Below are 57,671 nucleotides of genomic sequence, written 5' to 3' on the forward strand. Positions count from 1 at the left end.
TAAAACTTTGTATCCTTTGCGGTAAAATAAACGACCATTTAGCTTGAAATTTTACGGTTAAATTTTATACTAAGTTATTTTTTACTATAAAGTCTGTAAAGCTTTATTGCAATGAGAAACTGTGATTGAATACTGCAACTGAATACTAAAAATTGTACACTGCAACTTTTTAGTTACTTTTGCAAAATGAATAAGAAACACCATTCGAATAATATACTTTTGAATTTAGGTATCGAAAGCCTAAACGAAATGCAAGAAGTTGCTCAGGATGCTATCCTGAACGACAATAATGTTTTACTACTTTCTCCAACTGGATCAGGAAAAACATTAGCTTTTTTACTGCCAGTTTTAGAATTATTACAACCCGAAATCCTTTCTGTACAATGTTTAATCCTTGTTCCTTCAAGAGAATTAGGATTGCAAATTGAACAGGTTTGGAAGAAAATGGGAACGGATTACAAAGTTAATATCTGTTATGGAGGTCACTCTATAGATACAGAGATTAAGAATTTAAGCAATCCACCAGCAGTTTTAATAGGAACTCCGGGAAGAATTGCGGATCATATCGAGAGAGGTACTTTCCGATTGGATAAAATTCAGACTTTAATTTTAGATGAATTTGATAAATCATTGCAATTGGGTTTCCATGAGCAAATGTCTTTTATCATTGGTAAACTTCCTAAATTAAACAAACGTGTGTTGGTTTCGGCTACATCGGATATTGAAATTCCAAAATATACAAGAGTAATTAATCCAACGATTTTAGATTTTATTCCTGAAGAGGAGGATAAATCCAATCTTTCGATGAAAATGGTTGTTTCTCCATTCAAAGACAAAATAGGAAGTTTGTTTAACCTGATTTGCTCTTTAAAATCGCAATCGGCTATTATTTTCTGTAACCACCGTGATGCTGCCGAGCGTATTAGTGATACGCTTAATGAAAAAGGTATTTACGCAACTTATTATCATGGCGGAATGGATCAGGATGAGCGTGAGCGTGCTTTGATTCAGTTTAGAAACGGTAGTGTGAGTTATTTAATTACAACGGATCTTGCAGCGCGTGGTCTTGATATTCCTGAGATGAACCATGTTATCCATTATCATTTACCGTCTAAAGAAGATGAGTTTACGCACCGTAATGGGCGTACTGCTCGTATGCTTGCATCGGGAACGGCTTATATTCTTGTTCATGAAAGCGAAAAGAAATTGGATTATATTAACTACGATATGGATGTTTTAAAGGTCGACAATGCTACGACTTTGCCTAAACCACCAGAATTCCAAACAATATATATTAGCGGCGGTAAGAAGAACAAGCTTAATAAAATAGATATTGTTGGGTTCTTTTCTCAAAAAGGAAAACTGGAAAAAGGGGACTTAGGATTAATAGAAGTGAAAGATTTTATTTCGTTTGCTGCTGTAAAATTTAATAAAGTAAAAGATTTGCTTCAAAATATCAAGGAGGAGAAGATGAAAGGCAAGAAATTTAAAATTGAAGTAGCTAGAAAAGTAATTAAGAAAGAAGAGGAGTAATTGATTTAAAAACAAATGGTTACTGTTTTGTTGTTTCTGAAAACGAATAATTATAAACATTAATTTATATTTAATGTCAATAAATTAACGATACAAGAAAGGAGTTAAATTTTTTTATTATTATGTTTGCTCCATAAAATAAATAAACCCCAAATAATATTATGAAAAGAATTATTACTATTGCTGTTTTGTTTTTAAGTTTTGCATCCTTTGCTCAAATTAAAGTTATTGCAACTGTACCAGTTGAAAAATTAGGTAAAGTAAACAATAATTATATCCAAAAAATTGGAGATGAATACACTGTGTTTTACAACTGTATCCAAAGTGATGATGAAAATAATACTTTAAGAAAATTCACTTTTAAAAATATTGATAATGATTACCTTAGTCTTTACAATATTATCGCAAACGGTTTTACAGCAACTCCTTTGTATGATATCAAATTAGAATTACCTAACAATTATGTTTGGTTACATTACACGGCAAGTGTTGATAAACCTACAGTTCAATTTATGGTTTCGAATAAAGAGGGTAACTCAAACAATGTTTCTGAGGCTTTAACAAAAGATCAGGTAAATAAATTATTTCAAAAATAATTTAGACTTATCGGTATAAAAAAAAGGATAGTTTCCTGATTTGAATAGCCTCTTTTTTTTAGTTTATAGTGCTCAGTTTCAGTATTCAGTTTTGAGTGCTGTGACTGTAAACTGAATACTGTAACTATATTTTCTTCACGTATTGTGTGATAATTACAATTTGCTGACCATCTACTTTTCCTTCAATGTATTCGGCATTTTCATGATCTAAACGGATGTTACGTACAGCAGTTCCTTGTTTGGCAACCATACTAGATCCTTTTACTTTTAAGTCTTTAATTAAAACTACAGAATCTCCGTGTTCTAGAATTACTCCATTACTATCACGGTGAATAATTTTGTTTTCATCATCTTCTCCTTCTCCAGTTGCTTGTGCCCATGCCAGGGTATCTTCGTCTAGATACATCATGTCAAGCAATTCTTGTGGCCATCCTGCAGCGCGTAAACGGCTTAACATTCTCCAAGCTACAACTTGTACGGCAACATTCTCGTTCCACATACTGTCGTTTAAACATCTCCAATGATTTAAATCTACGTTATCTGGATTCTCTATTTGATCTACACAGGTGCTACAAGCCATTACGCTTTCATCAATTCCGCCTTTTTGGGTAGGTAAAACTTGATATACTTTTAGGTTTTCGGTTGCGCCACAAAGTTCACATTTAGATCCACTACGTTTGTTTAATTCTCTTTCTATGCTCATTTTTTAATAGTTTATTTGAAAATGCGAATTTACTTATAATTTAGGAGGGTGGCAAATTTATATTTTTTGTTGGTTTTTTGCCACAGATTTACTTTGTCTGTTCGGCTTACAGTTTCGGGTAAAGAAAGCCTGTTTGGGGCTTTGGTGAATAGTTACTAACCTAAATTGTCTATAGAGGAACGCGGATAATACGGATTTACAAAAGTAAAAACGCGGATGAAAAACGGATTTAAAAAAATAATAGATGAAAAATCCGTTTAATCCGTGTTTTCGCGATAGCGAATCTGTTTAATCCGCGTTCCTTTGACAAAGAATTAGATAGGATTAAAAGGATTTTTTCGTTTTGTCTTTGCGAGGAACGAAGCAATCTCATTTAGTATGTTGGTTCCTCGCAATGACTTACGCAAAATATTTACTTCTTCACTCTAACAGCATCTGGAACCAACATTTCGTATTCTCCGCCATTTCGTAATACATCACGAACGATGCTTGAGCTTATGTATGATGTTCTTGCAGCTGTTAATAAAAATACGGTTTCAATTTTGGATAAGCGTCTGTTGGTATGTGCGATTGCTTTTTCGAATTCGAAATCGGCTGGATTACGCAATCCTCTTAATATAAAATGTGCTTTTAGTTTATGACACAAATCTATCGTAAGACCTTCGTAGGTTATTACGGTTACTTTGGGCTCGTCTTTGAAGGTTTCTTCGATAAATCGCTTTCTTTCTTCGAGTGAAAACATGTATTTTTTTTCGGCATTTACACCAATTGCAATTACGATTTCATCAAATAGAGAAATTCCTCGTTTTATGATGTCTTCGTGTCCAAGTGTAATTGGATCAAATGATCCCGGGAATATGGCTTTTCTCATTTTTTTTAAGGTTCAGAGGTTTAGAGTAGCAAAGGTTCTAAGGTTTTTTTTAGAGTTTCTAAATTTTAGTGGTACTTAAGGTTCTAAGATTTCTCTATCAATTTGGTATATTATATTTTGGTCATACATTTTTAATAGTTCGGGTTTGGAAAATGAACGTAATTCATTATAATTTTCATTAATATTGATTTTATCAATACCACTATAACCTGTAGTTTCCATGTTATTGATAAAAACATATACGCTGTCTTTTAGTACTTTGTTTACTTTAAAAGTTGTATATCCAGTTGGGGTTTTAATACGATATAAATCTCCAATTTCTGGATTACGTATATGTATCTTTTCTTCTTTGGTTGCTTCAACTCCAGTATAAATTGCAAAACTTAGTACGGATAATAATATCAAAAAGCCTGTAAAATGAAGAAAAGGAATTTTATACTCAGTACTTTTAAAAGCATTAATTACTTTTTCTTTTTCTATGTGGTTTAGACTGTTTTTTTGAATGCTTTTTTGACAGTTATCGCAATTAAGGGTGTAATCTTTTTTAATTGGTAATATTGGTATAAAAAAAACACTAATAAAACCACCTTTTACTAAAAGATTAAGTTTAGTTTTTGTATTGCACAAAGGGCAATAATAATTATCTAATTTGAGATTCTTTAAAACTTTAAAATTTCTTTGCAAAATAGTATCTGTACTTTGATTTTATTAATAAAAGGAAATTATTTCGGCTACGCCAAAGCTAACTCAATTGAGTTTGTGAACAAATCTTCTAGTGAAATTCCGGCTGCTTTGGCTTGTTGCGGAATCAAACTTTCGGTTGTTAAACCCGGTATTGTGTTCATCTCGAGCATATATGGTTCGTTGTCGACGATGATGAATTCGCTTCTTGAGAATCCTTTCATTTTTAAGACTTCGTAAGCACGTTTTGCAACTTCGCTTACTTTTTGCGTCATTTCGTCTGAGATTCTCGCTGGTGTGATTTCTTGTGATTTCCCTTCGTATTTGGCTTCGTAATCGAAGAAATCATTGTCGGAAACAATTTCTGTGATTGGTAATACGATAACTTTTCCTTGGTAGTTAATTACTCCAACTGAAACTTCGGTTCCGTCCAGGAAGCTTTCGATGATGATTTCATTATCTTCTTTATACGCAACTTCTATTGCGATTGGTAGTTCGGCTGCAGTTTTTACTTTCGAAATTCCAAAGCTTGAACCTGCTTTGTTTGGTTTTACGAAACATGGCAAACCTACTTTTTTTACAATTTCGTCGGTATTGATAATGTCTCCTTTGTTTAGGTAATATGAAATGGCAGTTTTTATTCCGTATGGTTTTAAAACTGAAAGTAAATCACGTTTGTTAAACGTTAGGGCTGCTTGGTAATAATCGCATGAGGTTTGCGGTATGTGCAATAACTCAAAATAGGCTTGCATTAATCCGTCTTCGCCTGGAGTTCCGTGTATGGCATTGAACACACAATCGAAAGTGGTTTTTGTTCCATTTACAGTTACTGAAAAGTCATTTTTATCGATTAGGAATTCGGCATCTTTTTCATCTACATAAACCCATTTTTCTTTAAAAATATGGATTCGGAAACCATTGTATTTGGTTTTATCAAGGTATTGGTATACTACATTTCCGCTGATTAGTGATATTTGATATTCGCTAGAATATCCTCCCATGATGATGGCAATGTTTTTCATTTTAAATTTTAGTTTAAAGTTTGATTTGTTAATGTTTTAGCTACAGATTAAATGGATTTACACAGATTTTTAATTTGTTTAATCTAAGCTGTGGAGCTTTATATTTTGGATAAATTATGTTATTATGAAAACGTTTTGTGTTTTTAGCCCCGATAGCAGCGGTATCCTTTTTTCATGCTTTTTTGCATGGAAAAAGATATAGCGTATAGCGGGAAATAGCTCCTAACTCTTCGAATCGGCTCAGAATGACAAAATATATGATTTACTCATCTAAATAATAGTCTTTGACTCCGCTTAGGAGGTCACAGGGACAGGTTAAGGATGACAATCAAGTTGCTTTCTTGTATTAAACAAAATTATCATTTTTTTTGAAACGAAATCTTTATCTTTGCCACAAATAAAAATAAATTTATGAGTTTACGTAAGTATCTAACTAGCCGAGTATTTTTTACGCAAATACTAATTGCTGTTGCAATTATTGCAGTTTTGGGTTATTTGTTTATGCATTGGTTGACATTTACCACCGACCACGGACATGAGATTGAAGTACCCGATTTGAGAAAATTGACTGAGGAGCAAGTTGAGGCAAAATTGGACGGACTGGATCTGGATTACGTACTTTTGGATAGTGTAGATTATAGAAGTGGTTTCCCAAAATATAGTGTTGTTGAGCAAGATCCTTTGCCAGGAACGAAAGTAAAAGTGGGTAGAAAGATTTATATTAAAATAAATGCTTCAGGATTTTCATCGGTTCGTATTCCGGATTTGATTGAGAAAACTTATCGTGAAGCTGTACCAACCCTAAAAGCATTAGGTCTTCAGGAAGGTACAATTACGTATATTCCGAATCTTGGAAAAGACATGGTTTTGGAGATGCGTTACAAAGGAAGAAACTTAAAAGTGGGAGATCGCGTACTGAAATCATCAAAAATTGATTTGGTTTTGGGCGATGGAAAAGCAAGTTATTTAGATGAAAGTCAACCGGCAGATTCTCTAGCAACGCCAGGAGACGAAAAAACAGCAAATGAACAATAATAATACAGATAGTTTAGATTTAGAAGAAGAGTTATATGAGCATTTTAGATTTGAAGTTCCTAAGGGTCAAGCGCCTTTAAGAATAGACAAATACTTGATGGGCTTAATACAAAATGCAACCCGAAATAAGATTCAGAATGCTGCAACAGAAGGTAATATCTTTGTAAATGACGTTATTGTAAAGTCGAATTACAAAGTAAAAGCGTTTGATGTTGTTACGGTGATGTTATCACATCCTCCTTATGAAAATCATATTATTCCAGAGGATATTCCGTTGAACATTGTTTACGAAGATGACGCTTTATTGTTAATCAATAAGGAGCCAGGAATGGTTGTGCATCCGGGACACGGTAATTATACCGGAACGCTTGTTCATGCTTTGGCACATCATTTTGATAATTTGCCAATGAATAGTAGCGAACGTCCGGGATTGGTTCATAGAATTGATAAGGATACTTCGGGACTTTTGGTTATTGCCAAAACGGAAGCTGCAATGACACATCTTGCCAAACAATTTGAAGCTAAAACCTCGGAAAGAGAATATGTTGCTTTGGTTTGGGGAAATGTTGTCGAGGAGCAAGGAACTATCGAAGGTAATCTGGCAAGACACTTGAAAGACAGAATGCAAATGGCTGTTTTTGCTGATCCGGAAATAGGGAAACCTGCCGTGACGCATTATAAAGTTCTGGAGCGTTTTGGTTATGTGACTTTAATTTCTTGTCAGCTCGAAACGGGTAGAACACACCAGATTCGTGCTCACATGAAGCATATTGGTCATCCGCTTTTTAATGATGAGCGTTATGGTGGTCATTTGATTTTAAAAGGAACTACGTTTACAAAATACAAACAGTTTATAGATAATTGTTTTAAAGCTTTACCAAGACAAGCTTTACATGCCAAAACACTTGGTTTCGTTCATCCTACAACGGGAGAAATGATGCGTTTTGATACTGAACTTCCGCAGGATTTTCAGGATTGTATTGAAAAATGGCGCAATTATTCGAAATCGCATAATACTGACGACGAAGAGAGTTAAATAAAATTAGAAAGCCCCGATTAGGGGCTTTTTTTTGATTAAAATTTAGATTTTTTTGAACCATTAAGAGATTAAGATTGATTAAGGTTTTGCTTTTTTTGCCGTCGGATTGTCTAAATGGAACGCCGATGATGCGGATTCGCTATCGCGAAAACACGGATTGAACGGATTTTCTCCCGAGGTTTGTTCTTAATTTGCCTTAATATCTTAATGGTAAAAAAACTTTAATCTAGCTTTTCTTCTTTGTAGCCCTCAATTAGGAGCTTTTTTATGCTGGAAATTAAAATTAGGTTTTTGCCACAGATTACACGAATTAAAGGGATTTAAAAAAATCTGTGAGAATCTGTGTAATCTGTGGCTGATTTTTTTTAAATTACTCTTAGCTATTGTTATTATGGGGAATGCGAGGGAATATGATGTAATTTACCAAATCGTAGATTTTGTTAAAGAAATAGTTGTTTTTATCTCTTTTGCAAAGTTTGATTAGTGATGATATACGCTGTAAAATAGTTACTTTTGTTGCGCTTATATAAAAAAATCTTCTTATTATCGAAATATTAATAGTGAGAAAAAACTTATTCATAAGCATCTTTTCAGATTTATATTTAAATAATGAAGCAATATTTTAACTTATTTGATTTTACACAAAAAGTAGATTATAAAACCGAAATCCTGGCAGGCTTTACGGTGGCTATGACTATGATTCCCGAATCGCTTTCGTTTGCCATTCTTGCTGGTTTTCCTCCTTTGGTAGGTTTGTATGCTGCATTTATTATGGGATTAATTACGGCTGTTTTTGGGGGTCGTCCAGGGATGGTTTCGGGTGGAGCAGGGGCAACTGTTATTGTATTGATTGCTTTAATGAAATCGCATGGTTTAGAATATGTTTTTGCTGCTGTGGCTCTGGCTGGTGTTTTGCAAATTCTGGTTGGTGTGTTTAAGTGGGGTAAATTTATCCGATTGGTACCTCAACCTGTAATGTTTGGTTTTGTAAATGGATTGGCAGTTGTGATTTTTATGTCGCAGCTAAAACAATTTAAAACTGTCGTTAATGGCGAAACGGTTTGGTTATCGGGAAATCCTATGTTTATTATGCTAGGATTGGTTACTTTAACCATAGCAATCGTAATCTTGTTTCCTAAGATCACCAAAGCTATTCCTGCTTCGTTAGTAGCAATTATTGTAGTTTTTGGTTTGGTTCTCGGTTTAGGGATTCAGACAAAAACTGTTGCCGATATTGCCTCGATAAGCGGTGGTTTTCCAACTTTTCATTTGCCTAATATTAATTTTAATCTGGAAACGTTACAATTAATTTTTCCGTATTCTTTAATTATGGCCTCTGTAGGTTTAACTGAAGGATTGCTAACACTAAACTTGGTTGACGAGCTTACAGGAACTAAAGGAAACGGAAATCGTGAATGTATTGCTCAGGGAAGTGCTAATATTGTAAATGGTTTTTTCTTCGGGATGGGCGGTTGCCCTATGATTGCGCAAACGCTGGTAAATATCTCAGCGGGTTCTAGAGCTCGTTTATCGGGTATTATGGCATCATTAACTATTCTTGTTATTATCTTGTTTGGAGCTCCAGTAATCGAAAAATTACCAATGGCAGCTTTGGTTGGCGTTATGTTTATGGTTGCAATAGGAACATTTGAATGGGCTAGTTTTAGGATTATTAATAAAATGCCTAAACATGATATTTTTGTTGGAATTACCGTTGCTGTGATTACTATTTTTATGCATAATCTGGCTTTGGCAGTTTTAATAGGTGTTATTATTTCGGCTTTAGTTTTTGCTTGGGAAAGTGCTAAACGCATTCGTGCCCGGAAATACATTGATGATAATGGGGTAAAACATTACGAGATATTTGGCCCTCTATTTTTTGGTTCTACAATGGGATTCATGGAGAAGTTTGATGTTCAGGATGATCCGAAAGAAATAATAATCGATTTTAAAGAAAGTAAAATTGTAGATATGAGTGCTATCGATGCGGTAAATAAAATTACGGAACGGTATGCCAAAATCAATAAAACAGTTCGGTTATATCATTTAAGTGAGGATTGCCGATTGTTGCTTAAAAATGCTAATATTATTGTAGATATTCTCGAAGATCCAACTTATAAAGTTACTGTTGATTAATCTGTTGGGTTTAATTAATTTGAACACATAGAAACATAGAATTTATGTGTAAAAAGATTATATAAAGAAACACATTTCTTTCGCATAGCTAGTCCCGATCCCAAAGCTTCGGGCAATGTCATTAAGTTAAGCTTTTTGGGCTATAATTTTTCTAACAAAGTCGCCAAGTTTAGACATGATTTTTTTGCATCTTTGATTAATCAGGTATAACATTGTATATATTTCCTTAGCTTAATGACATTAAGCTTCGGGATGGGACGGGATGTTTTTTAAATAAGTGAAACGTCTTTTTTTAGAATAGAAAATCTATGTTTCTATGTGTTAATTATATACAATGGGTTAGATTAAGATTTTATATTTCCTATTGATCCAGTTTCTGATGGGATTAATTCTAATATTGAAGTAGGAGTTAGGTCTGGTTCAATACGATGTGAAACGTATAAAATTGTCATACTTGTTTCTTTGACCAAAAGATTAACGAGTTCGATAACCAAAGCCACATTTTCGTCATCAAGACCTTCTACAGGTTCGTCTAAAATAACCAAAGGTGGATGTTTTAAAACCGCTCTTACTATTAATGCAACTCGTTGTTGTCCAATAGAAAGTTGTGTGAATGTTTTGTTCTTTAAATGGCTCATTTTAAGAATGTCAAGCCATTGCGATACAATTTGTTTTTGTAATGAAGTTGGTTCGGTATACAAGCCAATAGAATCAAAAAATCCAGAAAGAATCATATGTTCTAAACTGTGTTTTTTCTGAAATAAATCGGTCATGGAAGTCGAGAAATAGCCTATTCTCTTTTTTATATCCCAAACGCTTTCTCCGCTACCTTTTTTCTTTCCAAAAAGAAATAAGTCTTGTCCGTAGCCTTTTGGGTTGTCTCCAGATATTAATGATAAGATGGTACTTTTTCCAGAACCATTAGGACCAATAAGTTGCCAGAATTCATTCTTTTTAATTGTCCACGTAATTGCATCAACGATTTTTCTTTCGTCATAGCTTACAGAAACAGCATTCATTTGTATTAATATATCTTCATTGTAATCTGTAGGTTCGGCAGGCCTTGGAATGGAAACCTTTACTGAATTTGAATTGGTTTCGGTATTTTTTATTTCGTTTAAAACAAAAGAATTATCCGTAATCTGAGCTTTGTTCTGAATAAAAGGAAATAAATCGGCAGCACGATTTACCAATTGAATAATTCGAACCGATTTTGCCAATTGTTCCAGAGATTTTGCCAATGTAATACGGGATGCGTGATCCAAATGATCTAGAGGATTATCAAAAATTATGTAATCCGGATTCTGTTTTACGCAATAGTTTAAGAACTCTTTCTTTCGTTCGCCAGAGGAGAAAGTTCGTAGTTTTCGATTAGATTCTGCGGCAGCTTCTATCAAATCATATTGGTATTCTTTCTCGATAAATTTATCAATGGCAATATCCGAAAACAGGATTCCGTTTAAGGAATTAAAAGCTGCTAATTCTCCTTCGGCATTTCCATCAAGTACCGTGTCAATAAAAGCTTTTTTATTAACGGTATTGGATAAAAGTATGTCCCAATGTTCTATTGTATTCATTTGCGCAATTTAAGAATTCTATTTTGTTTCGGCAGTAATCATCGGTCGATTATTTCTGGACCATTCGCTCCAAGAGCCTACATAAAGTTTAGGGATTGGTAATCCCGCATAATCCATTGCAAGTAGCGTATGACAAGCTGTTACGCCCGAACCACAATGTACAATTACATTTTCGGTTTTTGTATTGCCAATTATATCTTGATATTTAGCCTTTAAAACGCTTGGAGATAAATAAGTACCATCTTCGTTTAAATTGCTTGTAAAAGGAATATTTGTAGCTCCTGGAATATGTCCGGCAATTAAATCGATAGGTTCTGTTAAGCCATCAAAACGGTCTTTGTCTCTCACATCGATGATAATAGTATCAGAATCATTGCTTGCTTTGTCAATTTCGGTAATATCTGCTTGAGATAATCTCCATATTGCGATAGGATATGATTCCGCTTCCGCAAAAGTTTCAATTCCAGAACTTACAGGAAAACCTGCTTTTACGGCAGCTTGTAAACCGCCGTTTATTACTTGTACTTTTTCATGTCCGATTGCTCTTAACATCCACCAGAAGCGTGCTGCAGCATTCGAACCATTTTTGTCATCGTATATAATTACGTGACTCGATGGTGTGATGCCGAGTTTTGATAATATTCTGGAAAACTTTTCGGGTGATGGTAAAGGGTGTCTTCCTCCATTTGCAGCATCAGTGGGAACAGTTGCCAAATCGAAATTTAAATCAACATAGCGTGCGTCTTGCAAATGGGTTGTTGTATAATTTTCTTTGGCATTAATTCCTGCTCGGGCATCGATAATTATAATTTCAGATTTTTGTAATGCTATTAAATCTTCAGCATTTATAACAGGTGATATTTGTTTTGACATTTTTTTTATTTAAAAATTGACATTTGAAAAATTTAAAGACTTACTGCAATTTGATCATCATCATAATGTGTTTGAAATCTTTTAACGATGAAGTTTCTTCGATTAATAAACACATTGAGAGGGGAATTCCTAAATTTTCTCTATTACTATTTCATTTCCTGATTTATCATAGTATGTACATGTCATTTCGATAATATCTACTCTCCATTTTGCAATGCCACATTCTCCAGCTTGGTTACAAAACGTTATATAATCAGTTTGTCCATCTTGGTGTAATAATAAAAATTCTAAAAAGCGTTCTTTATTCACATTTGATGTTACCTTAATTTCAGCATATTTATCATTAGTAGCAACTCTATAATTGTTTGCACCATAATATTCTACAGTGCCATCATTTACATTGGTATCATATCCTTTTACGCCCAAGGTTATTAAATCTTGTATATAATTTGGAAAATCGGCTCCGGTTTTCACTTTTGAATGTGCTTCTTTAATTTGATCTATTGTAAACATATTAATTTGTGCTTGGGTTGAAATTATTTATTGTCTCAAAAATACGATTAATGACAATATATTTTCCTTTTTATGAAAACAAAAAATGAGGTAATATAAAATAGTAATAGCATTTTTTAAGGTGAATGTAATTGTGAAATGTTGCATTTTAACGAATAATGAAGCATTTTGAAGGATTTATTGTATTAATGGTTAAAATATATGTATCTTAGGGATAGATTGTTACAAGCTAAAACTGGTTTTATGAAAAAAACGATACTTTTACTTCTGCTCTCTATCCCCACATTTGCCCAAGAAGTCAACACATTTGATTTCGCTGTTATAAATTCTACTCTAATTTCTCCAAATATCGACCTTGATAAAGGACGGAGCGTTGTTGCGGGGAATAACGACGAATATTCAACCTATTTTCAATATGCTTTTGGAATGCGTTCGGATGATATTATTCTTGGTGCTGGTATTAACAAATCAGAAATTGATCGAACTTATATTGGTTATATTGGCAAAATATGTGAAAATTTCAGAGCGACAATTGCTGTTGGTTACGTAGAATCGCGCAGTGGTTATGATGGAACATTTACTGGATTAAGTATTTCCTGGCATCCAAAAAACAATACTTTTATTGGTGGAAGTTTAGAAAATTTGCATTCTACGAGTATGGATTATGAAACAGATGAAAGTTTTGATTACTATCAAAAAATGGCTCCTAAAGTATTTGCTAGTTACGAGATTGTTCCTAGAATAATAGTTTTCGGGCAATTGAGTAGTAGGGTAAATGATATTGCATTAAAATATCAGATTGATCGTTTTTCTATAGGAGGTTTTTATTCGGGACATGGAGTCGAAGGTATCTTTGGAACTTTTAATACTGGAAGATTTGCTATTTCTTGTAGTACCACTTTTGAAAAAGTAAATTTTGGATTGAAGTTTCAGTAATATTTAGAGTTCTTTTTTTACCGTAATTACTTGTTGTGGAAATGGAATTTCTATTTTCTCGGCATCAAAGCGTTTTTTTATACTGTATAATAAATCACAATACAAGACAAAGCCATCTGAAGCGTCTTTGGCCCAAGCCCAAACTTTTAAGTTTACACTTGAATCTTTAAGTGCCACAACTCTGGCTACAACTAGCGGGACATTGTTCTTCTTGTTTGCAGCAGTTCGGGTATCTATAAAAAGAGGATGTTTGGCAACTTCATCTTTCATTATTTCTAATGCTTTATCAATATCTGAGTCATAGCCAATACCAATTTCGATTATTTTACAGCATTTAGAATCATTCATATTTGTGTTTAGAATAATCTGATTGCTTATAACCGAATTTGGAATTATGATTCGGTTATTCTCCATGTCTTTTAAAACGACCTGCCTTAAATTGATGTCTTCGACTACACCACTAAAATTATTGATTGTAATTTTGTCGTTTATTCTAAAAGGTTTAAAAATCACTAAAAATATCCCGCTCATAATGTTACTCAATGCTTGCTGAGAGGCAAGACCAGCAATTATCGATATTACTCCGGCTCCAGCTAATAAGGAATGCCCAATAATTTTAAGTTCTGGAATCTGGATTAGAGCAAAAGCAATTCCTATAATGTAAATTATTGTGATGATTAGGTGTTTGAGAAACTTATATCCTGTACTGTCAAAGTCATTAACACCTATTCTACGGCGAATAAAGCGCATAAAAAGCTTGTCGACAATAGTGGCTAACACGATTGTTATAATCAGTATTATTACAATAGCAATAATTAATCTAAAGTCTTTCAAGATGTTAATCATTGTTTGAATTTTATTTTTTGTTTCTAATGAAGATACATTATTTTAATTAAATTCTGAGAAATTTGAACATTTTAATTCCTTCCAATCTTTGCTAATAATACTATAATATACATCGTCTTTACTTTTTCCGTCGGCATCGATATAATTATTTCTAAAAATGCCTTCTTTTTTAGCTCCTAGTTTTTCTATTGCTCTTTGTGATTTTAAATTCTCCAAATCGGCACTAAATTGGATTCGTCTGAAACCAATGTGTTCAAAACCAAAATTTAAAAGTTCGTGTTTGCATGCTTTATTTAAGCCAGTTCCTTGAAATGCTGTTCCGTACCATGTCCATCCAATTTCGCATTTTTGGCTAGCTATATTAAGGTATCCATAACGCGTACTTCCTGCAATTTTATTAGTTTGTTTATCAATAATAAGAAAAGGATAACAAATTCCTGCTTCTTTTTGCTTGATGGTATTCTCAATATAATTCTCGAAATCCGTTTCATCTTTTACATACATTCCCATGTATTTCCAAATTTCATTGTTATAAATAATTTCTTTGAGTTCTATGTTTCTTATATTTTCAAAAGGAATTAAAAGGACTCTTTCATTTTCTAGTGTAATATTGGTTTTTAAAATTGAGGTATTCATTTTAGGTTTAATGGTTTGCTTGGTTTTAGTATGAGGTGTATTTGGACCCAGATTAAACAGATTTGCTAAGGTAAAGTTGCGGATAAAAACTGAATTTTTTTAGTTCGGTAGCGAGTTTTGGACGCGGATTATACGGATTTGCTAGGGCAAAGACGCGGATAAAAACTGATTTTTTTAGTTTGATAGTGTGTTTGAAGATGGATAAAAACAGATTTTATTTTCTTGTTTTTCGGATATTTTCGAAAATTTTTCTTTTAAATTCAGTTTTTTTCCAAAATTTAAAAGTAATCCAATTTCGCAATCTGTGCCTCTTAAATAGTTTAGAACTTGATTTTCAAAGTCTTTTACGATGCAATCAGCAGCTTTCAATTCTAATATAATAAAATCTTCTACTATTAAGTTGGCATAATATTCTCCAACTTCGATTCCTTTATAATAAACACTAATTTTCTTTTGAGCTTCAACTTTAAAACCTTTGTTTTTTAGTTCAATATACAAAGAGTTTTGATAAACCTTCTCTAAAAAGCCATATCCCAATTCGTTATATACTTCATAAAAAGTTTTAATAATACTATCTGTTAACTGTTGATGCAGTAATTTCATATTTTAAATAATCAATTTTATATGTTTAATAAATCCATCATAATTTATTATAATTTGAATGAAATATAGTACATATTTATTGGTTATAAGATTTAAAAATGAAATTTTTTAAAAGAAATTATGCTAGTTTTTATATAATAATCCATAACAGTTAAAAAATCTGTTTTTATCCGTGTCTTTGCTTCAGCAAATCCGCGTCATCCGCGTTACTTTTTATGTAATCTTTATTCTTGTTCTTCGAAATTGTCGTAGTACGTAAAATCCTTTGTTATTAATCCGTTTTCGATTGTAAAGATGGTACAAATTGGTAATTCGAAAGTAGAGTCGTCTGCTGCAGTACCACTAGAAACAAATTCTACAATTACGTGGTTTTCTCCCGATGGATATACTTGTATAACTTTATCGCTCAAATCAGGGAAAATTTGGTTTAACTCACTGTATTTTTTGACTATTTCGGCACGAGTTTGTTTTACGATTCCGTTTCCTAGAGATGGGTCTTTAAATTCGGCTGTTGGAATATACATTTCGGACATTTTTTTCCAATCGTGATTGTTAAAATGATCAAAGTACTGTTTAACTAATTCGGTATTTTTAGAATCCATATTTTGTGTGTTTTTATTATTACATGATATTAATGATATAATTGTTATTAGAACTACGATTATTTTTTTCATAATTATTTTTTTTTTAATTATTACTGTTTTTTAGAATCTTATAATAATTCCACACAAAATATGGAGTTATCTATATGTATTACTACACATTATAGGAAAAATTTAAAGGACTACAAAATCTTCACTTTTAGGGAAAATACTCAAAGCTTCGATTGCAATTGATGGAGTAGGAGAAGCGAGTTTTCTTAGTTTTGTATCCATCCAGGCTCCATCAACAGTAATGGTTGCGCAAAGTTTTCCCTCTTCATTTATGAACTCATGCACAATGGACCAACGCGATGCATCAGGTTTCATTTTTGAAGTTTTTGTATGGATGAATATTTTGTCCGAAAGTTTTATTTCTTTTCTAAAAACACATTCTTCTCTAAAAAGTATTGGTCCAAAGTTTTGTTCCTGCATCACTTTTAAGGTTAAACCTAGTTTTTCTAATATCTCAATACGATGTTGCGCACCAAAATCATAATATGCACTATGACGTAAGTGAAAATTAGGGTCAAGATCTGACCAACGAAAAGACAATTCTTTGCTAAATGAAACCATTTTAATTCTATTTTATAGTTATTTTTGATCTATTCTTCAAAATCAATTGATTATTTGAAGAAATACTATTTTTGAATATCGAAAATACGAATAAAAAACGGAAAGCAATAGTTGTGTTAGTTAAAGTATAACTAACGAAAATAGATTTTGTGATATTATTCTTTAGTAGTATTCGGTTGTAAATGGCGCGAAATCCTGTAATTTAGGTAAAGGCCTAATTAGTATTTTCTTTTCTGCTTTTGTAGGTTTTTCATTGCTATCATCATAACGTTCGGATGTAGTTAAACGTATTCCGGTAGATAAATTAAAATTGACTGTTCTCATAGTTCCTTGACCATCTGAGTATGTTTCTGAAAAACCTATTAATTCGAAATCATTATTCTGATAGCGAAATTTATGTTCGAAATTACCTCTTGTTAGTTCGTTTTTAATAGTTAAAACTCCTTTTTCGATAGTGATATCATAAAAGGAATTTCCGTTGTAATATCCATTTTTTCCTTCGGGATATTGTGGATCAATAGCTTTTGTTGTTGAAATGATTAACTTAAAAGTACCGTTGGGTTGGGCAATGAATACGTTTAGTTTATAAGGAGCTTTTGGTTTTATAGTATCTTGGGTTACTACAATCAAATCGGCTAAATTATCTTTGTTTAAATCTCCTTTTATTTTTTTAATTTGAACAACAAATTTGTCTTTTGTGCTACTTTTTTGAGCCATTAACGATGATGAAATGAAAATAAAAAGGAATAATATTATTTTGTTCATTGAGTTTTTGTAATGTAAAAGTTATCTACTATGGTTCGTCACACTCAGATGTTATCTTGGTAAAAAGTTTATTAAATTCTTTTTCCATTGAACCATCATCGTATATTTGGTAAGTTTCGGCATTGGCACAATTCCACCAACCATAGGTCATTAATTCTTGTTTAGCATATAGTAATCTATCTCTAGAGTTATATTTAGCCAAATGTCTTTCCATTAATTTTTCGGGACTAGCATTATTCTTTTTTTGCTTTTCTGCCAAATTATTCCAGGTTTTTAGTAGTAAGAGGGAATCATTTGAAATTAAAGCTTTTGTATATTCTGTACAATTTTTAGAGAATCGGTTGTTTAGTAAAACAGAAGGATTGGTATAAGCTTCGATAGCTATTTTTTTCAGTTCGTATGAATCTTCTAACTCATGTAATCTCTCTGCTTTTCTTTTTTCCCAATAAGGTGATGGAATTATTTTTCGATTATAGAACGCTTTTCTCTCATTATATTCTGCAGTTAAATCAGTTAGGCGTAGTTTTTCATCCTCGGCAGTAGAACTTGGTGTTGTAGGGGTGCTTAAATAAGCGCCTGAGAAAGAGCCCCATAAATCACGTGTGTTTTTTAATTCTTCTTCGCTATATTTTTCGGGATCATATGTTCCTGTATTTGCACATAATTCGGTTTCCCATTTAAAAATGGCTGTTTTATTACTGGTATTATTAGAATTATTCTCGTTGCTACTTTCTGTACTGGTTGTTGTAAGAGGTTCTTCTTCTGTTTGTTTTTTAGGTTTATCTGAACAAGAAAGTATTAATAATGAACTTAGGAATAGGAATATGATTTGTTTCATTGGGTAATAATAATAAAGTGTGAAACTGGGGGTTGAATTAATCGAATTCAAGAATATTTAATATCCTTTTTCGTTATATATATTAAATTTTTGAAATGGAATTTCTCCAAAATCTTTTACTGTTTGTAGCTTGTCATAATCAGCAACTAGTGCATCGGCATTTTCATCATTGCCGTCATTAAGTTTATAATTTACATAATGAGTCTTGTAGAGAAACCAGTTGTCTTTGGCTTTATTGTATTTAAAAGTAATAATGTCTTCCCAATGATGTCCTCCCGAAACTCCATGTTCTACAGAAAAGTAGCCGTTTTTAATTGCTATTCCAGTGAAAGGATCTCCAAAAAGACCTCCGCAATCAATGCAATACACAGCATTATCATTTTTATAGGCTAGTTTATAAGTGCCATCTTTTTGACCTAATAAAATAAGTAAGGGTCTTTTATCTGGTTTTCCTCCATCCATGTTGGAGGTTGTTTCTTCGCTATTCTTACGTATAACCAAAATAGCATCTGTGAATTCATCAAGATTAAGATTTCCGGATTCTATACTGATTACGCTATAATCTTTGGGAACAAATAATTTTAAGTTTTCGTTTAAGTCGTCTATTGTATCATTAAAAGTCTGATGTTTTTGTATTGTATCGTTCGTTTTTTTTGTCTTGTTGATTGTAAGCGTGTCAGTATTAGTTTTGGATTTATCGATTACTTTTTCTTTTGTAGTTTTATTACAAGAAATGAGTATTAATGATACTAATAGTAGGAATGCAGTATTTTTCATCGGTTTTGTAAATTTATTTGATTCTTTGGGAGGTTAATTGAAGTTTTCTAAGTTATGCCAATCATGATTACAGTCATTTTTGCAAAATGTATTTCTTCTTTCTGTATCTGAGGCTTTAAATATTGAAATTAATGTGATAAAAGTTTTTTTTATTTCATCATCAGGAAGTAATTCGATCTTATCTAAAGCAATTTTTAGGTTCTTATGACTTTTTAAAGGAATTAATTCAATTGCTTTATGGGATGTTTCTTCATTTGGATGAGATTGTACTAAACAATGACTTGTCCATCTAATAATTTTTCTTTGAATTTGAGTTTCAAAATTATCAAACCAACCTAAAATTTGCTCAAGATTAATTTTTTCCTGTGCAAATTTATTAATCATTATGTCCTCTTCTGTTAGCAATTTTATATTTTTATCTTCTTTTTGGAGAACTTCTTGTATGTGATCTAACATAAGTTCCATCTTTTCTTGTGTAGCTTTTCACGTGGACTTTTTTTCCAGGTGTACTTTTATTGGTTGGACTACTATAGCTAGCGGAGGTATTGTTACTATTAGGCGATGAATTGTTTCTAGTGTAATTTTTTGAATTTTCATCATAACTGTATACAGGATTTATAACCCACCCTTTATAGTTTTTCCATTTTACTTTTTTATATTTTTTTGTACCAGATGAAATGTATGCGCCATAACCTTTAGGAATTATAATAATTGATTCTGTTCCATTTGTGTTCTCATAGATAGGTGTATCCTCGTCTATATTTACATAGTAGTAGTTGGTAACACATGAACTGAATATGAATGGTATTAAAAAAAGTAATAGTTTTCTCAATATAAAAATATTTAGGTTATGATTTAAAATCGGAATCTTTTTCGAATTTAATTAAATTAATGCTATTTGGAATAATAAATTTTCAAGATTATGAGGTGTTTTCGAACTAAATAGTAATTTTTATATTGTTTTGATTTATTTTTTCTTGATTTCCTGGGCTATTTTAAGGATATCCCACCATTTTTTCTCGGAACTTGGTTTTGGATTGTCTAGGATTGTTTCTCCATTAAAATCTAAAATGTATTCATTAGATTCAAAGTCGAATAAATGAATTTGATTATTTTCTATATTAAATTCTGTTTTTCCTTCTGGGTTTACCCAAATATTTCTTCCTCCAAAACTCCATATTGTTTCTCCACTTTTGGTTATTCTTTTAATATCAAGTTCGCCGTGAATAATAAAATCATCTTCAATTTTATGTATTGAAAAATTGGTTATGAAATCTATTTCTTTGCGCCATATTAAATCTAGGTTTGGAATTTTTAGGCAATACACTTTATTAGTAACGCAAATCCAGATTTTGTCATCTTCGATTATAAATGATTTTTCAGTTATTGCTGTTGCGCCACCACTTTCGCAAATTATAGCACTTGCAATTTCATTACCTGATTCTTTAATGATAATTCCGTGTTTACTGGTTGGGTGAAATGTATTGTTATCATTTTTTCCTGGAAAGAAAACTGTATCGTAAACTCTTAAATTATCAGTCGAATTTATCACGTAATCACTATCATTGATTACTTCGATTTGATAATTTTTATAGTTAAGTTTTACCATTTATTATTTTATTGCTAAGGTAGTTGATTACAAATTTAAATGCTTTGTCTAAATTAATTAAAATATAAAATTGTCTGACGCTGAAATAATTATTCTCCTTTTATGTTTAGCTTTTTAACTATCCAAGGTAATGTAAGTCCTTGCCCGATAAGCGTTAAAAGTACTACAGCGACCGATATGAAGATTATGGCGCTACGATGAGGAAACGGAGTTCCGTCTTCGAGGTTTTTGGGTAATCCCATCGCAATAGCCAGAGAAACGATTCCGCGCATTCCTGACCAACTTATAATGAAGCTGTTTTTGGAATCGAGTAGGGCGTGTTCGCTAACTTTTCTTTTTTTCTTATCATTATTCTGAAATGCTTTTTGAAGATTTAATTTCTGAAGAAATACCCTCGTCATTCGGATCAATAATGCTACAATTGTTATTATTGCAGCATAGCCGATATAGGGTAATATAAGATTGTTATCGATGTTTTTAAGGATATAAGGAAAATTAAGACCTATTAGGATAAAAATTAATCCGTTTAGCAAGAAGATAATAATGTCCCAAAGACCTTTGGATTGGTTTTTTAAACTCTCGGGAAAAATTTTATTACTAAAACGTGCAATCCCAAGACCAGATATTACAACGGCTATAACTCCTGATACATGTAGGTGCTCGGCAATAAGGTAGGTTACAAAAGGCATTAGTAGCATGAAGCTAATCGTGACAATTGGATTTTTATGTACTCTCTTGAGGATAAATGCTAAGATCTTAGACATTGTAAAACCTACCAGAAATCCACCTCCCAGTAATAATATAAATTGTAATGTTGCTTCCCATATTACAAATGAATATCCTAATGCAGCTGCAACAGCAAAGCGATAGGCTACTAATGCCGAAGCATCGTTGATAAGGCTTTCGCCTTCTAGTATTGTAATGGTTTTATGTGATAATCCTAATCCTTTGGTAATGCTCATAGCGGCAACAGCATCGGTTGCAGAGAGTATGGAGCCTAATACAAATGCTAGTGGCCATGTCATTCCCGGGATCATGTAGCGTGCTACTACAGCAATCCATAGTGTAGTAAGGAATACTAATGGTATTGCCAGTGTACCGATAGTACTAAGGTTGATTTTAAAATCTTTAGGAGAGATATTAAATGAAGCATCATAAAGTAATGGAGGCAGGAAGAGTAGAAAGATAATCTCGGGATTAATTTCTATTTCGGGAATTCCGGGAATAAAACCAATAACGATCCCTACAATAACTAGTAAAATAGGGTAGGGTAATTTTATTTGATCTGCAAGTACCGAAAGACCTATTACTATGGCTAGAATAAATATAATGATGCTGTAGTTTTCCATTGTTATGGTTTTACTGTTTTTTTGTGAAGTTGCTAATTTAGCTATTTCATTAAAATGATTTGAGATTTATAAGTCATTATAGTAATAGATTATGCTAAAGTTTTTAAAATAGCACAAAATCACTAGCCCTGATAGTAGTGGTATCCTTTTTCTGGCTTTTTTGCCAGTAAAAGATATAACGGATAGCAGGAATAGCTCTTAATAATGACACTTAAAGTACTGGTGTGCCACGAATGTCAGGTTTTGAAAATGTCATGTTGTCAGATTATTTTTGATGGGTGGACAGGAAAACTGACAATTTACTTTGGTTTTTTATATTGGCACAAAGATTGACTTATGCCACTTTGAGTTGTTAAAATAAGTATACATCAAAATTAAATATATAAAAAAATGGGTAAAATAATCGGAATTGATTTAGGGACTACGAACTCTTGTGTTTCTGTAATGGAAGGTAACGAAGCAGTTGTTATTCCTAATGCAGAAGGAAAAAGAACAACGCCATCTATCATCGCTTTTGTTGAAGGTGGAGAAATTAAAGTGGGTGATCCTGCAAAAAGACAAGCGGTAACGAATCCTACAAAAACGATTGCTTCTATTAAACGTTTTATGGGACACACTTTTGCAGAGACTACAAACGAAGCAAAAAGAGTATCTTACAAAGTAGTAAAAGGTGACAACAATACTCCACGTGTGGATATTGATGGTCGTTTATATACTGCTCAAGAATTGTCTGCAATGACACTTCAAAAAATGAAAAAAACTGCTGAAGACTATTTAGGTCAAACTGTAACTGAAGCAGTTATTACTGTTCCTGCTTACTTTAATGATGCACAACGTCAAGCTACGAAAGAAGCTGGAGAAATTGCTGGTCTTAAAGTTATGCGTATCATCAATGAGCCTACAGCAGCAGCTTTGGCTTACGGATTGGATAAAAAAGGAACTGATCAAAAAATTGCTGTTTACGATTTAGGTGGAGGTACATTTGATATCTCTGTTCTTGAATTAGGAGACGGAGTTTTCGAAGTATTGTCTACAAACGGTGATACTCACTTAGGTGGAGATGATTTTGACCACGAAATTATTGACTGGTTAGCTGACGAATTCAAAGCTGAAGAAGGTATCGATTTACGTCTTGACCCAATGTCATTACAACGTTTGAAAGAGGCTGCAGAGAAAGCAAAAATTGAATTGTCTTCTGCTTCAGAAACTGAAATCAACTTGCCATACGTTACAGCTACGGCTTCTGGACCAAAACACTTAGTGAAAAAATTGTCTAGAGCTCAATTCGAAAAATTAACTGATTCTTTAGTAAAACGTTCTATGGAGCCTGTTGCTAAAGCATTAAAAGATGCAGGTTTAACTACATCTGATATTGACGAAGTTATTCTTGTTGGAGGTTCTACTCGTATGCCAAGAATTGCTGAAGAGGTTGAAAAATTCTTCGGTAAAAAAGCGTCTAAAGGAGTTAACCCTGATGAGGTTGTTGCAATTGGAGCAGCTATTCAAGGTGGAGTTTTATCTGGAGATGTAAAAGATGTATTGTTACTTGACGTTACACCTTTATCTTTAGGTATCGAAACTATGGGTGGTGTATTGACTAAATTAATTGAGTCTAATACTACTATTCCAACTAAAAAATCTCAAGTTTTCTCTACTGCTGCTGATTCTCAACCATCTGTTGAAATTCACGTATTGCAAGGTGAAAGAGCGATGGCTGCTGATAACAAAACTATCGGTCGTTTTCACTTAGATGGTATTCCACCAGCACCAAGAGGAGTTCCTCAAATCGAGGTTACTTTTGATATCGATGCAAATGGTATCATCAAAGTTTCTGCAACTGATAAAGGAACTGGAAAATCTCACGATATCCGTATCGAAGCTTCTTCTGGATTAACAGCTGAAGAAATCGAAAAAATGAAAAAAGATGCTGAAGCTAACGCTGATGCTGACAAAATAGCTAAAGAAAGAGCTGAGAAATTAAACGAAGCTGACAGTATGATTTTCCAAACAGAAAGTCAATTGAAAGAGCTAGGAAGCAAATTAGCAGACGACCATAAAGTTGCTGTTGAGTACGCTTTAACTGAATTGAGAATGGCTCACCAATCTCAAGACATTCCAGCTATTCAAACTGCTCTTGACAACATTAATGCAGCTTGGAAAACAGCTACAGAAGCAATGTACGCTCAAGGAGAACAAGGTCAACAAGCTGCTCAACCACAAGGTGGAGAGCCTCAAGGTGACAATGTTGAAGACGTTGAATTCGAAGAAGTCAAATAAGTACTGATTAACATCAGTTAATAATAAGTGCTAAACCGCTGTAAACGTAATGTTTACAGCGGTTTTTTCTTTTTGCTCATTTTCGTTTTTGCTGTTTTTTAATCGTTTTTTATCATATATTTGTACCACATTTGTACCGGCACTTAAAAGGAGACGAAGTGGCACTTATGTATACTTATGGTACCTTAATGAGGAGACAAAGGTGATGAAAAGAATAAATAAACAATGTCTTAACTGCGGCGGGGAATTTTTGCCTAAAACCGTGGCTTCTGTTTACTGCTCGCATATATGCAGTAAAAAAGCATACAAACAGAAGAGTAAGCAGCTTAGAAATGAAGCGGAGATCAAAGCACTGGCAGATAAAATACCCGAGAACAGGGCATTTATTTCTGTCCCGGAAGCTGGTATGCTTTTTGGTGTTGCCAAAAGGACCCTTTACCGGCTTGTTGGCCAGGGAAAAATTCCGTCAGTTAATCTGGGAACCCGCCTTGTAAGGATAGACCGCAGAGTCATAGAAGGGATGTTTGGTCCTGCTCGCAGCCTGCCGCAGGCTGAAATCGTACCGAAGAAAAAATTATACAGCCTTGAAAAAGAAGACTGCTATTCCATCGGCGAAATAGCCGGGAGATTTCAAATATCTGAAGGTTCTGTCTACAATCATATCAGGAAATATTCAATACCCACCAGACAGATCGGAAAGCACGTATATGCACCCAAAATGGAAATTGATAAATTGTATAACGGAAATCATTTCTTATGAAGCAACTAGCAAAAACCAAGGTTACTGTGCGTCTTCGAAAAGCAGAAGACCGAAAAGAATGGTATATTTACATAGAAAGCTATCCTGTTGAAGTTTCCGGAAAGAAGACTCCCCAGAGAATCCGTGAATATTTAAACAGGTCCGTAACAACAGTGGAGTGGGACAAGAAAAGAACTGCCCGCACAGATACAGAGGGCATAAAATCCTATAAACCCAGACGTAGCGATAACGGAATAATATTCTGCAGAAGCGAAAGCGACCGTGAAATAATGCTGTATGCTGACGCAGTTCGTAAAATCCGGCAGAAAGAATACGATAATACAGATCTGTACAGCGATGCCGATAACCTGTTGGCTGAACAGAAAGAAAAAGGAAAAGAGGATTTTATTAAATACATTGCTGCCGCTGCGGCTAAAAGACACGCTCGAAGTTCAAAATCCATTCAGATCAATTGGGAGCGGACCAGAGAATTTTTAAAAAGCTATTCAGGAGGCAGCCTTATGATTTCCCAGATTGACAGCAGAATGGCGGAAGATTTCAAATTGTTTCTGCTGGCTGCGCCTCTCGGAGGAGGCAAAAAAGGAATCCTTTCCCGCAATACTGCAGGAACGTATTTCGCCATATTTAAAGCGGCTTTGAAACAGGCCTTCATCGACGGATATTTAACCATTGATTTATCTTCAAAAATAAAAGGAATACCTGAGCAGGACACAAGGCGCGAATATCTTACAATTGAAGAATTGAATGCAGTGGCAGCAACGCCCTGTGAAAATGACGTCATTAAAAGAGCCGCACTTTTCTCAGCGCTTACAGGTCTGAGGCATTCCGATATTCAGAAGCTCAGTTGGAAAGAGATAGGCCTGGAAGCTGGCAGGGCTAAACTGCATTTCACCCAGAAAAAGACAAAGGGTGTCGAATACATGCCAATTTCCCAGCAGGCTTTGCAGCTCTGCGGAGAACCGAGGCTGCCCGGGCAGCTTGTCTTTGAGGATCTGCCGGACTCATCCTGGATTTCACGCCCTCTGAAAAAATGGGTTGAATCTGCAGGCATTAAAAAAAACATTACCTTCCACTGCTTCCGCCATACATATGCAACACTCCAGCTATCGAGCGGGACGGATATTTATACAGTCAGTAAAATGCTGGGGCATACCAACGTAAAAACTACTGAAATCTATGCCAAAGTAGTAGATGAGAAGAAAAACAGAGCTTCGCAGGCAATACAATTGGAATCTTTAAAAGACAAGCCGTAATGAAAACAAAATACTTTGAATATATTACAGTTTATCTGTCTGTTTTTTTAGTCTGTATTTTTATAGGCGCAATCGCAAGATTTGTGCTGATAGAAATGGGTGCGGATGAATATACGGCCGGCGTATTTTTCTGGATCAGCATTGGATTTGGAATCTTAATGTTTGCAATTCTAAGTTTATTTCTTAACGATTTGGCTGAGAGATTACTGAATCGTTTTTTGAAGGTGAAAAAAAATGAATCGCCTGAAAGCCTGATTCCAAGTGAAGACCTTGAAAAAATAGAAAAGGAGCGGCAGGATGTTTTAATTAAGCCCGAATTGTCTGAAAATAAAAATTCAACCAGAGATATTGAACAGATAAGGGAGCAGCAGCAAAATGTAATCAAAAATCAAAAACAAGCCAGAATTGATATTGCCATCCGTTATGCAAAGCATGAGTTCGCGCTGTACGTGTCGGATAATGATTTGAAACAATTGAGTAAAAATATAATTATATATGCTGAAGAAATAAATTTCGAAAAGATTAAACCGGTAAAAGTAAAAGATTTGTCCAATCTCGATTTGTATCATTTTGGCTGGAATATCTGGAATTGTTTTAAAGTTAGTAAACAGGAGAGAGCCGCACAATTTCTAAAATTAACTTTTGCTGACGCTTTAAAAGATGTTGAACAGAACAGCATTAAAACGCATCTGAAAGATGATGAACAGAAGGGGCTTATAAAGATAATAGAAGATTTTACAGATTTTTAAATACCAATAGTTATAAAGCACTGTGTTTTTTAAGTGTTTTTGTTGTGAAGAAGGACACAGCAAAAACACTTTTTTTATTTGCACCATAACTATTAAAAACGATAGCAATGGACATAAACGAAATCTCTTTTGAGAACCTGCCCAAAGCAGTAGCACACTTAGTGAAAGAAATTGCCGAGATTAAACTTCTGATTCAGAATGTACAGGTATATGAATCTAAAGAAAAAAGTATTCCTATTGGTATTGATGAAGTAAGCCGGTTAATAGGAAAAGCAAAGCCTACAATTTACGCTCTTGTAAGGCAACGAAAAATTCCGTGCTATAAATATGGTAAAAAGCTGTACTTTTTTGAAGAAGAAGTTTTAGAATGGATCTCTAAAGGGAAAAAGAAAACAATACAGGAAATCGAATCAGATGTATTGAAGTATGATCATAATCGAAAAAAATAGAGGGATAACAGCCAACAAAAATACTTATATCACTCCATTAGATCTTCAAAAAGCATTTAATACAAAACGATATGTTATCTACAGGGAGATAATTAATTACGTTAATTTCTTTAATGTTAGATAGTTGTATTGTTCTTAAACATACAGGTCTCTAATTAATTGAGACTGTTTTTCTTTAATTAACGGCAAAGATACCTTTTTGAACGTAACAAAAAAAGATAGCAATGCGCTATCTTTACATTGTCTATATCAGTTGGCTAAATACTACTAAAACTTCATTTAGTCAATATGTAACCTAGCAGTCTATGCTAGATTTTTAAGTGGAAAATTGCTGTACAAGTCTGTTTGTTATTAAAAATAGCCAGCTCAGAACCATTATTCTAGCAGGCTATTGGGCTTTGTTGCAGTGTTAGTCTGTCTTTTTAAAATTTGAGGAACATTTACTTCAAAAGATATGATGGTTTTTGATTAAATAAGATTAATTAAACTTTTGGATTTAATTACTTAGATAAATAAGGCATCCCACCATCAACAAGGAGTTCGGCACCAAGCATAAAAGAAGAATCGTCAGAAGTCAGAAAAATCGCTATTCTAACAATGTCAGATGGTTGCCCAATTCTGCCAGCTAATTTAATTTTAGAGTTATTTATTACGGTAGGTTAATTCTTCTTGGTAGTGCTGTAATTGTATGGGACCCATTCATACTCTTTCCCTTCTGGTCTGAAATGTCCAACACCTGGAAATGAGATATGTGCAGCTGCTATGAGATATTCTCCTTTAGCAAATTCATTATAAACTTTTTTACGCTGCTCTGCGGCTTTAGTTTTATCGAAATCATAAATGTCGAGAATTTCTGGTGCAGTTAGCTGAATAGCTTCAATGTGAATCAGATCACCAATAAATATCAATTGCTGCTGTCCACTCTTTAGTCTATATGCAGTATGACCAGATGTATGCCCAGCAGTCTCATAGGTTTCTATTCCGGGAAAAAGAATCTCTTTGTCTTCAAAAGTTTTTAATTTCCCTGAAGTAATATAGGGTTTTAAAGCCAAGAAAGCTGGTCTGTTCCATGTTATCAGGATATTGTCATTTGAATTCACTTGCTCATGAATTTTCCAGAAATCCAAATCTTTTTTATTGACGTGAATCGTTGCGTTTGGAAATACTTTTTTCCCTTTACTGATTAATCCTCCAGAATGATCGCTATGGAGATGGGTAATTAATATATCAGTTATGTCTTCGGGTTTATATCCGGCATTTTTCAAGCTTGATAACAGCATTCCTCCCTCAGGAGACATTAAATCTCCCGCACCTGCATCTACTAATATTCGCTTATCTGCAGAAATAATCAAAAACGTATTGATAGATGATTCCACTTTTTCAGGTAGAAATGCCTTTTTTAAAAGTGCAGGAATTCTAGGGTCGTTATTTAGTATTTCTTTGGCATTCGCAATTGCAGTACCATCTGATATGGCAATGACTTCAAAATCGCCAATCCACATTCGCTGATATCCTGGCTGCTGGATTATTGACTGTGCTTTTAATTGGTATGCCGCTACATTTAGCAGCAAGAAAATTAATAAAAGGATGTTATTTTTTTTCATTGTAAAATTTATTTATTAGCTAATAATTAGTATTAATCCCTTAAAATTCAATGATTTTATTGTTATTGTAGCTACTGAAATATTACCAAATTTCTAATTCCGATGAAATACTGAACTTGAATTTTTAAATTTTCATTCAGTCTCATATTCACAGTTAAGATGAGTATTGAATCACTTTTCAATTCCTTCGATAATAAACACCCGATATTCAGCTCCTTTAAGTCTGTGCTTAAGAGCTTCCTGATAAAGAGTACTGTTATACGATGCTTTGGCATCGGCAACAGTTGGGAATTCAAGGATAACCGCACCATCTACGGGCAATCCTTCGAGTGTTTCAACGGCACCGTAAAAAGCAAGTGGAGTTATAGGCTGGCCAGCTGAAGCTGCTGGAGCAGTTTCCTGGTATATTTTAAATTCTTCGGGATCAGTAATACGATCTCTGACGTAAACAATATAGGCACTCATATTTTTTAATTTTAAGTTGTAGAATCATTCAATACTTGAATGTTGTAATTTGAGCCGCAATCAACGAAATGAATGCGGCTTTAATAGTAAAGACAGATTTATAAGTTTTTATACAGTTGGGAGGTCTCCCAGACGTTCTGCAAAATTTAATTCAAAGTTGCCGACTTTCCCAAGACCTGCATCTAACATTTTGGAAAATGCTTTCCCTGCTTCAGGCCAAAGGTCAACCCCTTGAAGAATATGGTTTGACATCCAAAGGTCACCTTCTGAAGGAATTCCAGCTCTAGCATTGACCATTTTTTTGCCAGTCTCCAACGCTCGTTTTTCAAACTTTGCCATTCGTTCTGCTAAGGCATCAACGTAGGAATCAAGTTCCACATCAGCAATAGATCGATTGACAAAACCATAACGCTCGCCGATCTCTGCGTCAAAATCGTCAGCACTTAAAACAATCTCTAATGCTCTTGAACGCCCTACTAAGGCTGAAAGCCATTCAACACCACCACCACCTGGGATAGAGGAACCGCCAACTTCAACAAGTGCAAATTTTGCACGCTCTTTTGATGCAAAGCGCATATCACAGGCTAACGCAAATTCGAACCCCTGTGCTCTTGCTCGTCCTCTTACTTTTGCAATGCTAATTACTGGAGCTTGTGCAAGTCGGGTTACAAATTTTGGCCAATTGCCAAAAAATGGCATTGCACCAGGCTGATCAGGAACCGTTGTTCGATTCTCTACATCATGATGGTTCATGAAGAAATCTTCGTCTGCGCTCTCAAACACCACGACTTTCAGTTCGTTATCAGTTTCTATATTGTCCAAAAGAACGTTCAACTCTGCAAACATCTTCGGATCGAAAAGGTTCAATGGGGGATTATTTATAATAATACTCCAATATGCTGGAGATTTACGAATGATGGTTAAACGATTGTCATTTGACTTTTGTTCATTTTCTAGTATAGGTATTGTTTCCATTATGTGATAATTAGATAGAATTAATATTATTGATTTGAAAGCGTTTCAAATTCCTCATCTGATAGCGTAATACTTCCAGCTAAAAGGTTTTCTTGTAAGTGCGCAATAAATTTTGTTCCGGGAATAAGTAAAATATTCTCTGAACGTTTTAATAACCACGCTAAAGCTATTTGTGCAGTTGTAGCATTATGTTTCTCTGCAATTGCCTTTATTTTGCCTTCAAGCTTTGCTGGACCAGAAGCTAAAGGAAACCATGGAATAAAAGCCAGACCTTGTTCTGCAGTGAAATCTACTACATCTTCCCATTGTCTATCGCCTAAGTTGTACATGTTTTGCACCGATACAATTGGCAGTATTTTTTGCACCTGCTTAATTTGTTCAATAGTCACTTCTGATAAACCTACATAACGAATTTTTCCATCTTTTACGGCTTCAACAACTGGCGCCAATGTTTCTTCTACATTTACATTAGGATCAATACGGTGCAATTGCCACAGATCAATCGTGTTTACCTTTAATCGCTTTAAACTGCTTTCGATATTTTCTTTAATATGTTCCGGTGTACCATTAGGCACCCAAAGATCGGGACCAGGTCTGTTAAAACCTCCTTTTGTTGCAATTAGCGCCCCGTCTTTATAAGGATAAAGAGCTTCTGATAGTAAAGATTCATTCAGTTTAGGACCATATGCCTCAGCAGTATCGATAAAGTTTACGCCAGCTGCAACGGCTGCCTGAAGTACTTTTTTTGCATTTTCCCGATCTTCAACTTCACCAAAAACTCCTTTGCCTGTTAACTGCATTGTACCGTAACCTAAGCGGTTAATTTCAATGTCTCCAATTTTGTAAGTTAATTTGATACTTCCCATTTTAATTTAATTTTAGTGATTAATATTTAGATTATAATTTTCCTTTAATTTTATAATTTAAGTCTATGTTTGACATTAGTGTAAGTTTTTAATCGAAAAAAAACTTAATGTATAGTTTGACATTGATGTAAGTTTTTGGTCAAAAAAATTACTTAGCAAATAATCTTTTTAAAATTATTTCTTTGCGTTCTGCCATAGCTTCCTTGTAACGTTTATCAGCCACAGCTAAAATATTTTTATAAAGGGGGCCAATAACAAGAGGGTAGGTAATCAGGGAAAACAAATCAAATAAAAAGTTAAGTGGATCTGTTTTTAAAATTGTACCCTTATCCATTTCATGCTGAACAATTTTTAGAAATTTCATAAATTTTTCAGCCTTATATTCACTTAAGTCCGAGGTAAGGGGACGACAATTCATTTCAATTACCATAAAAGTATCGACATAAGGATATTTGTTTCTTGCATTAAAACTGTCTTCTATAAAATTTGAAATATTATTATAAAAAGAAGAATCGGTATCAAGTAAAAAGTTAAGACGCACTGTTAAACATTCAATAGTTTCTTTGTAGAATTTTTCCATTAGAACATCCTTGGTTCGGAAATAATAATTCACAACTGGTCTGGTAACGCCAATTTCATCTGCAATGTCCTGCATAGTAGCATGAAGTTTTCCTTCTGTAAAGAACACGCGCTTTGCAGCGGCGATAATTTGTTCCTCCATTTTTGTATCTTTTACTATTTTTTGACGCATGAGTTTGACATTAATGTAAGTGCAAAGATATAATGGAAAAATTATTGTAACAATTAATAATATGTTAAAGTTTATATTTTGGAAAATAATGCTGATCCAATAATGATGGTCATCATTATATTTAATTCTTCTATAAATAGACATCCTTAATTTTTTGCGCAAAAAAGATATCACCTGCATTAAATCATTTTGTAAGAAGAGCCATTATTCCTTTTTTACTGATAATTCTTTTTTATCGTCACCCAGATAAATTGCCAAAACTACGAGGTCAGTTTTTTCATTATTAGTGCCTTTATTAGGTCTTATTTTAAGGCAAAATTCATTTATTAAAATAGGACAGTACTATACTAATCGGAAATTTAGTGATAATTTAAGGAAAATCAGATAACTGTTATTTATTTCGGAATATTTTAAACATGCGATCACATTTCTTATATTTACTTCTTAAATACTCCAATGAATAATAATAAAGCATCAGTTAATGAAGACGTTCCGACGGAACAGTTAATTCGTTTTTTTAATGGGTATTTTGCCCTTGATAAAAAAGAATGCGAAGAGGTCGTTCGGCTGTTCTCTCAGAGGAATATAAGACGGAAAGGATTTCTTTTGCAGGAAGGTGATTTCTGCCGTCATTATTTCTTTATTGTTTCGGGCTGCTTTAAAATGTTTGCAGTAGATCCTTCGGGCAAGGAGCACAACTTGCAGTTTGCTGCAGAAAATGATTGGATAAGTGACCTGCATAGCTTTTATGCACACGAACCAAGCCGTATGCATATAGAGGCTGTAGAACCTTCTGTTATACTGCAGATTCAGCATGATGACCTGTTGTATTTATTTGTCAATTACCACAAATTCGACCGTAACTTCCGGATTATAACAGAGCGTAAGTATATCAATTTTCAAAACAGGATTCTTCAGAATATCAGTTCTACTGCTGAGGAACGCTACATTAGCTTTACTAGTGAGTATCCTGAATTAGTTAATAGGATACCTAATACACAAATTGCTTCTTATTTAGGCATAACCCCTGAGTTCCTGAGTAAAATTAGAAAAAAGATCGTGACTTAGTATTCACTTTTTAATGATTTAAGTAGGCTGATTATTATTCTTTATCAATAACAAGATCTTTAAAGAAACCTTCGGTGCCAATGTCTACAAACAGGCCGATGGCACCCTTATTAAACCTCAGATCATTTACAATTAGAGAGGGTTCTTTGCGTCCGTCTAAATACAGTTTGGCCTGTTTTCCTTTGACTACAATTTTAATAGATATCCATTTATTGAGCTCTATATCCTCATAGGATTCATAAACTCCTGGGGCAATTTTTCTGCTGTCGGTAAATTTGAAGTCGGGATAAGCAAAATATTGGGTAGATCGGTTTCTGCGAAGCTGGTCATCAACCATTGCATTTGCCGGCCTGATGTAGATGGCTTCAAATTTAGTATTATCTTCATTAATGTGAAATGCAATACCTATGAAACCACGCGCGTGAGAAGGAGCATTTTTTAGTATTTTACTTAAGACTTTTATCTCAATAATACCCTCACTAAATTCAAGGTTGTTGATTCTGACAAAAGTTGCTTCATCATCAAGAATTATAGTTGAATCTTTAACTGCCCTTATGACCTTGCTTCCGTTTACTTTACTCTGAGAAAGGTAGATTCCGACTGGTGTGAGGTTATTATCACTAAGCTTTATCTTTTGTGCAAAAAGGCATGAGCTACAAAGAAACGTCAGGATAGTATATTTAAATAAATTTCTCATCTTATATTATTTATATTGTCAATTTAATGTTGTAAAAAGTAATGTACAGCAGGCCAAGCGACAGCCCATTTTTCCAGAAAAGCGCCATGACCTGCACCGGGAATAACACTCAGCTGCCCCTTTGGAATAAATTTAGCAGCGCGGGCGGCATGTTCAACAGAAATAAAATTATCATGATCACCAATCATAACAAGCACGGGACATTTAATAGTACTGAATAGTTTTTCATCGGCTATAAGTTTATTATTGAACTCGTCCTCAACTCGTGTAAAGAGCTCAGGGAGTCTTTTTGGATCAGGCATCAGAGCCAGCTGCTGATCCCAAAAAGGTTTGTCAAGAGCCAACGCTTGCTCGACAGTAATAGCATTGGCTGGATCACCCGTATGCCTTTCACCGGCTCCAATAACTACTAGTTTTTCGACTTTGTCCGGATAAAGGCTTGCAAGCATATAGCCGGTATATCCCCCGTCGCTGAAACCAATAACAGTGGCACTGTCTTTTGTTACGGCATTTAATACAATGGTAGCATCTCTGGCTTTCAGCTGGTAGGTATGGGGCTGATTTCCCATTTCTGATTTCCCATGTCCTCTTGTAGAGATTGCTATTACCTGATGATTTACCCTCAGGCTGTCAATAAAATGGTACATCTCAAAAGTAGAGCCAAATATACCGCCATGCAGTATCAAAACAGGTTTTCCTTGACCATAAATTTCATAATAAATCTTTGTATCGTCGGATTTTATGTAATGGCCTGCTGTTGTATTGTTGCCATAGGGAGTCGTGTTTTTGGGCGTAGCAATTGACTCAAGCGCGTAACGCATTGGTTTTAGCTGCTGTGCATATAAAGAAGCAGTGAAAATTATAACTGTGGATAAAAGAAAATTTTTCATAAAGATTAATTTATTATCCTGCAAATGTAGCGCTGTAAAGACCATACGAGGAATAACATACTTTAATAAAAATACTTAAACTAGTTTAAGATTTTTGCTTTTTATGATGTTCTTCTGATCTTTTAAAATAGACAGTATGTTATTGATTTATATGTGTGGCAGCGAGCTCTGTCGCATCTAAAGTTAAGTTTTAACTTTGCCTTTTTTAAATTCTTAAATTAATGACTACAAAGGGTCATTGTTATCTAAAGTCTATTATTCTACAGGCCGTATATTTCAAGCTTGGGTTTATTTTAAGTTATATGGATGTTAAAGAGATAATGAAAATGCATGGAGTTCAGGTTGACTATTTCTTAAAAGAATCTTTACTTACCAAAAAGGCATTAATCTAAAGTGTAATGTCATGATTTTTTTTTGATTGGAAATGTTTTGAGGGCAACTACAAATAAGTCAGTATTATTTGCTATCCAGCCAGTTTTTAAAAGAAATTCCTCGTTCACGGCTCACTAATACAATTTCGTTCACAGCAGGAGTGAGCTCAAGTTTAAGTTTATAATCGAAAGACTGGGATAATTTGTGGATTGCTTTTAATGAAACAATATAATTTCTGGTCACTTTAAAAAAGTCATCAGGATTTAATTCCTGCACTAATTCATCGAGTGTTTGCCTGATAATATATCTTTGACCCGAATGCGTAGTGAGATGTACTATTTTGTTTTCAGAACTAAAATAAGCAATATCAATACTGGGTATTTATAATCGAAAAATTAAAATGTACATAAACCAAAAATGGAATATGCACTTTCATGGAATATATGTAATGTTTAATTAATAATTTAAAGACTGAATTATTGATTCATTCTGAAACCATGATTGTAAATGATCAAATAAAAAAAGCCAATGACTTCCAGAAAAACATATCGTTTTCTGAAAGTCATTGGCTCATTTGTTTAATGAAGGGCTAGATATTTTTCTGCTTACCCATATTCAAATCTAAATATATATTATTTTAATTTGTTTGACTGAGTAAAAGTTAGTGCTATGAATAGCAAATACGTCTTATCTTAAATTTAAAAAAAGTGACGAATAGTTGTAGTAAATTGATCTTATACTTGCATTTTGTAAGTTTGCATTTGTTGGATCTGCAAAAACGGCCGATATTCGATATTCAATAGAAATATTTGCTGCGGATAGTTTTATATCGCCATATTGGCCAGAGTATGTTTGCGATTGGATGTTATATTGTCTATAAATTTCAGAAGATTTATTACCCAAATTATCATATGTAAGTTCTGAATATTCCAATCCAGAATAAATATTACCACCACCTTGTATCAAATTGGTACTTATTGCAATTTCATTATTTCTAATACTAAATTTAGTATTAGTATCTGTACGAACAACAGAATATAACCTTACATACTGATTACCTGAAAATTTACAATTATTCCCCTTTAAATAAACTTCAAATATAAGTGAAGTAGGAGGAGTTAAAGTATATATTCCATTGTTTATTAAATATTCATCAAATGTTTTGAAGAGATAAACGCCATAATCAGTACTTCCAAGGGCATTTGACGGTATGGATACTTCTCTTACTAAGGTTGAGTTTATATTTGGATTTTGTAATTGTATAGCAATCAAGTTATTTGATCTCCATGTTGTGGATAAAAAATTTTGAGTATTTGTAATATCGCGAGTATCAAGAATTTTCCATCTTGAGGATCCCGATGTATGATATAAAGCACCCAATGAATCCTTCTCGATGGCTCCATTTTGGGGCGCAGTTGTTAATACTCCATTAGGTATTATTAATGGAGGAACTATCGCTGTACCGGTAACAAGAGTTACTTTATTAGAGAAAGTCCACATTCCAGAAATTATTTGCGCTTGCGATTTTATCCATGTCCACCAATTAAATAATTTTAATCGGCTTATTACTTTTTTATCCTCTGGAACTATTGCAGTAATTTGTGTTTCTGCATCTGAAGCAAGTGGTACGCTAGCATTATCGACTAAATCTTTTAAGATTTTACCCTGTCTGGCATCTAATGCTTTACCTTCAAGCGTGTAGTCAAGAGCGTTGTAGCTATCTATTTTAACATTGTTGATATCACTAAATTCTAATTCTCCACTAGCATTTGTGCCTAAGATTTTGTTTGGCTGATTTTTTTCTAAATCAGCTACTTTTATTCTGTTGTGATCGATGCTCATTTTTATATTTATTTAATGTTAATTCACGTAAATTTCTTAAATCGCCATAAATGTAAAAGCATTACTATATGCCGAAATATTGCCTGCAGCATCGACAGCTCTTACTGTCCAGGAATTTCTTCCTGAAGAAATACTAGCACCATAAAAATTCGCACTATTTATTGCGGGTGATGCTACATGGAAATTATCATTGTAAACCATATAAGTAACAGGGCTTGATGGGTCTGTTACAATATTCCATGATAGATTAAGGGTTCTGGTAGCATTACTAAAGGATCCATTAAGATTAGGAGCAGGAGGAGGAGTGTTGTCAGTCTTTAGATATTGGTATACATTAGAGAGAATTGATGGGGTAATTGCATCCTGTATTTGATACCAAGTCGTTACTGTAGGCACAACGATACTCCTAGGAGAGGACGGTCCTGCAGTATTTGAAATCCATGGACCAGAGGAAGAGGTACTACTAGACTTTATTGTTAATGCAGAAGTAGAATATCCTGTACCGGATAATGTAAAATAGAGATTTCCTGCGCTATAATTAGTAATTGTAATTGATGGGGCTACAAAAGTGTGGTTATAGCTATAAAATTCACTGATGCCATGTGGTGAAATTTTATTAGGTTTTGCAATACTCGCAGAATTAATATTAGTAGTAGATAATGTCGTTAGAGAGATATTCGTTAATGGTTTACCATCTCCTATATTTTTTTCGATGCAGATGTCACTTATAGATATTTTACCAGATGAATTTAAAGCCATGATTTATTTACTTTTTAGTTAATAAAAAGTCTATTTGTGCTTGTTGCTCTTTTATAGCTTCAATTAAGAGAGGAACTATCTTAGCATAATTTACTGTCAAATAGTTTTCTCCTGACTTAGAAACTTCTGTTCCATCTTCTAAAACTTCTCTGTCAAATGGTGCCATCGTAACAATCTCGGGTAAAATAGCTTGTACTTCCTGAGCAGAAAGACCTAATTGTAAGTTATTAGATTCATAGCCAAAACTTTTTGCCAGATCATTGTTTTCATAATAAAATCCATTTAGCGTTTTGACTTTATCCAATGCATTAATTATAGTACCTTTTTTTGTTTTTAATCTTTCATCAGAATAGTAGGCAATTACATCACCTGTGGACATGATATTATTATTGACTAACAATTGCTTATTTCCATAAATTTCCACATTGGTAGTATTTTGCATCCAGATCCCACCTCCGAACGTGGAGCTATACCAACCAGATGATCCACCTGATCTGAACCATCCATCGCAAGAAAAAGAATTAGCGACACCAGCATCATAACCAGCATAAAATCTTAATCCACTAACTGTTCCTGATGTCCAAATACCAGTACCTATTGCTGTTTTAGTTACACCTGCCTCCATTACCAATAATTGATGGCTTAATCCTACCTTGGACTGATCACCAATATTAGAGTGTGTCCAGGCTAATCCATAACAATTACTACTAGAAGAGCCGTCACTTGATAATTTATAGGCATCACCCATTGCATAAATAGCCTGATATCTTGTGTCTGAATATTTTCCAACTATTCCATAACCATAATCATCATCAATATAAAGATTACCATTTGCTCTTGCCGATCTATCGGAAATTCTAGAAGAATCAACTCTTACCCCATAAGTATTAACCCCATTCCACCCCATGAGTGAGGGAAAAGATGGAGTCCAGGCTATTTGAGAATTAGTATTGTTTATAGTTGTATTATCGGGGGATTGTGTTGAAGATGCATCAAAAATAGTATGACCATTTCCATAATTATTCCAACTAAGTTGGCCTACAACTGCACTTTTTGTGCCATTGGTATTCCAATTAAATCTACTTGTAGAAAGATTAGTTGCCGATACAGCATTAGCATTAATTCCTAAATACTTACTAGCTAGTGATATATTGTTTTCATATAATGTGACACCATAAATTGTATTGAAATTCCAAGATGATGTACCTATACTTCCAGAATTTCCGGATTGATATGGAATTAAACCACTGATTGTTGTCCTGATCCAATCTGTTGTATTCCCGTCTGAAGGTCTTGCCATTCCGTAATACCCATTAGTATTTTCAGATCTCATAAATGAGCCAGCAGCAATACCTCCTACAGTATTTGCATTTCCGGTTATGTTAATTCCCCATGTACCAGATGCCCCTGAACCTGTAGACGAAGCTTTCGAATTTAGTTGCGTTTGAATACTAGAAGTAGCATCATTAAATATCTGTTGATTTGCAGATTGAAATTTTCTAGTTGTTGTTTCATTGATTTGGTCTGCATTATAATCTCCTGTTTGAGCTGCAATTGCTCCATTACGACCAAAGACTGTTGTAACAGCACTAGTTGGTGTAAGTAATTCTTGCCAATCTGCTAAAACTGTAGGATTTGAACCTTTTAGAATGAATGATTTATTTAAATCAGTTCTAATTGCCAGATCTCCAGTTTGTACTTGTAATGCTAACATTGCAGCTTGTGAAGCGATTACAAAGGTGTCATTTAGCGTTATGGAAGGAAGTTGAGAAGAAATTAATTTTCCATCTGTACCAAGTCCGGCATAACCGTTGGCTACATTTTTATTAGCTGCGTTTTCAGGAACAAACCCCAAAGAAGGTTGTTTGGCATTCCATGTTGATTTCTCAGCATCCGTTACGAATCTATTGTTTGGGTCCTGGACGATAATGCTTGGAGCATGACTAGAAGGATGTGTATAATTAGAAAGTGTTCCGAGACGTGTAATTTCACTATCTGAAAGTAAATTTTTACCAGAGACTTTATCAACTTTGCTATTTTGCAAATTTTTCCCCATTTCAGCTGTTAAAACTTTCGCAGTTCCTCCAGTAGTAAGATCGTTGACAAAAAAGATATTTGGATCAATAAATTCCAATTCTCCATCAATGTTTGTAATAAGGATTTTGTCTGGCTGATTTTTTTCTAGATCGGCGACCTTTATTCTGTTATGATTGGTGCTCATTTTATATGTTTTAATTTTTTTTTTGTTATAGCCAGTAGATTCTAAGACTTGTCTATAGTCTCAAGAAGAGTAACAATATTTTTGATAGAAATGAATTTTCAAATAATATTTTCTGTATTAATAGACTAGTGAATAGGATTAACTAATGCATTTGGAGAGTAATGCTTGGAGGTTAATATTGTAAGCTGGTGCCCAATAATTGCTATTACTTTTTTATCTAGTACTGTTATTCTGTAACAAGTACTGTTATCAAATAATGTGTCCTAAGACAATTTTGTATCTTTTAGTTTTAGTAATTCATTTATGGATTCATAATATTCAGGATATGTAGTTTTTATATGTTCATTAAAATTGTTAGCTACTTTTTCATTGTACTTATCAATTAATAAGTGTGTATATCCGGATTCAGTGGCTAATTTATAATTGGGATCGATTACTGTACCTATGGATAATCCCATTTTATCTGCAATAACGGCACAGAAATACTGTTCCCATACAACACATAATTTATCTAATGGAACACAAGTCTTAAAATAATTTTCGTTATTATTAATGAATGTAAAGACAGAATCGCAAAATATTTGATTGAAATCCAGATTGTTGCATCCATAGATGCCTAGGTTTAATGCGTGTTTCCTGTCATGAAAACCAATAGGTAAATCTTTTCCATTCTTTGCTAATAATTCAATATAAGGTACATATGTTTTACTATATGTGTCTATATCAAATGGCTCGAAATTTTGAACATATAATTCATTACTTACAAGTTTATCGGATAATGCTTCGAATAAAATAACATCCAAATCAACATGTATGAAAGGTTCCTTTTGGATACTGTAAGCTTTTATTTTACCTAATGCCCATGAATTCTTATCATATTTGTCTAATTCATCAAGATCGGTTTTAATTGATTCGAATGGTAATCCTAGTTTTTCTATCCACAATTTACTACAGCTATCAGTAACTATTTCAACTCTACCATAATGTTTATGACTATTTAGGACAGATATTATCATGGATGATAACATTAGTCTTGAATTAAACCAATTACCAGGTTTTTTTAATCCGTTACCAGTGTCCCAATAACTATAAACTACTTTCATTATTTAATTGTTATATTAATCGCATATTGAGGACCTGACGATGTAACAGTGCCTCTTAAACTACTTCCAGTATTTGAAAAGTATCCATTTGTACTATTTGACCCTGCTGTCGTGTAAAAATAATTTGATGTAGTTAAGCCCACTGTTGGGGTATATAAATCCAGAACAAATGTTCCATTAGAAAATATCAAATTAGTGTATGACGTATTAAAATTAAATATAGCTCCATGTGCTAATGTTGGAAGTGTTATATAAGCCACATTAGTTCCATTAGCTTTAATTGCCATATATGTAGCACTAATTGTATGGCCTGTCATATTGAGCACAGAACCAGTGTTGACAGTGCCACCGCCTCCACCAGAAGAAACGGCTGTATGATTATAACCTAAAAATTCAGACATTGAATGAGGTGTTAAACCATCGGGTTTACGTAGTGAATTGTTATTAATCGTGCGAATACCACCCGTTGATGCGCTACGTAATGAAATTGATAAACCAGAAACGGGTTTAGGTTGACCAAGTTCAACATATATGTCTCCCATTGATATTGGGCCGCTTGTAGGTAATGCCATTATTATTTTAAGTTTAAATGTTCTAAAATAAATTTCATCTTGTTGTTTTGCTCTTCAATAATTTGTTGTTGTTTTTCAATTTGTGTCTGTTGTCCTTTAATAGCTTCAAACAATACTGCAACCGCATTCTGATATTTAACTGCTTTTGTTCCATCTTCACGAGTAAGTACTAATTCAGGAAAAGTTTCTTCAAGCTCTTGAGCTATGAATCCAATATTATCTTTTTGTTTAGTATCGATTCGATCATAAACAATTCCTCTTGAGGCTTGTATTCTCTCAATTACATTTGCGATAGGTCTAATATTTTCTTTAACTCTAGCATCAGAGAAAGCAGTAACATCTCCGGTTACTGTTAATGAAGCTCCTGTAATAGCTCCTGAAAATGCAGAGAATGCTGCGTAGTTACCAGAATGTAACATATCATACCAGCCTCCCCAAGCAGTATCAATCCCTTTACGTAATCTAAGACCTGGAAGCCCAGAACCGTTGATGCCTGACTCATTTCTAAATGCTAACTGGTAAGAGGAGTCTCCAGTAGAAGAAGAGAGACCATCCCATGGAGCAAATGTCATTACTCCACCATAGTTACCAGATCCACCTACCGTTGCAGCATTAACGAAATCGAAATTTACAGTTCTGGCAAAAGTGTTTGGTAATCTATCACTTAGATTTCTTGGTCCATCAACAAATGATAATCTTCTTGAGGCTGTAGCGGTATCGGCATTTCCAGCCAATGGACCAACAAAAGTAGAACCTGTAAAAACACCAGTAGCACTAATACTTGCAACGTTTGTGTCGGTTAAACGGAATATCCATCCTCTGTTGTTAGCACCATCCATTGTAAGATAGGTTGCCCAGTCTCCACTTACAGCTCCGTGTGTGCTATAGTTTGATGTTGTAGCAAACATTAACCCATAAGAGGGTTTTCCACTTACAGCACTACTATATAAAGATAGTCCTTGACCATTTCCATTTGTTTGTGCTATACCTAAACTTGCGCTGGTGGTTAATCCTGTTGTAATTAAATCACCATTGCCCGCAAAAATAAATTTTGATGATGCATTAGTTGAATTGCCAAAATGAATTCCAATTGAGTCGGTACCATATTGACCAGAAGTTCCTTGAAAGTAGCTTAGACCATATCCATCAGCATTACCAAATGACCAAATTCTATTTCTTGAATTAACAAGATAAGCAGCGGTTTGGTATCCATTGCCTGATGAGACAACTCCAGAGAATGCAGAGTAATTTTTATAGTTATTAGTATTTAATGTAGGATAAACGGTAGTATTTAATGCTTGATTAGGTGTAGACGCATCATTTGTGATGGACCATCCAGTATTCCAATCTGCGGTATTATATCCACCAACGACATTAAAAACTGCAGCTCCAGAATAGCTACCTCCAGATAACCAAACATAAGCTTTACCATCAGAATCTTTACCCATAATAGCATTTATCGAACTGGTACCACAAATCATTACAGCTTTTGGCGAATACCAATTATCAATACTTTCATATAAATAACCAGAAAATTGAATATCATAAGCTTCATAAGATTGATACAATCTAACAGTAAAAGATACCATTTTACCTGAACTTGTAGAGAATGGAAGTTTGACTTTTATACCAGATACAACCCCATTTGTTGTAAAGTATGTTGCAACGGGAGTTCCACTATATGCATTTGATGGAATTGAAGATGTTGTTGTTGCTAATCCTAAAGTGCTGATGAAATTTGCTGGGGTATAGTATCTTAGATATTGATCATTTGATGCGAAAATTCTATTGATAGTATTAGATCCATTATCACCTGATACTGTATTAATCCATCCAGCTTGAATGTAGCCATTACTATCTGTCCTTACAATTTTATTTGATTCATTATTGGTAGCAGAATGAACAGCCAGTCCTCCAGCAGTATTTGCATTTCCTGTTACATTAATTGGCCATGTACCAGATGCACCAGCACCAGCTGTAGAGGCTTTAGAATTTAATTGCGTTTGAATGCTTGAAGTAGCATCATTAAATGACTGTTGATTTGCAGTTTGAAATTTTCTAGTTGCCGTTTCACTGATTTGATCAGTATTATAATCTCCTGTTTGAGAGGTAACAGCTCCATTACGCCCAAAAACAGTCGTTACAGCACTATTAATTGGGATAGTGATATTTGCTGTTCCATCAAAGGATATCCCGTTAATCGTTCTTGCAGTTGTTAGTTTTGTAGAAGATAAAACATTTTTAGATGCATCTGTAGTATTGTCTACATTGGTTAAACCAACTTTTGTTTTATCAAGCGTTTGCCAAGTCTTATCACCACGAAGATATTGTGCTGTTGTACCTATTGCTATAGTTTGTTCTTTAGCATTTAATTGTGCTTGAATTGAACTTGTGGCATCATTAAATATCTGTTGATTTGTAGATTGAAATTTTCTAGTTGTTGTTTCATTGATTTGGTCTGCATTATAATCTCCTGTTTGAGCTGCAATTGCTCCATTACGACCAAAGACTGTTGTAACAGCACTAGTTGGTGTAAGTAATTCTTGCCAATCTGCTAAGACTGCAGGATTTGTTCCCTTTAGAATGAATGATTTATTTAAATCGGTTCTAATTGCCAGATCTCCAGTTTGTACTTGTAATGCTAACATTGCAGCTTGTGAAGCGATTACAAAGGTGTCATTTAGCGTTATGGAAGGAAGTTGTGAAGAAATTAATTTCCCATCTGTACCAAGACCCGCATAACCATTGGCTACATTTTTATTAGCCACGTTTTCAGGAACAAACCCCAAAGAAGATTGTTTTGCATTCCATGTTGATTTCTCGATGTCAGATACAAATCTATTACTAGGATCTTGTGCGATAATACTTGGAGCATGACTAGAAGGATGTGTATAATTAGAAAGTGTTCCGAGGCGTGCAATTTCACTATCCGAAAGTAAATTTTTTCCAGTGACTTTATCAACTTTGCTATTTTGCAAATTTTTCCCCATTTCAGCTGTTAAAACTTTCGCAGTTCCTCCAGTAGTAAGATCGTTGACAAAAAAGATATTTGGATCAATAAATTCCAATTCTCCATCTACGTTTGTAATAAGGATTTTGTCTGGCTGATTTTTTTCTAAATCGGCTACCTTTATTCTATTATGATTTGTGCTCATTTATATTTTTTAATTGCATTATAAAGTGATGTATAGTATTTGATTATTAGATGTTAATTTTTTGAATAAAATTATACATGTCAATTTCATCATTTATGTAACGATTAGTGTCCCATTAATATCAAATGGTTTATTTAACTCAAATCGATAGATACTAGAGAAATATGAGCCAATAAACATATATAAACCATTATCACTAAAATGTATAGATTCAAAATTCCCTAACGCGACAATTGATGAGATGTCTAATGATTCTGTTGTCACAACAGATGATAAGTCCCATGCAGTAGATAAATTCTTTTTAGTAACGATTCGAGCATTACCATCGAAAGTAAAGAGACTAGTACCGTCATTTTTAAAATAGATATCATAACCTTCAGATGTTTGTTGTAATGTTTGTGTTAATGCAGCTGTTGTTATGTCCCAGGCAGTAGCCAAGGTATATCTTTGGATATTTTTCCCATGACTTTTTAAAAACATGTATATACCATTATTACTAAAATGTATGTAATCTAAGGTAATTGGAATAGATAAAAAGGTAACGTATACTGCAGTACTAATATCCCATGCAGTGCTTAACGTATAATATAAAATACTATTTGAGGTTGTACCTCCAACATACAATTTTGTACCATCGGGAGATATGTGATGGCCATGAGGTGATGACTCCCCATTTTGATTAATTGTTAAAGATTTATTTAAATAAGTAGCAGTTGTAACATCCCAAGGAGTACTTAATCTATATTGAGCAACGGAATCCGGACCATTATGCAAAGTTGTATATAGCATTGTTCCTGTTGGATCAAACGACACACACATCTGTTGTAGTAAATCGGTTTTTACATTGTTGCTGAATGTGATTTTCGTTGGAATAATACATATTCCCCTATTATTTGCATATTCTTGTGCACTTGCAGCCAACCATGAATCTGCTTGAGCATTGGCATCATCAACGCTTATTTCTGACACAAATAACTTTGCATTAGCCGTAAGTGTAACAGCGCTCCCGATTTCTCCACTAGAACAATTATTTTTTGTTTTAGTCAGCGTTCTTACTGTATTATAATATCTCGGACTAGGTGTACAAGTCACAGTATCTAAAATAGGTGCTATGTAATCTGGATCCGTGGTTATATTTGTTTTTGTTGTCCCAGCATAGCTATTGTCATCGATGTAGTATAACTCTAGTGAAGCAAAAGATTTATATCCTGTATTTCCCATATTTTATATTTTAATAAGTTATTACGATTCGCCCTGTAGAAGAGCTTTTAGTGAATGTTACATACCCAATATTTGTAACGGCATTTACATCATTTACCCAATTAGGTGGTTTAGGAATGTGTTTGGAAAAAGTTTCTTTTTGGACTTGAGTTCCTCCAGTATTTATAATGTCATATCCTACTTTACTCATTGTTCCCCCCAAGTAGGTAGTAACTTCGATATCTATATTTCCGGTACCTACAGAATTGAACCAGGCACCAGCCATTCTTACTTGTATCGTATTTAAGTTAGGGTAATCGGTAGTCATCTTACTAAAATTGACCAGGCAACTTTCGACGCCATTTGATTGCGTATTATCACCAGCCCACATAATATAAGAGTCTGCAGCTAATTTACCATTAGGGAGTTCATTTCCTTGTTGATGCCCATATCCCATATATTTATTATCCCATTCTGTACCCGTATTTATAAATCCGGTGAATGTATCAAAATCTACTCCAGCTCCTAATGCCCATTTATATCGAACTACCATGTAATTAAAATTCGATAAAGTTGTTGTGGGCTCAATTATACAAGTAGGATTTATTCCTCTCCATGCAGTAATACGCCTACAAGTTCCAGAATTATTTGCATAGGCTTGTACATTTGTAGTTAACCATGCATCGGCTTGTGCATTTGCATCTGCAATACTTATTGTTGACGCAAATTGGTTTGCATTAGCAGTAAGTGTTATCGTATTTCCAGTAGATCCAGTAGCACAATCATTCTTTGTTGCTGCCAACGTTCTTACTGTATTATAATATTTTGTTATTCCAGTAATATCTGGATTGGATTGCTCTAATGAGGCAAAAGATTTATATTCTGTATTTTCTTCCATACTTTTTTAAATAAACGATTATGTGTTCTATCTGGTTGTAATATCTTTTCTTCTGAGACAGTCAAGAATATTATTAAGTAGTGATATTATGCAGTTTTTATGCTAGAGGATTTTTTACTTCGGTATGTGAGTACCAATACTAATGCTAGGGGAGAATCAGCACTTTATTTGGATTGATATTTTGTCAGAATTAAAAGAGGATAAAATTTTAATAAAATCAAAAAGGATCAAGTTAAACAAGCTGATAAATTTGTGATTTTTATGAATTGTAAAGACATGTTTGTTTTAGAATTCAAAAAATATCACCCAATTAAGTATCCATATATGAAAAAAATATTTCTTCCAACAAGTAGAATCCTTTATATCACCAGATGTTTATTCTTCCTCTCGTTTTACAATTTCACCTGTTTCAATATTAACTTGAATATCGCCATATTCTTCTTTTATTTCCTTTTCTAATTCAGTAATCTTTTGTTGTTGGTCAGATATATGATTTAGAATATCAGCCTTTTGAAATTCATATTGAATAGATAGTTCTCCTAGCGACATTCTTGCCTTATCGATGAAAGTTCCAAAATCCTGTAACCTCTTCAATTGTTCTGAATTTATAGTATTGACTTTTTCTTTATTTATTTTTACTGCTTTCATTTTTGTTTTTTATTTATTTTTTGAGAATAATATTTTAATAGAATATCACTTTAGTCCCCTAAAAATTAATTTAGGGGCTAGTTATATTCATAATTAAATGCTTTTAAATAGTGTTTAATATTCTTTTAAAAAAGATGGATGATTAATCTAGATAATTATAGATTTATTTTTGTTCTTTTATATTAAAGGGGATTCTCCATAAGAAGAAATATAATAGTACATCGCCAAATATGGACTTCTGGTGATTATAGGCTGAGCAGAACCAACAGAAGCTGTAACACCAGTAATACTAGTTGCAGATGCTGCTAAAGTTGCATCAGGGGTTGTAATTGCTTGACAGTATGAGTCTTTGGAAACAGCTAGAATACTTTCTTGAGGAGCACTCTCATCAGCATTTAGATTACTACAATTAATAGCCACTGCAAGAGAGCCAACACCATGAGTATGTGCGGGTAAATTATTCTCAGTTAAAACAGTTGCTTCACTACCACCAACACTTCCTAATACTATATTTGTAGTTGGCTGAACAATTGAGCGTCCGGATAAATTTGGCGTTTTAAAATGCGTTGTACCGTTACCTCCATAGGTAACACCAATTACAGAAAATAATTGAGAGTACTCACTAATTAATAATTCCTGCCCTTCGCATTTAAGCCAGCCTTTTGGGCCAGTTGGAGAGGCTAAACATTTTATTTCTCCGATATATGGTTTACCAGCAACGTTAGTAATGTCTGTGTTACCAGGAATAGGACCAGTATTTTTATACCAATAATCAATCTCTATATTTCTAATTGGTACTGTTGCAGAGAATGTAATTACTGCTGTCGCATAATTAATAGTGTAATCCTCTTTTTCAAGAAGTAGCTGTCCATTTTTAAATGCCTGAACACTAAAGTTAATAGGCGATTTTTTTAAAAAGATAGTAGTGCCATTAAAATTATTGAAGTATTCTTTATTCGGTAAATAACAGTTACCCGTAATAATACCAATATTTTGTAAACCGATTTTTAATAGAGCCGGAGTTACATAATGTTGGTCATCGGTTCCTGTTTCGACCATTTGAAAATTGGCTTTGTCTTCATCTTTATGAACGAAACTATCAAAAATTTCTCCGAAATCACTCTGTGAAGGGATATCACCGTTTTCAAATTTGTTGCTAATGCTAATTCTGCTTGTTGCCATGTTGTTTTAATTTTATTTTCGTGCTATAAGTATTTATTTGATCAACCAGTTTTAAAGACCAATGAAATTATTCATTGGTCTTCTTTAATTTAGAGCGTTAGGATTTTTTCTTCGCTGCTATACATACCTGAAGAATTTTCAGAGACTACCTTGAAATGATGGTAAACTCTTTCGCCATCTTCAGTTTTAATGATTAATTCATCTGTTGTTAATTTGGTCTGCTGTAAAGGCAGAGTTATAGTTTCATTATTAGAAACAACCTCATGAATCTTATCCCAATTTCCCTGGTTATTCATCTTGTAGAGATGATATTTACCATTATGAGTTGTTTTTTCCCAATTAAAAATAACAGGTTTTAAGATTGCCCCATTTGTTCCTGTAGGAGCTCCGGTAGCTTTTATTACTGGTGATTGGGGTAAAATAGCATCAGCAATCACTGTGGCAGTAATTTTTGATGGTTGGGATGGCGTATAATCAATATTAACAACAGGATTCAAATCAGTCGAACTAGGATCGGCATATTCAATTTCGCGAGAAACAGTAATTCTATAAAAAAGCCCATCTCCAAAAGGGATATTTTCTAAATCTTGGAATTCATCATATACGGTCCAGGTATTATCAAAATCGGTAGATAGAGTATCTTCTCCAATTAATATTTCCTTAACAGGAGACATGGTTCTTATCGATTGTGCATTTAGCATCGAAGTAGCACGATAGATGTTTATTTTCTTGATTTTATACTCCGGTTGATATGCATTTAATTCTATCTGGATGGCAGGTTTGATTCCTAAAACAGGGTTTTCTAAAACAGGCATGATTCTCTTAATTTCAGGAGTTTGAGGAGGATTTGAAGGCACTAATTTAACAGGGCCCCAAAATGCGCTAAATTCACTAAAATTCATTTTAATATCCATTTCACGTACTCCATAGAAATAAACGTTTTGAGAGTTTCCATCGAGATTAAAATCCGTAAACTGTGTTCTGTTTTGCGCTGCATTTGTGATTTTCATCATTGGCGCAATATCAAAATCTGGATCAGTAGGTTTTAAAGTATGTCCATTTTTATCCTTGATCGTCTGTTTTTTATTGATAGGTACATAACTATTATCATTAATATAATCATAGATAACAGGTACTTCGGTAAGAGGTACAAATGCGGTATGAATAGCTTGTTCGATAAAATGAATGGCTAATAGATTCTTTTCTACTCCTTGATCAGTAGAGATTAATAGCTGATTAAGTGCTGTTAATCTATCAATTTCCGGTACTGTTTTTCCCTGCGACTTGTTATGCCATTTAATAAAATCATTAATCGCGTCCTTTAATTGTTCATTATCCGGAATAGGAAAGTGATATTTTTTATCCGGTTCTCCTACAAGTGGGAATGTTCCATAATTTGCTTGTGTTTCGAGATCATTAAAGTTTAAAAAGTTTTTCCATCTGTTGGCAAAATAAATTTCATCATTACCACCAAGTTTTTTTAGCTCTTCGCGGATTGTATTAATGGTAGTTCTTTTATATAAAACACTTAATAAAGCTTCATCATTGGCTCTATAATGTAATACACCATAAGGTTTATGAGTATATTTGCTTGTAAGCGTAAAGGTAGAACGGTTAAAGAAATCCGGTCGGGTAGCATATAAACCACCTTCTACTTCTTCGGGTTTAACAGGTTCCTCAATTTTTACAGCATACATAGGACTTGGCACACTAATTTTTGAATCATAGTTGAACAAATTAGAGTGACTACTAATTCCGAAAATTGAATAATGGGTACTTTCGTCTTCTCTAGGAAGAATGTTTGCCGAGGTTAAACCATATGCAGGATTGGCAAAAAGAGATACTTTATAACTTGGATAATAGTTTGCTTTTTGTTCACCAATTATGATTTCATCATGAGCTGGATCCATTATGTAATTGCCACCCTCTTTTAATTTAAAACTGGTGTCATTGATATAGAGTACTAAATTTCCCGTACCTCCAATATTCTCTGTTAAAACTACTTTAAACTCTTTTCTGGATTTTACCGGAACAGTGTTTCCTGGTTCCACCGAGCTCTTTGTAAATAATCGAACAGTACCATTAGACCATTCTACCGAATTTTCAACATTTTCGCCTTTATATTGTGGATGTTGAGGTAGATTATAGCCAGAGAAAGTCAATTTATATAGTCCCAAATGTTTCTTTTCGGGTAATCGTATTGGATTTTCATTAACATCTAATACATATTTTCCGTTTACATCCATTTGATAAGCATCTTCAAGAGCTCTTTCAATTGTTGCTGGTTTCCAAATTCCTCTTGTTTTTTCTATTTGTATGTCTCCACTACCTTGACTATCCTTAGGTTGGATAGTTTCTCTATGAACAGCTTTTAAATTTGTAGGATATTCAACTTGAAAATTAAGTGGTCCTGGTTGATGCCAATTTGATGGTGTTAACATATTTTCGACCAAAGCACATAAGCCATTTTCCGGCATTTTAATAGCCTTTATTTGCTCAGAATCTACTGTAGCTTCCCCTTCTGCAAGAACACTATCACTAACTTCTTTTTTTAGAACATGAACATTTGCATAGTCAAATTTGCCTAGAGAGTCGTTAAAAACAGCAACTTTATCGATAACATAGTTTTGATCTCCAATGGTTAGAATTCCACCGATAAATCTATCTTTATTAGTGGTATTTAATGTGACATTAATTTTTTCACCACTGCTAAGAACTGTGTAATCTTTAATTTTAATAATTGAAGTAATATCATTTTCGGTATTGTTTTGAATGTTAGTAATTTGTGCATATTCTATTTGAGGAAGACCATCTCTGTAATAGAGCTTAAAATAATCGGCAAATATTTCTTCATTATCAGGATAGATAGTATTAGGTTTTTCAGCATCTTCCTGCGTCATACCAGTAGGAATACTATAGCTTAATAATTCCTGAATAGAATAATAATCATATAGGATTCGAATAAAAGTTTTATCTGTTCCAGTAATCTTTTTTAAGCGATCCTGTTCCATTTTTGATGTAAACATCAATGGATTTTCCGGAGTAATCAATAGTGTATTAATACCACTAGGAGGCATTAAGGTATTTGTAGGCTTAATATCAGATTCAATGCTTATTTGCCTACCGGATGTGGCTCTCGAAAAAATATTAATACCATATCCCTGATATACATATGTATTTTTTCCTGTTTTTTCCTGACGGATATTTAAAATTGATTTTCCTGTTTCGGGAATGATAATTGGTGCCGGTTCGTAAGATGATCTTTCTAAATCTTTATTGACATTGTAATAGTCTGAATCGTATGCCAGTTCGGGTTTTACCCATGTAGGATCAATATTTTTAATTTTATAATCTACACCTACATAAATAGGAAACGTAAATGTACTTCCATCATATTCCAATGAAGAACTAAAGAAATCAGTATCAATATCATAATCCTTTATGTCGTCCATGAACAAACTTACATACCTTTTTTTTCCATCAAAGCTATACCCATTTGGATCTGTAATTTTTGCAGTTTCATCTTCCTCTGAATCTATATTTAATCCTGGTACAATTTTGCTCAACTGCACTGGAAGAGACATGCGTTCTGTTGCAACAGAAGTTGGAATACTCATAGAAAGATGTTGGACTTCTACCGGCTCCAAGCCACCTTTTAAATCTTTAAAAGTTGTATATTCTGTAAGATAAACAAATTCCCCAGATAGAATAGTACTATCGATATCGATGCAACCAAGTCCTAACATACGTGCAATATGATAATCATTTGCAGCAATGTTTAATAAATCCAAATTAGATATTTCACTGGTATTTGGAGTTCCTTCTACTGTATCTCCAAAATTAATAGTTTCTAAAGCAGTTGGGTTATCTGGAATCTCGCTTAATTCAATGTAGCTTTTAAGAACTTCCTTAATATTTTTATCACCATCTACTGTTGCACGTTGCCATTTATCTTTGTAATTATTGATATTTACATATTCACCATCATTGTATTTTAACCATTTTCCATGAACAGCATTTAGCTGCGGCTCTAATTGTTCAAATACTGTTGTATCGTTTTCACTTAATGCATATTTTCCCTTTAAATCCCAATTTCCATTATCATTTGCATGTTGAATAAAATCGGAATAGAATTCAAAGTTGATTCCGTTTAACATACAATTGCTAGCTTTAAAGCGTATGCTTCTACCATTTTCGGCTACTAGGCGAACTGCATTTATTTGAGTCGAAGAATATGTTTTACGGTTAGTAACTCTTTTTGCAGCTGTAATAGTATTCTCTGCTACAGACAAGGTTTCTAATCTAACAATACTAGAACTACTTACAGAGTTAAAGTTTAATTCTGCGGCAAAAAATAATTCATTCTTGTTTTCAATTTCGATAACATTGTTTCCGTAAGCCTGAATAAAACCTGTAGGATTTGTTAATGGATTAATACTAAGTTTTACTGATAAGTATTTTTCCACGTTTCTAAAATAAACATAAAATGATCTTGCAGGGTTAGCTGTTTTGTAAACCCATAGCGCATTACTATTATCTATTGACTGTGGTTTCAGACTCAAATTTAAAGTAGAACTAATCTTGGTGTAAGGAGCTCTGTACACTTTTACGAAATCATCTGGTTTATTAAAATTAGATTTTTCACCTGTAAATAAATCTCCTTTCGGAAGGTGTTTTTCTCCTAATTCTCCAGCCAATAACCAACGGAGGTGTATTCCTTTTGTACTGTCAATTCCTTTTGAACCTGCAGCAGTAATTTGCAAACTAGTCGATTGTAGTGATGTCTTAGGCGAAATTTCAACAACCGGTTTCTTTATTACATTAAAATTGATAGTAAATTTATTGTGGTTGATGACTTTTTGCAGTGCAATTAATTCCGAAAAATCACCATTAACTAGAGGTGTGCCATTAATTTGAATTGCAACTTCCAATTGAGATTGAGCCTGTATAATAACTGTATCTCTTAGAGTGAGGGTCAAGCCATTTAAAGCAGCCGAAATATGAATTTTTGTACCAGCAACCAGTGTTAAATCAACTAAACTTTTATTTTTAAGTACCAAACTCCCAGTTTCTTGATTGACTAAAGTTCCTTTGGTCAAAACAGGGTAGACTAGTTTATTTTCTACAATAGATACTTTGGCATTACAACCTATATGAGCATTAACTAAATCAGTAGTAAGCTGGTTTAACTCAGTACCCAAAGTAAGAAAATCACCGCGTCTTAAATAATCTGAATTTATAGCAGAAATAGTACTGGTCTTCAACACAGCTGTTCTACCTAAATAAAAATTAAGAGGCTTTACTAATTCTGCAAATGTTACTGAATCATTACCTGTTACTCCATAAACAAAAATACGTGATTGTTGACTCAGATCATTGTATAAATTTTGAAGTACGCTTGTATTGTTTACCTGTAAACCATCGGTTACAATAACAATAATATCCGGAGTGACAGGTAAATTATTAATAAGCTCTATACCAGATGCCCAATAATCGGATTGCGGATTAATTTGTCTTGAGCCAAATGAGTTGACCCAACTTAAAAAATCGGTTTGATTACTTGATATTTTTTTTTGAATAATATGGTCAGATCTTAAATTGCCATCATCATTCGACATTCCGATTAACGACAAAGTGGTATTACTCTGAGCTTGAGAATTGATAAATGAAGTTAAGCCATCCCGTATTTGCTTTGCTTCGTTTTGGTTAATCGAACCCGATTCATCGACAACGATAGCTATATATGTTTCGCAACCCGAGAATTGGCTCTCTTGAAGATTTATAGAACTCATTTTTTTCTTGTTTTTAAAGATTTATATTTTATAATTCTAATACTTGTTTATCAACGAATACTGTTAGTGGTATCTTACCATTTACTGCTGTTCCTTCATTATTCCACATTCTATATTCAAACTTGATGTTTAAATTAGTATCTGTAATTTTTTTACTATCAGGCATGATTAAAACCTGTGAGTAATCTTTGGAATACAATACTTTGTATGCTTGGTTTTTAGTAAATAATTCAACTTCTTTACCATTGATTATTTCGATACCAGGATCTCCTACAATAACTGTATCCTTAATTTCTTCTAATGGCATTTTAGGAACGTTAAATGGTTCAGGGTTACGAATTAAAAGCGCTATGGTATCACCAGTATTGGTATCGATAATGCGATTTACCTCAGTACTTTGAGCCGGATCAAGTGGAGATAATTTTAAGATTCCCTCGATAGCACGATCATACGAATGTTGATACTTTAATGCAATAGCATCACTCATAGGATTTGCTTTTGCAATAATTACATCATATAAAGCTTGAATTTGATCCTGAGCTAAGTTTAACTTAATGTCAAATAATGCTTTATGTGAATTAATTACAGCGCCTGTTTCATCTTTTTCTTTAATCAGATAACTGTTTATTTGCTCTTTGAAATCTTTGTAACGAGAAGTTTGGAACCCAAATTGATGTACCAGAATATTTTCAGCTTTGTCTTCGACTAGATTTTGGTTAGCATCAAAGTAATTATTTGCTAAAATCGTATACAATTTCGAAGGTTTTAAGTCTGTTAATTTTACTGTATAACCATATGATTTTGGTTGTAAAGGATCACCAATCTCCAGCGTACATTTCATTTCAGGTTTCCCTTTGATAAAGTTGTTTAATAATTGTACACCCAAAGGAATCCTAGGGTCATTATCGCTTACCCATGCTACATTTTTTGTTTCTGCTTTAGGATAGGTAGTTTTTTCTACTCCCAATGGATACGGAATAAGTTCATCGTTAAGAGGATCTTTAACAATAAGGTTTAAAGCGCCTTTCATTTCTTTTCTATTAGTTCCATATTCCGCCCAGTCTTTAAACATATGATAAGCATAAGGATTGGTGAAAAACAAGGAAACCTTGCATTGTTCATTTCCATAAAAAGCTGGTTTAGATTGTAATAAGCTTCCATCGGCATTAGGGTAAGAACGGTTGTAATCTATATATTGTCTTAATGATGTTAATGGAGATTTTGCCAAATCTGTTAATTCATTCTTCGGAGCAGGCGTCTGTCCAACTGGTGTTACAGGATCAGGAACCGGGAAGTGCCCTACCGGCCCTAAAGTTTTAAATCCATAATAGTATTTAAACGATGTTTCATTTTTGTCATCTACAGTATCTAGTAATTCAAAATCTAAACAATAAGTTGTATTTGGTCTCCAAATAGGTTGAACAGTGTTTTGAACTGCGTCCTTCATAGCCTTATTGTCTTCTTTTACTGCTTCAGATCCAGGTATGGTCGTATTATGGAAAAAACTTTCTTTAGTCAACCAATCTATGCTTTGTACATAAGTAGTATACTCTAATTCTTCATCCTTATTATTGCCTCCTTTTGAACAGATAACACTATTTACAGTAATTAATTTAGAAGTCTTAGTTCCTCTTGTATAGGTTAAATTTGTAACAGCATCAAGTTCAATTAAATTAGTCGTTCCATTTGCTAAAGCAGAGTTAGATGAAGTCACCGAAACAGTTGTTGTCGGATGCAATGAACAGTTGTCGAATAGATCATTAAATAGAGAGAAATAAATTCCTTTCTCATTCTTTTTAGATGAAAGCATCAGGATTTCATTCGCCGATGGAGCGTTTTGGATAGTAATGATTGACGCTTTATCCGCAGTATTTTCTCTTTCAATTAATCTTGTAAGCTGTAATGAAGTATTAAATACGAATAAATAATGTTCATTATAAGCAATAATAGAATTATCTGTTAAGGTATTATTTGATAAATAAACAACAGAATCAAATATTGTATCGTTTTTAACTATATCAAGGGCAGTACCGTTAATTTGAGCTAAACCGAATTTTTCGTTTGTCAATTTAACCGACATCAGGATTTTTCCATTTGCAATGATTGCATCAGTAATTTCGGTAATAGAAGTGTCAGAAACTACCTTTGTATCAGTTACAGTTACTGCTTTAGTAGCTGTATTAACGCTTAAACGAATAATCTTTTTATCTTTTGTAATCAAACTAAACTCAGTACCACTATGTTGTAGTATTTTAATTGCTATTTCACTGATTTTTACACGATGAATAATAGCACGATTACTTCCGTTAACCCAGTTAATTTGAGTTTCATTACTCAAAGTATTAATCCAAAGAAGCTCATTGTTATCTAATGGCAATAACTTGTTAAATCCTAAAGAATAGGTGCTTAGATATTGCATTCCAAAACTCTGATTTAATTCAGAATCAAGTTCAATAATTGCTGTTGCAGCAAGAGGATCTTGGCAACCAACTACAAAATTATAGTCAATAACTGCCTCTCCAATTCCTTTACATTGTCTCGTATCTATGGCTTGAGTGAGTAACAAATTACCATTTACGACTTGCATAGAAGTTACTACGCCGTTTAATAAACGCTCTCTTAATATTCTTCCGTTGCTATCAATTTGAATAAGAACTGTTGTGTTTGGCTGCGGATGAAATGAAATAAGATAGGTATTATCATATTTAAAGACTTTATCAAATGCGTAAATAACTTTTCCTTTATATCCATAAAAACGAGTGAAAGTAAGTGAAGTAGGAGTGCTATTTGGCGTATCATTACCAGCAGCTACTTTTAATTGTGCTAATTCTGCCAGTAATAAATTGTATTGTGTTATATCACTTGGAACAGAAATAGAGACTTCTCCATTTGCATCAGCATAGGTATTATCAAATAAAGAAGCGAGTTTATTTCTAATCTCCAAAATACGCTCTGCGTTTGCCGATAAAGG

The 57,671-nt window shown here is 33.6% G+C and carries 52 protein-coding genes (1 of these 52 running past the window's edge); 12 read left to right on the forward strand and 40 right to left on the reverse strand.

The genetic code is table 11. The features are described from left to right. Positions 1 to 186: 186 nt before the first annotated feature. Together OIU83_RS10430 and OIU83_RS10435 are read left to right on the forward strand one after the other, a co-directional pair. Positions 187 to 1,533, forward strand: coding sequence for a DEAD/DEAH box helicase (locus OIU83_RS10430; protein WP_264206197.1), 1,347 nt, complete (start codon positions 187 to 189; stop codon positions 1,531 to 1,533). A gap of 161 nt (positions 1,534 to 1,694) precedes the next feature. Further along, complete coding sequence (locus OIU83_RS10435) at positions 1,695 to 2,129, forward strand: hypothetical protein (protein WP_264206198.1); 435 nt, start codon at positions 1,695 to 1,697, stop codon at positions 2,127 to 2,129. Positions 2,130 to 2,253: 124 nt separating this feature from the next. On the opposite strand, the gene OIU83_RS10440 is transcribed toward OIU83_RS10435, so the two are convergent. The 4 genes from OIU83_RS10440 to OIU83_RS10455 form a co-directional block, all read right to left on the reverse strand. Further along, entirely contained in the window at positions 2,254 to 2,832 is a 579-nt protein-coding gene (locus tag OIU83_RS10440; protein WP_264206199.1) for a PhnA domain-containing protein, read from the reverse strand. A gap of 412 nt (positions 2,833 to 3,244) precedes the next feature. Continuing rightward, positions 3,245 to 3,703 carry a pantetheine-phosphate adenylyltransferase gene (gene coaD / locus OIU83_RS10445; RefSeq protein WP_035622952.1) on the reverse strand — a complete coding sequence of 153 codons (459 nt, stop codon included), beginning with the start codon at positions 3,701 to 3,703 and terminating at the stop codon, positions 3,245 to 3,247. 75 nt (positions 3,704 to 3,778) lie between these two features. Further along, positions 3,779 to 4,330: a zinc ribbon domain-containing protein gene (locus OIU83_RS10450; protein ID WP_264206200.1), complete on the reverse strand. Its 552-nt coding sequence runs from the start codon at positions 4,328 to 4,330 to the stop codon at positions 3,779 to 3,781. Positions 4,331 to 4,434: 104 nt separating this feature from the next. Next, on the reverse strand, positions 4,435 to 5,406 hold the full coding sequence (locus OIU83_RS10455; RefSeq protein ID WP_264206201.1) for a D-alanine--D-alanine ligase: 972 nt from the start codon (positions 5,404 to 5,406) through the stop codon (positions 4,435 to 4,437). Positions 5,407 to 5,817: 411 nt separating this feature from the next. On the opposite strand from OIU83_RS10455, the gene OIU83_RS10460 reads away from it, so the two are divergent. The 3 genes from OIU83_RS10460 (at position 5,818) to OIU83_RS10470 (ending at position 9,616) form a co-directional block, all read left to right on the forward strand. After that, positions 5,818 to 6,441: a PASTA domain-containing protein gene (locus tag OIU83_RS10460; protein WP_264206202.1), complete on the forward strand. Its 624-nt coding sequence runs from the start codon at positions 5,818 to 5,820 to the stop codon at positions 6,439 to 6,441. Beyond that, positions 6,431 to 7,477, forward strand: a complete 1,047-nt coding sequence (locus OIU83_RS10465; protein ID WP_264206203.1) for an RluA family pseudouridine synthase — start codon at positions 6,431 to 6,433, stop codon at positions 7,475 to 7,477. The genes OIU83_RS10460 and OIU83_RS10465 overlap by 11 nt, the downstream gene beginning before the upstream one ends. A gap of 612 nt (positions 7,478 to 8,089) precedes the next feature. Beyond that, positions 8,090 to 9,616: a SulP family inorganic anion transporter gene (locus OIU83_RS10470; protein ID WP_264206204.1), complete on the forward strand. Its 1,527-nt coding sequence runs from the start codon at positions 8,090 to 8,092 to the stop codon at positions 9,614 to 9,616. Positions 9,617 to 9,960: 344 nt separating this feature from the next. Here the strand turns inward: OIU83_RS10470 and OIU83_RS10475 are convergent, their stop codons facing one another. The 3 genes from OIU83_RS10475 to OIU83_RS10485 all read right to left on the reverse strand — a co-directional run bounded on the left by OIU83_RS10475 (position 9,961) and on the right by OIU83_RS10485 (position 12,579). Then, entirely contained in the window at positions 9,961 to 11,193 is a 1,233-nt protein-coding gene (locus tag OIU83_RS10475; protein ID WP_264206205.1) for an ATP-binding cassette domain-containing protein, read from the reverse strand. A gap of 18 nt (positions 11,194 to 11,211) precedes the next feature. Then, complete coding sequence (locus OIU83_RS10480; RefSeq protein ID WP_264206206.1) at positions 11,212 to 12,066, reverse strand: sulfurtransferase; 855 nt, start codon at positions 12,064 to 12,066, stop codon at positions 11,212 to 11,214. A 129-nt stretch (positions 12,067 to 12,195) separates the two neighbouring features. Continuing rightward, complete coding sequence (locus OIU83_RS10485) at positions 12,196 to 12,579, reverse strand: DUF1398 domain-containing protein (protein ID WP_264206207.1); 384 nt, start codon at positions 12,577 to 12,579, stop codon at positions 12,196 to 12,198. A 243-nt stretch (positions 12,580 to 12,822) separates the two neighbouring features. On the opposite strand from OIU83_RS10485, the gene OIU83_RS10490 reads away from it, so the two are divergent. Next, positions 12,823 to 13,515 carry a hypothetical protein gene (locus tag OIU83_RS10490; protein WP_264206208.1) on the forward strand — a complete coding sequence of 231 codons (693 nt, stop codon included), beginning with the start codon at positions 12,823 to 12,825 and terminating at the stop codon, positions 13,513 to 13,515. Positions 13,516 to 13,518: 3 nt separating this feature from the next. Here the strand turns inward: OIU83_RS10490 and OIU83_RS10495 are convergent, their stop codons facing one another. The 12 genes from OIU83_RS10495 to OIU83_RS10550 form a co-directional block, all read right to left on the reverse strand. After that, the gene (locus OIU83_RS10495) at positions 13,519 to 14,361 is read right to left on the reverse strand and encodes a mechanosensitive ion channel family protein (RefSeq protein WP_264206209.1); all 843 of its coding nucleotides are present in this window, start codon (positions 14,359 to 14,361) and stop codon (positions 13,519 to 13,521) included. Between the two features lie 42 nt (positions 14,362 to 14,403). Then, complete coding sequence (locus tag OIU83_RS10500) at positions 14,404 to 14,997, reverse strand: GNAT family N-acetyltransferase (protein WP_264206210.1); 594 nt, start codon at positions 14,995 to 14,997, stop codon at positions 14,404 to 14,406. 174 nt (positions 14,998 to 15,171) lie between these two features. After that, positions 15,172 to 15,600: a GxxExxY protein gene (locus tag OIU83_RS10505; protein ID WP_264206211.1), complete on the reverse strand. Its 429-nt coding sequence runs from the start codon at positions 15,598 to 15,600 to the stop codon at positions 15,172 to 15,174. Between the two features lie 224 nt (positions 15,601 to 15,824). After that, entirely contained in the window at positions 15,825 to 16,274 is a 450-nt protein-coding gene (locus OIU83_RS10510; RefSeq protein ID WP_264206212.1) for a nuclear transport factor 2 family protein, read from the reverse strand. 102 nt (positions 16,275 to 16,376) lie between these two features. Beyond that, positions 16,377 to 16,814: an acyl-CoA thioesterase gene (locus OIU83_RS10515; protein WP_264206213.1), complete on the reverse strand. Its 438-nt coding sequence runs from the start codon at positions 16,812 to 16,814 to the stop codon at positions 16,377 to 16,379. Positions 16,815 to 16,976: 162 nt separating this feature from the next. Continuing rightward, on the reverse strand, positions 16,977 to 17,579 hold the full coding sequence (locus tag OIU83_RS10520; protein ID WP_264206214.1) for a hypothetical protein: 603 nt from the start codon (positions 17,577 to 17,579) through the stop codon (positions 16,977 to 16,979). 28 nt (positions 17,580 to 17,607) lie between these two features. Next, on the reverse strand, positions 17,608 to 18,417 hold the full coding sequence (locus tag OIU83_RS10525) for a hypothetical protein (RefSeq protein WP_264206215.1): 810 nt from the start codon (positions 18,415 to 18,417) through the stop codon (positions 17,608 to 17,610). Positions 18,418 to 18,474: 57 nt separating this feature from the next. After that, positions 18,475 to 19,194, reverse strand: coding sequence for a hypothetical protein (locus tag OIU83_RS10530; protein WP_264206216.1), 720 nt, complete (start codon positions 19,192 to 19,194; stop codon positions 18,475 to 18,477). 33 nt (positions 19,195 to 19,227) lie between these two features. Next, on the reverse strand, positions 19,228 to 19,650 hold the full coding sequence (locus tag OIU83_RS10535; RefSeq protein ID WP_264206217.1) for a DUF5958 family protein: 423 nt from the start codon (positions 19,648 to 19,650) through the stop codon (positions 19,228 to 19,230). After that, positions 19,610 to 20,026: a hypothetical protein gene (locus tag OIU83_RS10540; RefSeq protein ID WP_264206218.1), complete on the reverse strand. Its 417-nt coding sequence runs from the start codon at positions 20,024 to 20,026 to the stop codon at positions 19,610 to 19,612. Before OIU83_RS10540 ends, OIU83_RS10535 begins: the two co-directional genes overlap by 41 nt. Before the next feature lie 135 nt (positions 20,027 to 20,161). After that, complete coding sequence (locus OIU83_RS10545; RefSeq protein ID WP_264206219.1) at positions 20,162 to 20,803, reverse strand: hypothetical protein; 642 nt, start codon at positions 20,801 to 20,803, stop codon at positions 20,162 to 20,164. 89 nt (positions 20,804 to 20,892) lie between these two features. Next, a complete protein-coding gene (locus OIU83_RS10550; RefSeq protein ID WP_264206220.1) occupies positions 20,893 to 22,152 on the reverse strand; it encodes a Na+/H+ antiporter in 1,260 nt (419 codons plus the stop codon). 390 nt (positions 22,153 to 22,542) lie between these two features. Here OIU83_RS10550 and dnaK point away from each other — a divergent pair, with 390 nt between their 5' ends. From dnaK to OIU83_RS10575, 5 genes are all read left to right on the forward strand, one after another. Next, entirely contained in the window at positions 22,543 to 24,429 is a 1,887-nt protein-coding gene (gene dnaK / locus OIU83_RS10555; RefSeq protein ID WP_264206221.1) for a molecular chaperone DnaK, read from the forward strand. A gap of 205 nt (positions 24,430 to 24,634) precedes the next feature. Continuing rightward, positions 24,635 to 25,189 (forward strand): helix-turn-helix domain-containing protein, encoded by a 555-nt coding sequence (locus OIU83_RS10560; protein WP_264206222.1) that lies wholly within the window; start codon positions 24,635 to 24,637, stop codon positions 25,187 to 25,189. After that, the gene (locus OIU83_RS10565; RefSeq protein WP_264206223.1) at positions 25,186 to 26,442 is read left to right on the forward strand and encodes a site-specific integrase; all 1,257 of its coding nucleotides are present in this window, start codon (positions 25,186 to 25,188) and stop codon (positions 26,440 to 26,442) included. The genes OIU83_RS10560 and OIU83_RS10565 overlap by 4 nt, the downstream gene beginning before the upstream one ends. After that, complete coding sequence (locus tag OIU83_RS10570) at positions 26,442 to 27,191, forward strand: hypothetical protein (protein WP_264206224.1); 750 nt, start codon at positions 26,442 to 26,444, stop codon at positions 27,189 to 27,191. Before OIU83_RS10565 ends, OIU83_RS10570 begins: the two co-directional genes overlap by 1 nt. A 107-nt stretch (positions 27,192 to 27,298) precedes the next feature. Continuing rightward, complete coding sequence (locus tag OIU83_RS10575; RefSeq protein ID WP_264206225.1) at positions 27,299 to 27,640, forward strand: helix-turn-helix domain-containing protein; 342 nt, start codon at positions 27,299 to 27,301, stop codon at positions 27,638 to 27,640. 500 nt (positions 27,641 to 28,140) lie between these two features. Here the strand turns inward: OIU83_RS10575 and OIU83_RS10580 are convergent, their stop codons facing one another. From OIU83_RS10580 to OIU83_RS10605, 6 genes are all read right to left on the reverse strand, one after another. Beyond that, positions 28,141 to 28,290, reverse strand: a complete 150-nt coding sequence (locus OIU83_RS10580) for an SDR family oxidoreductase (protein ID WP_319005353.1) — start codon at positions 28,288 to 28,290, stop codon at positions 28,141 to 28,143. Positions 28,291 to 28,299: 9 nt separating this feature from the next. Then, on the reverse strand, positions 28,300 to 29,244 hold the full coding sequence (locus OIU83_RS10585; protein WP_264206226.1) for an MBL fold metallo-hydrolase: 945 nt from the start codon (positions 29,242 to 29,244) through the stop codon (positions 28,300 to 28,302). A 171-nt stretch (positions 29,245 to 29,415) separates the two neighbouring features. After that, positions 29,416 to 29,709: a DUF1330 domain-containing protein gene (locus OIU83_RS10590; RefSeq protein ID WP_264206227.1), complete on the reverse strand. Its 294-nt coding sequence runs from the start codon at positions 29,707 to 29,709 to the stop codon at positions 29,416 to 29,418. 108 nt (positions 29,710 to 29,817) lie between these two features. Then, complete coding sequence (locus OIU83_RS10595; RefSeq protein ID WP_264206228.1) at positions 29,818 to 30,684, reverse strand: enoyl-CoA hydratase/isomerase family protein; 867 nt, start codon at positions 30,682 to 30,684, stop codon at positions 29,818 to 29,820. A 26-nt stretch (positions 30,685 to 30,710) separates the two neighbouring features. After that, a complete protein-coding gene (locus OIU83_RS10600) occupies positions 30,711 to 31,550 on the reverse strand; it encodes an aldo/keto reductase (protein ID WP_264206229.1) in 840 nt (279 codons plus the stop codon). 148 nt (positions 31,551 to 31,698) lie between these two features. Next, entirely contained in the window at positions 31,699 to 32,301 is a 603-nt protein-coding gene (locus OIU83_RS10605) for a TetR/AcrR family transcriptional regulator (RefSeq protein WP_264206230.1), read from the reverse strand. A gap of 456 nt (positions 32,302 to 32,757) precedes the next feature. Between OIU83_RS10605 and OIU83_RS10610 the strand changes: the two genes are divergently transcribed. Then, positions 32,758 to 33,369 (forward strand): Crp/Fnr family transcriptional regulator, encoded by a 612-nt coding sequence (locus OIU83_RS10610; RefSeq protein ID WP_264206231.1) that lies wholly within the window; start codon positions 32,758 to 32,760, stop codon positions 33,367 to 33,369. Between the two features lie 34 nt (positions 33,370 to 33,403). Here OIU83_RS10610 and OIU83_RS10615 read toward each other — a convergent pair whose 3' ends face one another. From OIU83_RS10615 to OIU83_RS10680, 15 genes are all read right to left on the reverse strand, one after another. Then, complete coding sequence (locus tag OIU83_RS10615) at positions 33,404 to 34,066, reverse strand: hypothetical protein (protein ID WP_264206232.1); 663 nt, start codon at positions 34,064 to 34,066, stop codon at positions 33,404 to 33,406. Between the two features lie 23 nt (positions 34,067 to 34,089). Beyond that, the gene (locus OIU83_RS10620) at positions 34,090 to 34,956 is read right to left on the reverse strand and encodes an alpha/beta fold hydrolase (protein WP_264206233.1); all 867 of its coding nucleotides are present in this window, start codon (positions 34,954 to 34,956) and stop codon (positions 34,090 to 34,092) included. Positions 34,957 to 35,412: 456 nt separating this feature from the next. Beyond that, positions 35,413 to 35,709: a LytR/AlgR family response regulator transcription factor gene (locus OIU83_RS23620; protein WP_404827684.1), complete on the reverse strand. Its 297-nt coding sequence runs from the start codon at positions 35,707 to 35,709 to the stop codon at positions 35,413 to 35,415. A 306-nt stretch (positions 35,710 to 36,015) separates the two neighbouring features. Then, a complete protein-coding gene (locus tag OIU83_RS10625) occupies positions 36,016 to 37,170 on the reverse strand; it encodes an argonaute/piwi family protein (RefSeq protein ID WP_264206234.1) in 1,155 nt (384 codons plus the stop codon). A 36-nt stretch (positions 37,171 to 37,206) separates the two neighbouring features. Then, positions 37,207 to 37,929, reverse strand: a complete 723-nt coding sequence (locus OIU83_RS10630) for a hypothetical protein (protein ID WP_264206235.1) — start codon at positions 37,927 to 37,929, stop codon at positions 37,207 to 37,209. A gap of 7 nt (positions 37,930 to 37,936) precedes the next feature. Beyond that, positions 37,937 to 40,150, reverse strand: coding sequence for a tail fiber domain-containing protein (locus tag OIU83_RS10635; RefSeq protein WP_264206236.1), 2,214 nt, complete (start codon positions 40,148 to 40,150; stop codon positions 37,937 to 37,939). 263 nt (positions 40,151 to 40,413) lie between these two features. Continuing rightward, on the reverse strand, positions 40,414 to 41,253 hold the full coding sequence (locus OIU83_RS10640) for a DUF6734 family protein (RefSeq protein ID WP_319005351.1): 840 nt from the start codon (positions 41,251 to 41,253) through the stop codon (positions 40,414 to 40,416). Further along, on the reverse strand, positions 41,253 to 41,825 hold the full coding sequence (locus OIU83_RS10645) for a hypothetical protein (RefSeq protein ID WP_264206238.1): 573 nt from the start codon (positions 41,823 to 41,825) through the stop codon (positions 41,253 to 41,255). The genes OIU83_RS10640 and OIU83_RS10645 overlap by 1 nt, the downstream gene beginning before the upstream one ends. Positions 41,826 to 41,827: 2 nt before the next feature. Then, on the reverse strand, positions 41,828 to 44,980 hold the full coding sequence (locus OIU83_RS10650) for a tail fiber domain-containing protein (protein ID WP_264206239.1): 3,153 nt from the start codon (positions 44,978 to 44,980) through the stop codon (positions 41,828 to 41,830). Positions 44,981 to 45,073: 93 nt separating this feature from the next. Continuing rightward, positions 45,074 to 46,201 (reverse strand): DUF5977 domain-containing protein, encoded by a 1,128-nt coding sequence (locus OIU83_RS10655; protein WP_264206240.1) that lies wholly within the window; start codon positions 46,199 to 46,201, stop codon positions 45,074 to 45,076. 10 nt (positions 46,202 to 46,211) lie between these two features. Next, a complete protein-coding gene (locus OIU83_RS10660; RefSeq protein ID WP_264206241.1) occupies positions 46,212 to 47,078 on the reverse strand; it encodes a DUF5977 domain-containing protein in 867 nt (288 codons plus the stop codon). Between the two features lie 375 nt (positions 47,079 to 47,453). Continuing rightward, positions 47,454 to 47,726 carry a hypothetical protein gene (locus OIU83_RS10665; RefSeq protein ID WP_264206242.1) on the reverse strand — a complete coding sequence of 91 codons (273 nt, stop codon included), beginning with the start codon at positions 47,724 to 47,726 and terminating at the stop codon, positions 47,454 to 47,456. A 177-nt stretch (positions 47,727 to 47,903) separates the two neighbouring features. Beyond that, positions 47,904 to 48,908, reverse strand: a complete 1,005-nt coding sequence (locus tag OIU83_RS10670) for a phage tail protein (protein WP_264206243.1) — start codon at positions 48,906 to 48,908, stop codon at positions 47,904 to 47,906. An 89-nt stretch (positions 48,909 to 48,997) separates the two neighbouring features. Beyond that, on the reverse strand, positions 48,998 to 54,700 hold the full coding sequence (locus OIU83_RS10675) for a VWA domain-containing protein (RefSeq protein ID WP_264206244.1): 5,703 nt from the start codon (positions 54,698 to 54,700) through the stop codon (positions 48,998 to 49,000). 28 nt (positions 54,701 to 54,728) lie between these two features. Then, a protein-coding gene (locus OIU83_RS10680; protein ID WP_264206245.1) for a hypothetical protein crosses the window boundary here: on the reverse strand, positions 54,729 to 57,671 show its 3' portion. It continues 4,401 nt past the right edge of the window; 2,943 of the gene's 7,344 nt are visible here — the last part of the coding sequence; the start codon falls outside the window, past its right edge; it ends in the stop codon at positions 54,729 to 54,731.

It is taken from the genome of Flavobacterium shii (assembly GCF_025847235.1).
Taxonomy (GTDB): domain Bacteria; phylum Bacteroidota; class Bacteroidia; order Flavobacteriales; family Flavobacteriaceae; genus Flavobacterium; species Flavobacterium shii.

Coding starts and splice junctions, on each gene's coding strand:
- OIU83_RS10430 (WP_264206197.1), top strand. CDS start 187: ATGAATAAGAAACACCATTCGAATAATATACTTTTGAATTTAGGTATC.
- OIU83_RS10435 (WP_264206198.1), top strand. CDS start 1,695: ATGAAAAGAATTATTACTATTGCTGTTTTGTTTTTAAGTTTTGCATCC.
- OIU83_RS10440 (WP_264206199.1), bottom strand. CDS start 2,832: ATGAGCATAGAAAGAGAATTAAACAAACGTAGTGGATCTAAATGTGAA.
- coaD (WP_035622952.1), bottom strand. CDS start 3,703: ATGAGAAAAGCCATATTCCCGGGATCATTTGATCCAATTACACTTGGA.
- OIU83_RS10455 (WP_264206201.1), bottom strand. CDS start 5,406: ATGAAAAACATTGCCATCATCATGGGAGGATATTCTAGCGAATATCAA.
- OIU83_RS10460 (WP_264206202.1), top strand. CDS start 5,818: ATGAGTTTACGTAAGTATCTAACTAGCCGAGTATTTTTTACGCAAATA.
- OIU83_RS10465 (WP_264206203.1), top strand. CDS start 6,431: ATGAACAATAATAATACAGATAGTTTAGATTTAGAAGAAGAGTTATAT.
- OIU83_RS10470 (WP_264206204.1), top strand. CDS start 8,090: ATGAAGCAATATTTTAACTTATTTGATTTTACACAAAAAGTAGATTAT.
- OIU83_RS10475 (WP_264206205.1), bottom strand. CDS start 11,193: ATGAATACAATAGAACATTGGGACATACTTTTATCCAATACCGTTAAT.
- OIU83_RS10480 (WP_264206206.1), bottom strand. CDS start 12,066: ATGTCAAAACAAATATCACCTGTTATAAATGCTGAAGATTTAATAGCA.
- OIU83_RS10485 (WP_264206207.1), bottom strand. CDS start 12,579: ATGTTTACAATAGATCAAATTAAAGAAGCACATTCAAAAGTGAAAACC.
- OIU83_RS10490 (WP_264206208.1), top strand. CDS start 12,823: ATGAAAAAAACGATACTTTTACTTCTGCTCTCTATCCCCACATTTGCC.
- OIU83_RS10495 (WP_264206209.1), bottom strand. CDS start 14,361: ATGATTAACATCTTGAAAGACTTTAGATTAATTATTGCTATTGTAATA.
- OIU83_RS10500 (WP_264206210.1), bottom strand. CDS start 14,997: ATGAATACCTCAATTTTAAAAACCAATATTACACTAGAAAATGAAAGA.
- OIU83_RS10505 (WP_264206211.1), bottom strand. CDS start 15,600: ATGAAATTACTGCATCAACAGTTAACAGATAGTATTATTAAAACTTTT.
- OIU83_RS10510 (WP_264206212.1), bottom strand. CDS start 16,274: ATGAAAAAAATAATCGTAGTTCTAATAACAATTATATCATTAATATCA.
- OIU83_RS10515 (WP_264206213.1), bottom strand. CDS start 16,814: ATGGTTTCATTTAGCAAAGAATTGTCTTTTCGTTGGTCAGATCTTGAC.
- OIU83_RS10520 (WP_264206214.1), bottom strand. CDS start 17,579: ATGAACAAAATAATATTATTCCTTTTTATTTTCATTTCATCATCGTTA.
- OIU83_RS10525 (WP_264206215.1), bottom strand. CDS start 18,417: ATGAAACAAATCATATTCCTATTCCTAAGTTCATTATTAATACTTTCT.
- OIU83_RS10530 (WP_264206216.1), bottom strand. CDS start 19,194: ATGAAAAATACTGCATTCCTACTATTAGTATCATTAATACTCATTTCT.
- OIU83_RS10535 (WP_264206217.1), bottom strand. CDS start 19,650: ATGTTAGATCACATACAAGAAGTTCTCCAAAAAGAAGATAAAAATATA.
- OIU83_RS10545 (WP_264206219.1), bottom strand. CDS start 20,803: ATGGTAAAACTTAACTATAAAAATTATCAAATCGAAGTAATCAATGAT.
- OIU83_RS10550 (WP_264206220.1), bottom strand. CDS start 22,152: ATGGAAAACTACAGCATCATTATATTTATTCTAGCCATAGTAATAGGT.
- dnaK (WP_264206221.1), top strand. CDS start 22,543: ATGGGTAAAATAATCGGAATTGATTTAGGGACTACGAACTCTTGTGTT.
- OIU83_RS10560 (WP_264206222.1), top strand. CDS start 24,635: ATGAAAAGAATAAATAAACAATGTCTTAACTGCGGCGGGGAATTTTTG.
- OIU83_RS10565 (WP_264206223.1), top strand. CDS start 25,186: ATGAAGCAACTAGCAAAAACCAAGGTTACTGTGCGTCTTCGAAAAGCA.
- OIU83_RS10570 (WP_264206224.1), top strand. CDS start 26,442: ATGAAAACAAAATACTTTGAATATATTACAGTTTATCTGTCTGTTTTT.
- OIU83_RS10575 (WP_264206225.1), top strand. CDS start 27,299: ATGGACATAAACGAAATCTCTTTTGAGAACCTGCCCAAAGCAGTAGCA.
- OIU83_RS10585 (WP_264206226.1), bottom strand. CDS start 29,244: ATGAAAAAAAATAACATCCTTTTATTAATTTTCTTGCTGCTAAATGTA.
- OIU83_RS10590 (WP_264206227.1), bottom strand. CDS start 29,709: ATGAGTGCCTATATTGTTTACGTCAGAGATCGTATTACTGATCCCGAA.
- OIU83_RS10595 (WP_264206228.1), bottom strand. CDS start 30,684: ATGGAAACAATACCTATACTAGAAAATGAACAAAAGTCAAATGACAAT.
- OIU83_RS10600 (WP_264206229.1), bottom strand. CDS start 31,550: ATGGGAAGTATCAAATTAACTTACAAAATTGGAGACATTGAAATTAAC.
- OIU83_RS10605 (WP_264206230.1), bottom strand. CDS start 32,301: ATGCGTCAAAAAATAGTAAAAGATACAAAAATGGAGGAACAAATTATC.
- OIU83_RS10610 (WP_264206231.1), top strand. CDS start 32,758: ATGAATAATAATAAAGCATCAGTTAATGAAGACGTTCCGACGGAACAG.
- OIU83_RS10615 (WP_264206232.1), bottom strand. CDS start 34,066: ATGAGAAATTTATTTAAATATACTATCCTGACGTTTCTTTGTAGCTCA.
- OIU83_RS10620 (WP_264206233.1), bottom strand. CDS start 34,956: ATGAAAAATTTTCTTTTATCCACAGTTATAATTTTCACTGCTTCTTTA.
- OIU83_RS10625 (WP_264206234.1), bottom strand. CDS start 37,170: ATGAGCATCGATCACAACAGAATAAAAGTAGCTGATTTAGAAAAAAAT.
- OIU83_RS10630 (WP_264206235.1), bottom strand. CDS start 37,929: ATGGCTTTAAATTCATCTGGTAAAATATCTATAAGTGACATCTGCATC.
- OIU83_RS10635 (WP_264206236.1), bottom strand. CDS start 40,150: ATGAGCACCAATCATAACAGAATAAAGGTCGCCGATCTAGAAAAAAAT.
- OIU83_RS10640 (WP_319005351.1), bottom strand. CDS start 41,253: ATGAAAGTAGTTTATAGTTATTGGGACACTGGTAACGGATTAAAAAAA.
- OIU83_RS10645 (WP_264206238.1), bottom strand. CDS start 41,825: ATGGCATTACCTACAAGCGGCCCAATATCAATGGGAGACATATATGTT.
- OIU83_RS10650 (WP_264206239.1), bottom strand. CDS start 44,980: ATGAGCACAAATCATAATAGAATAAAGGTAGCCGATTTAGAAAAAAAT.
- OIU83_RS10655 (WP_264206240.1), bottom strand. CDS start 46,201: ATGGGAAATACAGGATATAAATCTTTTGCTTCACTAGAGTTATACTAC.
- OIU83_RS10660 (WP_264206241.1), bottom strand. CDS start 47,078: ATGGAAGAAAATACAGAATATAAATCTTTTGCCTCATTAGAGCAATCC.
- OIU83_RS10665 (WP_264206242.1), bottom strand. CDS start 47,726: ATGAAAGCAGTAAAAATAAATAAAGAAAAAGTCAATACTATAAATTCA.
- OIU83_RS10670 (WP_264206243.1), bottom strand. CDS start 48,908: ATGGCAACAAGCAGAATTAGCATTAGCAACAAATTTGAAAACGGTGAT.
- OIU83_RS10675 (WP_264206244.1), bottom strand. CDS start 54,700: ATGAGTTCTATAAATCTTCAAGAGAGCCAATTCTCGGGTTGCGAAACA.